Annotated in this window: 52 protein-coding genes (2 of these 52 cut by a window edge); 28 read left to right on the top strand and 24 right to left on the bottom strand. The window is 66.3% G+C overall.

What is annotated here, in order from left to right:
• The 5 genes from ON44_RS11145 to bioB all read right to left on the bottom strand — a co-directional run.
• On the bottom strand, window positions 1–2,399 hold the 5' portion of the coding sequence (locus ON44_RS11145; RefSeq protein WP_040688751.1) for a WD40 repeat domain-containing protein. The gene continues 1,651 nt to the left of window position 1, outside the view; only the first 2,399 of its 4,050 coding nucleotides appear in the window; it begins with the start codon at window positions 2,397–2,399; its stop codon lies beyond the left edge, outside the window.
• Between the two features lie 140 nt (window positions 2,400–2,539).
• Complete coding sequence (locus ON44_RS11140; RefSeq protein WP_040688749.1) at window positions 2,540–3,073, bottom strand: DUF1353 domain-containing protein; 534 nt, start codon at window positions 3,071–3,073, stop codon at window positions 2,540–2,542.
• A gap of 92 nt (window positions 3,074–3,165) precedes the next feature.
• Window positions 3,166–3,891, bottom strand: coding sequence for a DUF2567 domain-containing protein (locus ON44_RS11135; protein WP_245567101.1), 726 nt, complete (start codon window positions 3,889–3,891; stop codon window positions 3,166–3,168).
• Between the two features lie 2 nt (window positions 3,892–3,893).
• Window positions 3,894–4,109 carry a biotin synthase auxiliary protein BsaP gene (bsaP, locus tag ON44_RS11130; protein ID WP_174415049.1) on the bottom strand — a complete coding sequence of 72 codons (216 nt, stop codon included), beginning with the start codon at window positions 4,107–4,109 and terminating at the stop codon, window positions 3,894–3,896.
• 37 nt (window positions 4,110–4,146) lie between these two features.
• Window positions 4,147–5,160, bottom strand: coding sequence for a biotin synthase BioB (gene bioB / locus ON44_RS11125; RefSeq protein ID WP_040688747.1), 1,014 nt, complete (start codon window positions 5,158–5,160; stop codon window positions 4,147–4,149).
• Window positions 5,161–5,265: 105 nt separating this feature from the next.
• On the opposite strand from bioB, the gene ON44_RS11120 reads away from it, so the two are divergent.
• On the top strand, window positions 5,266–5,850 hold the full coding sequence (locus ON44_RS11120; RefSeq protein WP_040688744.1) for a TetR/AcrR family transcriptional regulator C-terminal domain-containing protein: 585 nt from the start codon (window positions 5,266–5,268) through the stop codon (window positions 5,848–5,850).
• A gap of 38 nt (window positions 5,851–5,888) precedes the next feature.
• Window positions 5,889–6,542 carry a nucleotidyltransferase domain-containing protein gene (locus ON44_RS11115; protein ID WP_040688740.1) on the top strand — a complete coding sequence of 218 codons (654 nt, stop codon included), beginning with the start codon at window positions 5,889–5,891 and terminating at the stop codon, window positions 6,540–6,542.
• Between the two features lie 4 nt (window positions 6,543–6,546).
• Here ON44_RS11115 and ON44_RS11110 read toward each other — a convergent pair whose 3' ends face one another.
• Window positions 6,547–7,965 (bottom strand): MFS transporter, encoded by a 1,419-nt coding sequence (locus tag ON44_RS11110; protein ID WP_040688850.1) that lies wholly within the window; start codon window positions 7,963–7,965, stop codon window positions 6,547–6,549.
• Between the two features lie 156 nt (window positions 7,966–8,121).
• Between ON44_RS11110 and ON44_RS11105 the strand changes: the two genes are divergently transcribed.
• Both ON44_RS11105 and ON44_RS11100 read left to right on the top strand, forming a co-directional pair.
• Complete coding sequence (locus tag ON44_RS11105) at window positions 8,122–9,096, top strand: sigma-70 family RNA polymerase sigma factor (RefSeq protein ID WP_040688738.1); 975 nt, start codon at window positions 8,122–8,124, stop codon at window positions 9,094–9,096.
• On the top strand, window positions 9,093–9,641 hold the full coding sequence (locus ON44_RS11100; RefSeq protein WP_040688737.1) for a maleylpyruvate isomerase family mycothiol-dependent enzyme: 549 nt from the start codon (window positions 9,093–9,095) through the stop codon (window positions 9,639–9,641). Before ON44_RS11105 ends, ON44_RS11100 begins: the two co-directional genes overlap by 4 nt.
• Before the next feature lie 227 nt (window positions 9,642–9,868).
• Here the strand turns inward: ON44_RS11100 and ON44_RS11095 are convergent, their stop codons facing one another.
• From ON44_RS11095 to ON44_RS11070, 6 genes are all read right to left on the bottom strand, one after another.
• Entirely contained in the window at window positions 9,869–11,098 is a 1,230-nt protein-coding gene (locus ON44_RS11095; protein WP_051181877.1) for an MFS transporter, read from the bottom strand.
• 283 nt (window positions 11,099–11,381) lie between these two features.
• Window positions 11,382–12,725, bottom strand: coding sequence for an LLM class flavin-dependent oxidoreductase (locus ON44_RS11090; RefSeq protein WP_040688733.1), 1,344 nt, complete (start codon window positions 12,723–12,725; stop codon window positions 11,382–11,384).
• Window positions 12,722–13,471 (bottom strand): ABC transporter ATP-binding protein, encoded by a 750-nt coding sequence (locus tag ON44_RS11085; protein WP_174415043.1) that lies wholly within the window; start codon window positions 13,469–13,471, stop codon window positions 12,722–12,724. Before ON44_RS11085 ends, ON44_RS11090 begins: the two co-directional genes overlap by 4 nt.
• Entirely contained in the window at window positions 13,447–14,313 is an 867-nt protein-coding gene (locus tag ON44_RS11080) for an ABC transporter permease (protein WP_040688731.1), read from the bottom strand. The genes ON44_RS11085 and ON44_RS11080 overlap by 25 nt, the downstream gene beginning before the upstream one ends.
• 2 nt (window positions 14,314–14,315) lie before the next feature.
• Complete coding sequence (locus ON44_RS11075; protein ID WP_040688728.1) at window positions 14,316–15,404, bottom strand: ABC transporter substrate-binding protein; 1,089 nt, start codon at window positions 15,402–15,404, stop codon at window positions 14,316–14,318.
• A gap of 119 nt (window positions 15,405–15,523) precedes the next feature.
• The gene (locus tag ON44_RS11070; RefSeq protein ID WP_040688841.1) at window positions 15,524–16,690 is read right to left on the bottom strand and encodes an alpha/beta fold hydrolase; all 1,167 of its coding nucleotides are present in this window, start codon (window positions 16,688–16,690) and stop codon (window positions 15,524–15,526) included.
• Window positions 16,691–16,910: 220 nt separating this feature from the next.
• Here ON44_RS11070 and ON44_RS50090 point away from each other — a divergent pair, with 220 nt between their 5' ends.
• On the top strand, window positions 16,911–17,108 hold the full coding sequence (locus ON44_RS50090) for a hypothetical protein (protein ID WP_157187103.1): 198 nt from the start codon (window positions 16,911–16,913) through the stop codon (window positions 17,106–17,108).
• Here ON44_RS50090 and bioD read toward each other — a convergent pair.
• On the bottom strand, window positions 17,077–17,754 hold the full coding sequence (gene bioD, locus ON44_RS11065) for a dethiobiotin synthase (RefSeq protein WP_040688724.1): 678 nt from the start codon (window positions 17,752–17,754) through the stop codon (window positions 17,077–17,079). The genes ON44_RS50090 and bioD overlap by 32 nt on opposite strands.
• Entirely contained in the window at window positions 17,751–18,899 is a 1,149-nt protein-coding gene (locus ON44_RS11060; RefSeq protein WP_040688722.1) for an 8-amino-7-oxononanoate synthase, read from the bottom strand. The genes bioD and ON44_RS11060 overlap by 4 nt, the downstream gene beginning before the upstream one ends.
• Before the next feature lie 133 nt (window positions 18,900–19,032).
• Here ON44_RS11060 and ON44_RS11055 point away from each other — a divergent pair, with 133 nt between their 5' ends.
• Window positions 19,033–19,353 (top strand): hypothetical protein, encoded by a 321-nt coding sequence (locus ON44_RS11055; RefSeq protein WP_051181876.1) that lies wholly within the window; start codon window positions 19,033–19,035, stop codon window positions 19,351–19,353.
• Window positions 19,354–19,357: 4 nt separating this feature from the next.
• On the opposite strand, the gene ON44_RS11050 is transcribed toward ON44_RS11055, so the two are convergent.
• A complete protein-coding gene (locus ON44_RS11050) occupies window positions 19,358–20,620 on the bottom strand; it encodes an adenosylmethionine--8-amino-7-oxononanoate transaminase (RefSeq protein ID WP_040688839.1) in 1,263 nt (420 codons plus the stop codon).
• 199 nt (window positions 20,621–20,819) lie between these two features.
• On the opposite strand from ON44_RS11050, the gene ON44_RS11045 reads away from it, so the two are divergent.
• On the top strand, window positions 20,820–21,749 hold the full coding sequence (locus ON44_RS11045) for a bifunctional helix-turn-helix transcriptional regulator/GNAT family N-acetyltransferase (RefSeq protein WP_040688836.1): 930 nt from the start codon (window positions 20,820–20,822) through the stop codon (window positions 21,747–21,749).
• Window positions 21,750–21,751: 2 nt separating this feature from the next.
• Here ON44_RS11045 and ON44_RS11040 read toward each other — a convergent pair whose 3' ends face one another.
• Window positions 21,752–22,189: a MarR family winged helix-turn-helix transcriptional regulator gene (locus ON44_RS11040; RefSeq protein ID WP_040688721.1), complete on the bottom strand. Its 438-nt coding sequence runs from the start codon at window positions 22,187–22,189 to the stop codon at window positions 21,752–21,754.
• Window positions 22,190–22,219: 30 nt separating this feature from the next.
• Between ON44_RS11040 and ON44_RS11035 the strand changes: the two genes are divergently transcribed.
• The 3 genes from ON44_RS11035 to treY are packed head-to-tail and all read left to right on the top strand — an operon-like array spanning window position 22,220 to window position 27,410.
• Window positions 22,220–22,765, top strand: a complete 546-nt coding sequence (locus ON44_RS11035; RefSeq protein WP_040688720.1) for a cupin domain-containing protein — start codon at window positions 22,220–22,222, stop codon at window positions 22,763–22,765.
• 59 nt (window positions 22,766–22,824) lie between these two features.
• Window positions 22,825–24,945, top strand: a complete 2,121-nt coding sequence (gene glgX / locus ON44_RS11030) for a glycogen debranching protein GlgX (protein WP_040688719.1) — start codon at window positions 22,825–22,827, stop codon at window positions 24,943–24,945.
• A gap of 50 nt (window positions 24,946–24,995) precedes the next feature.
• Entirely contained in the window at window positions 24,996–27,410 is a 2,415-nt protein-coding gene (gene treY, locus ON44_RS11025) for a malto-oligosyltrehalose synthase (RefSeq protein WP_051181886.1), read from the top strand.
• Here the strand turns inward: treY and ON44_RS11020 are convergent.
• Window positions 27,396–28,580 carry a T6SS phospholipase effector Tle1-like catalytic domain-containing protein gene (locus ON44_RS11020; RefSeq protein ID WP_040688715.1) on the bottom strand — a complete coding sequence of 395 codons (1,185 nt, stop codon included), beginning with the start codon at window positions 28,578–28,580 and terminating at the stop codon, window positions 27,396–27,398. The genes treY and ON44_RS11020 overlap by 15 nt on opposite strands.
• A gap of 183 nt (window positions 28,581–28,763) precedes the next feature.
• Here ON44_RS11020 and ON44_RS11015 point away from each other — a divergent pair, with 183 nt between their 5' ends.
• Window positions 28,764–31,589: an ATP-binding protein gene (locus ON44_RS11015; RefSeq protein ID WP_245567100.1), complete on the top strand. Its 2,826-nt coding sequence runs from the start codon at window positions 28,764–28,766 to the stop codon at window positions 31,587–31,589.
• A gap of 96 nt (window positions 31,590–31,685) precedes the next feature.
• Here ON44_RS11015 and ON44_RS11010 read toward each other — a convergent pair whose 3' ends face one another.
• Window positions 31,686–31,889, bottom strand: coding sequence for a hypothetical protein (locus tag ON44_RS11010; RefSeq protein WP_040688714.1), 204 nt, complete (start codon window positions 31,887–31,889; stop codon window positions 31,686–31,688).
• Between the two features lie 85 nt (window positions 31,890–31,974).
• Between ON44_RS11010 and ON44_RS11005 the strand changes: the two genes are divergently transcribed.
• Together ON44_RS11005 and ilvA are read left to right on the top strand one after the other, a co-directional pair.
• The gene (locus ON44_RS11005) at window positions 31,975–32,409 is read left to right on the top strand and encodes a nitroreductase family deazaflavin-dependent oxidoreductase (protein ID WP_040688713.1); all 435 of its coding nucleotides are present in this window, start codon (window positions 31,975–31,977) and stop codon (window positions 32,407–32,409) included.
• An 85-nt stretch (window positions 32,410–32,494) separates the two neighbouring features.
• Window positions 32,495–33,853, top strand: coding sequence for a threonine ammonia-lyase IlvA (ilvA, locus tag ON44_RS11000; RefSeq protein WP_040688711.1), 1,359 nt, complete (start codon window positions 32,495–32,497; stop codon window positions 33,851–33,853).
• Between the two features lie 59 nt (window positions 33,854–33,912).
• On the opposite strand, the gene ON44_RS10995 is transcribed toward ilvA, so the two are convergent.
• Entirely contained in the window at window positions 33,913–35,163 is a 1,251-nt protein-coding gene (locus tag ON44_RS10995; RefSeq protein ID WP_040688709.1) for a serine hydrolase domain-containing protein, read from the bottom strand.
• 99 nt (window positions 35,164–35,262) lie between these two features.
• The gene (gene treZ / locus ON44_RS10990) at window positions 35,263–36,987 is read right to left on the bottom strand and encodes a malto-oligosyltrehalose trehalohydrolase (RefSeq protein WP_040688707.1); all 1,725 of its coding nucleotides are present in this window, start codon (window positions 36,985–36,987) and stop codon (window positions 35,263–35,265) included.
• Window positions 36,988–37,094: 107 nt separating this feature from the next.
• On the opposite strand from treZ, the gene ON44_RS10985 reads away from it, so the two are divergent.
• The 3 genes from ON44_RS10985 to ON44_RS10975 all read left to right on the top strand — a co-directional run bounded on the left by ON44_RS10985 (window position 37,095) and on the right by ON44_RS10975 (window position 39,668).
• Window positions 37,095–37,709, top strand: coding sequence for a class I SAM-dependent methyltransferase (locus ON44_RS10985; protein ID WP_040688705.1), 615 nt, complete (start codon window positions 37,095–37,097; stop codon window positions 37,707–37,709).
• A 48-nt stretch (window positions 37,710–37,757) separates the two neighbouring features.
• Window positions 37,758–38,330 (top strand): TetR/AcrR family transcriptional regulator, encoded by a 573-nt coding sequence (locus tag ON44_RS10980; protein ID WP_040688704.1) that lies wholly within the window; start codon window positions 37,758–37,760, stop codon window positions 38,328–38,330.
• Between the two features lie 138 nt (window positions 38,331–38,468).
• A complete protein-coding gene (locus tag ON44_RS10975; RefSeq protein ID WP_051181875.1) occupies window positions 38,469–39,668 on the top strand; it encodes a Cmx/CmrA family chloramphenicol efflux MFS transporter in 1,200 nt (399 codons plus the stop codon).
• Window positions 39,669–39,812: 144 nt separating this feature from the next.
• Here ON44_RS10975 and dnaE read toward each other — a convergent pair whose 3' ends face one another.
• Window positions 39,813–43,364: a DNA polymerase III subunit alpha gene (dnaE, locus tag ON44_RS10970; RefSeq protein ID WP_040688703.1), complete on the bottom strand. Its 3,552-nt coding sequence runs from the start codon at window positions 43,362–43,364 to the stop codon at window positions 39,813–39,815.
• Between the two features lie 214 nt (window positions 43,365–43,578).
• Window positions 43,579–43,977, bottom strand: coding sequence for a DUF3052 family protein (locus ON44_RS10965; RefSeq protein ID WP_040688702.1), 399 nt, complete (start codon window positions 43,975–43,977; stop codon window positions 43,579–43,581).
• Between the two features lie 253 nt (window positions 43,978–44,230).
• Here ON44_RS10965 and ON44_RS10960 point away from each other — a divergent pair, with 253 nt between their 5' ends.
• The 10 genes from ON44_RS10960 (at window position 44,231) to ON44_RS10915 (ending at window position 54,650) form a co-directional block, all read left to right on the top strand.
• On the top strand, window positions 44,231–45,430 hold the full coding sequence (locus ON44_RS10960) for a sensor histidine kinase (protein WP_040688826.1): 1,200 nt from the start codon (window positions 44,231–44,233) through the stop codon (window positions 45,428–45,430).
• A gap of 129 nt (window positions 45,431–45,559) precedes the next feature.
• Window positions 45,560–46,357: a LytR/AlgR family response regulator transcription factor gene (locus ON44_RS10955; protein ID WP_040688701.1), complete on the top strand. Its 798-nt coding sequence runs from the start codon at window positions 45,560–45,562 to the stop codon at window positions 46,355–46,357.
• Window positions 46,354–46,719, top strand: a complete 366-nt coding sequence (locus ON44_RS10950; RefSeq protein ID WP_040688823.1) for a hypothetical protein — start codon at window positions 46,354–46,356, stop codon at window positions 46,717–46,719. Before ON44_RS10955 ends, ON44_RS10950 begins: the two co-directional genes overlap by 4 nt.
• A 180-nt stretch (window positions 46,720–46,899) precedes the next feature.
• Complete coding sequence (locus ON44_RS10945) at window positions 46,900–48,657, top strand: sodium/solute symporter (RefSeq protein WP_040688699.1); 1,758 nt, start codon at window positions 46,900–46,902, stop codon at window positions 48,655–48,657.
• A 139-nt stretch (window positions 48,658–48,796) separates the two neighbouring features.
• On the top strand, window positions 48,797–49,159 hold the full coding sequence (locus ON44_RS10940; RefSeq protein ID WP_040688696.1) for a DUF485 domain-containing protein: 363 nt from the start codon (window positions 48,797–48,799) through the stop codon (window positions 49,157–49,159).
• The gene (locus tag ON44_RS10935) at window positions 49,156–50,793 is read left to right on the top strand and encodes a monocarboxylic acid transporter (RefSeq protein WP_040688693.1); all 1,638 of its coding nucleotides are present in this window, start codon (window positions 49,156–49,158) and stop codon (window positions 50,791–50,793) included. Before ON44_RS10940 ends, ON44_RS10935 begins: the two co-directional genes overlap by 4 nt.
• A 51-nt stretch (window positions 50,794–50,844) precedes the next feature.
• Entirely contained in the window at window positions 50,845–52,773 is a 1,929-nt protein-coding gene (gene acs, locus ON44_RS10930) for an acetate--CoA ligase (RefSeq protein ID WP_040688692.1), read from the top strand.
• Window positions 52,774–52,957: 184 nt separating this feature from the next.
• The gene (locus ON44_RS10925; protein WP_040688689.1) at window positions 52,958–53,608 is read left to right on the top strand and encodes a hypothetical protein; all 651 of its coding nucleotides are present in this window, start codon (window positions 52,958–52,960) and stop codon (window positions 53,606–53,608) included.
• Entirely contained in the window at window positions 53,598–54,182 is a 585-nt protein-coding gene (locus ON44_RS10920; RefSeq protein WP_051181874.1) for a DUF6529 family protein, read from the top strand. Before ON44_RS10925 ends, ON44_RS10920 begins: the two co-directional genes overlap by 11 nt.
• A gap of 12 nt (window positions 54,183–54,194) precedes the next feature.
• The gene (locus tag ON44_RS10915; protein WP_040688685.1) at window positions 54,195–54,650 is read left to right on the top strand and encodes a Rieske (2Fe-2S) protein; all 456 of its coding nucleotides are present in this window, start codon (window positions 54,195–54,197) and stop codon (window positions 54,648–54,650) included.
• A 55-nt stretch (window positions 54,651–54,705) separates the two neighbouring features.
• On the opposite strand, the gene ON44_RS10910 is transcribed toward ON44_RS10915, so the two are convergent.
• Window positions 54,706–55,173 carry a VOC family protein gene (locus ON44_RS10910; RefSeq protein WP_040688684.1) on the bottom strand — a complete coding sequence of 156 codons (468 nt, stop codon included), beginning with the start codon at window positions 55,171–55,173 and terminating at the stop codon, window positions 54,706–54,708.
• A gap of 92 nt (window positions 55,174–55,265) precedes the next feature.
• Window positions 55,266–56,219, bottom strand: coding sequence for a hypothetical protein (locus tag ON44_RS10905; protein ID WP_083897790.1), 954 nt, complete (start codon window positions 56,217–56,219; stop codon window positions 55,266–55,268).
• Window positions 56,220–56,296: 77 nt separating this feature from the next.
• Between ON44_RS10905 and lspA the strand changes: the two genes are divergently transcribed.
• A complete protein-coding gene (lspA, locus tag ON44_RS10900; protein ID WP_040688682.1) occupies window positions 56,297–56,998 on the top strand; it encodes a signal peptidase II in 702 nt (233 codons plus the stop codon).
• 64 nt (window positions 56,999–57,062) lie between these two features.
• Window positions 57,063–57,671, top strand: the 5' portion of a protein-coding gene (locus ON44_RS10895) for an RluA family pseudouridine synthase (protein WP_040688680.1). It continues 318 nt past the right edge of the window; 609 of the gene's 927 nt are visible here — the first part of the coding sequence; it begins with the start codon at window positions 57,063–57,065; its stop codon lies off the right edge, out of view.

The raw sequence follows: 57,671 nt of genomic DNA, 5'->3' as shown, positions 1-57,671 counted from the left end.
TCACCTATGTCCCAGAACATGATCGGCAGGTCCTTGCTCGCGGTTACCAATGTCTTGCCATCCGCGCCGAAGACGAGCACGTTGGGATAGCCGCTGGGCAGCGGCGTGCCGATCATGGTGGGATACGCCGGATCGCGCACATCCCACAGTTGCACCGTTTTGTCGCCAGATGCCGAGGCGAGCAGCGAGCCGTCCGGGCTGAACGCCACGGCGTAGACCGAGGCAGTACTCCCGGTCAGTGGTCGACCGACTCCCCTCGGATGGCGACGATCGGAAATGTCCCATAGCCGAATGGTTTTGTCGGAGCCGCCCGAGGCGATGAACCGCCCGTCCGGCCGAACGACCAGCGCGTGGACGAACCCTTCGTGCCCCGGCAACGCACTCGCCAACGCCATGTTCTGCGTATTCAGTAGGCGTACACGCACTTCGGGATCACCGGGTCGCAGCTGGTCGGCCGCTAGCACCAGTTGCGCCGAAAGCGACGGGTCGGTTGTCTCCAGCCGGTCCGATTCGGCGAGGACTGCCGTGAAAATCGCGTTGTCCCGTTGGGTTTTCGCCGTACCGCTCTGCACGAAGGCCACACCGGCCAGCACCAGCGCGATCACCCCGAGCAGCGCCAGGGCCGCCATTCTCGCCGACGATCGCCGCTGCGTTCGTCGCCGCGCCGCCGCCGACGCGGCGAGGAATTCTTCGGCGACCGCGCCGATCGCGCCCTTGTAGGCATGCTCCTGCATGGTGATCAACCGTGCGCCGCGATAGAGCAGGGCGGAGTCGCGGCCGTTGGTAGCCCAATCCGACGCATCCGATTGCAACCGTTGGCGTTCCAGGTAGCCGACGCGGTCCTCATCGATCCAAGTGCGTAGGCGGGGCCAGGCATCAAGGACGATTTCGTGTGTCAAGTAGGCGGATTCAGCATCCAATGTGATCAATCTGGTGCGGGCCAACACTTCCAGGGCGGCCTCGGCGGCCTCGACCGTCTGGTGAATCAGTTCGGCGCGGGTAACTTTGCGGCGAGTGTCGCGGGAGTCGTCGCCGACGGATACCAGGCCGAGGAGGACTTGTTTGCCGATGCTCTGTTGGAAATCGGTCAGTTCGCCCCAGGCCTTTTCGGCGGTCGCGGCGACCGAGCCGATGACTCCGCCCGCTGCGCGATAGCCGTCGATGGTGAGACGGGTGCCGTCGCGACGTTGCCAGACGGCCGCCATCACATGCGATACCAGCGGAAGCGCACCCGGGTCATAGGCGCGTCGGTCGCCACCGAGTCCGCACAGTTCGCTTATGACGAGTTCTTCCAGACCGGATTCCAGTTTGTAGCCGGCCAATTCGGCGGGACGGGTGATGGCTTCGGCGAGTTCGTCCAGGCGCATCGGGCCGAGGAGGTAGCTGCGGTGTTTGAGTGCGTCCTCCAGGACGGGGACGTCGAGGCAGCGGGCGTAGAAGTCGGCGCGGACGGCGATTACGACGGCGGTCGGTTCGCGTTCGCCGCGGATCGCGAGGTGTTCCAAGGTCGAGAGGAAGAGCGCGCGCTCGTTTTCGTTGCGGCACAGAGTGAACAGTTCTTCGAACTGGTCGACGATCAGTAGCCGATGGCGGTCCGCACCCCATTCGGTAAGCGCGGCGGCGACGGATTCCGAAGCGCTGTCGGCATTCTCGGATACTGCGGACCCCGGTCGGCTGTCGACGGGCACAGCCTCGACTGGAGTAATGCCTGGTCGTCCAGCATCCTCCGTCGGTGCGGATGCGTCCGGGCATTCGGAAACTACCCGGACCGCAGCCAACAGCGCCGCAACGGGTGCGGTACCCGGCGTCATGGTCGCGACCGCCCAGTCGTCGACCGGATCGGCGAGCGCCGGAAGTAGACCCGCTGCCAGCAGTGACGATTTGCCCGCCCCGGATGCGCCGACCAGCATGACGATTCCGCCGTCGCCCTCGGGACCCACTGTCGCACGGACCAATTCGGCCAATTCCGCGGTCGGCCGGGAGCGGCCGAAAAACAACTCAGCATCGGCGCGCCGGTAGGAGGTCAACCCGAGGTACGGGCATTCGGTCGCCTCGGACGCCGGATCCCAGGCATTCGATGCCGCCCACAACCGTTGCCATTCCTGCACATCCAGCAATGCGGGCGGCACCGGCTTACTGGACTTGCGCGCCTCGGCTATCAGTGTGAGCAGGACGGGCAGCAAGGATTCGAATCGCGCGGGGACATTGCGCCCGGACTTCCAGTCGCTGATGCGCTGGACCGAGGCGCCGCCCTGCTGTCCGGGCGCGCGTGCCGCCCGCATCCGCGCCTCCGCTGCGGTCGCCACGCGACGCAACGTCGGGTTGCCCGCGGCCGCGAACAGCGCGGCGAATTGTTGTGCGAAAACGGTTCTCGGCGACGGTCGCAGACGCGGTTCCATCTGTCCTCCTGCACTTTCCGATAGCGGGAGCGACACCCCCTGGCGTGCAATGAGATTAAGACGGATCGCGAGCGCGGGCCTCGATCAGCACATGCGAATACGCAGGTTGAACTGTTGAAAGAGAGTTCCGGACCGGACGGTCAGGCGGTCTTCATCTGGGGTTGTGGTGGTGGGGCCGCGGTGCGCTGTCCGACGCGCGCTACAGCCCAGAACACCAACTCCACCAACCAGAACAGCCACAGGAATACCTGCACCGCGACGACCGGGATCGCCAGGAACAGGATCGAGGGGATTGCGACGAGCAGAAAGCGTGCGATATCGCCGAGTGTGGCTCCGCGCAGTCCGCTGCCCAAACGCACTGCGGCCCACATCATCCACCGACGCGGTATCGACACCTTGAACTCGTGCAGGCAGCGGCGGAACAGGCCGTCCGCGTCGGCGGTGCTCACCTCGTGCGAGCTCCGCAAATAGTCGTGCAGGATGGCGGCGCGGGTGTAGGCGCCGTAGCGGGGTACCAGCCAGACCAATGCCCGTGGCACCGACGCGAAGTCGGTGCGGAAGCCCGCTGGGATGACGAATTCCTGTGTGGCACCGTGATAGACGAGCGGCTCGACGACCCGCCAGAATTTCGCGTCGAGTTCTTCGACCACCGGCCCGCTACCAACGAACGCCACGATCCGTTCCTCTCTGAACGCACAGCGTGTCCCACAATTCTAGGCCGTTCTGGTACGTCTGTGCCGCCGCGTGGGCAACGGTTCGGATAACGTCAGCGCGCGCGATCCGAACCGGGCGGTCCGAAGCCGCCATACGGCAAACCGTAGGGCACCGGCCCGCCGTTCGCACCACGATACGAATCGGCATTGTCGACGCTCGCGAATCCGCTTGCCGCAGTGAAGTATGGCCGCGAATCGCCGAGCGGTCCGCTGAAGCCGGTGCCGAGATCCTCTGTCGGACTGAGCGCCGCGAGGAACAGCACGATCAGCGAGGCGAGCAGCGGTTGCACGATCAGCGCCAGCCAACTGCCGACCTCCACCGGCAGCCGCACGATCTGGCCGACCGCGGGGTCGTACGGCATCGGATGCTGCCACTGCATGATCTGCTCGCCGACCTTCGACATCACGTAAGCGCCTGCGCCGGAACCGATCAGCAGCCCCAGTTGCAGCAGTGGTCCGCGCGCGCGACGCCAACGCCATGCGCCGATCGCCGTCAGCACACCGAGGACCGCGCCGATACAGACGAAAATCGCCAGGGCGTCGAACTGGTGCACACTCTCCCCGGTCAGGGCCGCGCCCTTGGCCGGTACCGCACCGGCGCGCGCCTTGACCACCAGATACTGCTCGGTGGGCGCCACAAAGGCCCACACCACACCGCCGAGCACGCTGAGCAGCACCACCCCGACCGCGATCAGCGCGGACGCCCGCAGCTCACGCCGCACGCCCACCATTCGGTCCGATCCGGACGGCGCGGTGACGACCTCACCGTATTCGGCCACCACTAGCGGTGTTCCAGATTCTTCGAATCCAGCACACCGTGCCGCGAGCACTTCGCCCACCAGCCGTCCGGGCTGACCTGCACAATCATGCGCCGGCCGCACTGCTCGCAGAAGCGCGGCGGCTCCAGTCCCAGTGCCGCGGCGGCCGGGACCGGATCGTCGAGCCCCGGCACGATGCGTTTGCCGGTGAACGGGTTGTAGCGCTCGTCCATATCCATGACAGTACTCACGGCGCCAGCCTCTTTCGTGACCGATTCAGAGTGTTTCGTTGAGCGCCTTGATCGGCATCTTCAGCTCACCGAGCAAGTCCAGGTCCGCTTCGGCGGGCCGGCCGAGGGTGGTCAGGTAGTTGCCGACGATCACAGCGTTGATACCGCCGAGGATGCCCTGCTTGGCGCCGAGGTCGCCGAGGGTGATCTCGCGACCGCCCGCGAAGCGCAGGATGGTGCGCGGCAGCGCGAGCCGGAATGCGGCGACGGCACGCAGTGCGTCGGCGGCGGGCAGCACCTCGAGGTCGCCGAACGGGGTGCCCGGACGGGGGTTGAGGAAGTTCAGCGGCACCTCGTCCGGCTCGAGCTCGGCCAGGTTCGCCGCGAATTCCGCACGCTGCTCCAGGGTTTCGCCCATGCCGAGGATGCCGCCGCAGCAGACCTCCATACCGGCCTCGCGCACCATGCGCAGGGTGTCCCAGCGCTCTTCCCAGGTGTGCGTGGTGACGACGTTCGGGAAGTGCGAACGGGAGGTCTCCAGGTTGTGGTTGTAGCGGTGCACGCCCATGGCGGCGAGCTGGTCGACCTGCTCCTGGGTGAGCATGCCGAGCGAACACGCGACCTGGATGTCGACCTCGTTGCGGATGGCCTCGACACCGGCGGCGACCTGCGCCATCAGTCGCTCGTCCGGACCGCGCACGGCGGCGACGATGCAGAACTCGGTGGCGCCGGTCTTGGCGGTCTGCTTGGCGGCTTCGACCAGGCTGGGGATATCGAGCCAGGCGGCGCGCACCGGCGACTGGAACAGGCCCGACTGCGAGCAGAAGTGGCAGTCCTCGGGGCAGCCGCCGGTCTTGAGGCTGATGATGCCCTCGACCTCGACCTCGGGACCGCACCACTTCATGCGCACGTCGTGTGCGAGTGCGAGCAGTTCCTCCAGCCGGTCGTCGCCGAGCCGGAGCACCTCGAGGGTCTGCTCCTGCGTCAGGCCTTCGCCGCGCTCGAGCACCTGCTCGCGGGCGGTCGCCAGAATGTCGGTTTGGACGGGTGCCTGGGTCACTGCACGAATCCCTTCGTCCGGCCGAGGTGGCCGTGCAACTTGAACGGTGTTCAGGCTAGGGTAGCGGTAACAAGTGAGTCAAAGCACCTCGGGGAAGGAAACAGCGTGCAGCTGCACCGCGCGGACGTGGTCGACGGCGCCATCGCCATTCTCGACCAGTACGGTCTCGCCGACCTGACCATGCGCAGGCTCGCCGGATCACTCCAGGTCCAGCCCGGTGCGCTGTACTGGCACTTCCCCAATAAGCAGGCACTGCTCGGCGCGGTCGCCGACCGGATCCTGGCCCCGATGGAGGATCCGATCGAGGCCGAGGACTGGTCGGGCCAGATCACCGAATTGGCGCATCGGTTGCGCGGCTGCCTGCTCGCCTATCGCGACGGCGCCGAATTGGTCTCGGCGACCTATGCCTCCCGACTCACCACGAGCAAGGGCCGGGAACGGCTCGTGGGCGCCGCGATCCGAGGCGGGATGCCGCGGCCGGAAGCGGAACTCGCGGCGTACACACTGCTGTACTACGTGCTCGGACAAACCGTGGACGAACAGTCCAGAATGCAGATGGATTCGGCCGGTGCGCTGACCGAGGACGCCTCACCGCTGAACGAAACCCCGGATGCGACGGCACGTTTCGACTTCGGTCTGCAACTGTTCGTCGGCGGCGTACGTCATCTGCTCGGCACCCGCGTACGCTGAATCCTTCGTCGGCGCATACGCCTGGAAGGAGCGTCCCGATGCCCATCTCCGATCCGGCAGGATCACCCGAGGTGGCCGGACGTGCGGTTTCGGCGGCGGAATGCGAAAGGCTGTGGGCGGCATGGACGCCTGCTGAAGTCGCGGAGCGGTTGTCGGATGTCACGGTTCCGTGGTGCGTGACAGCGGGGTGGGCGCTGGATCTGTTCACCGGCGGCGGGGCTCGGGAACACAGCGACCTCGAAATCGGTGTCCCGCAAGGCAGATTCAGCGAGGTTGTCGCCGCTTTCCCTGAGTTCGAGTGGGACGTTGTCGGTGACGATCGGATCTGGCCGTTTCCGGCCAAGTCGGCGGACTTCCATCAGACTTGGCTTCGCGAACCCGAGACCGGGCGCTATCGGCTCGACGTTTTTCGCGAACCGCACGTCGGTGATCGATGGGCGTGCCGCCGCGACCCATCGATCACCCTGTCCTACGAAGATCTGATTCGCCACACCAGCGAGGGCATCCCGTACGCGACCCCCGAGGTCGCACTCCTGTTCAAGGCAAAGGCACGCCGCGACAAGGACGAAACCGACTTCCGTCGTGCGCTACCCATGATGGACCGATCCCAAAGGTCCCGGCTGTTCGAATGGCTGTCGCGGGTGCACCCCGATCACCCATGGCTGGAAAGCATTTCGCCCCACCAGGATTGACGGGTCAGACGGATACTGTCGCCTCCTCGAGGTCGACTGCCATGCCCGCCCTGCGCCCGGGCAGCGCTAGTGCGACCACCGCGCCCATCAGGGCGAGTGCCGCACCTACCTTGATCGCCGGGCCGAATCCTTCGGTGAATTCATCCACTGAACTGTATCCACCGGTTGCGGCGAAAACCGCTGCCGCGATGGCAATTCCGAAAACCCCGCCCAGCTCGCGCATCATGCTGTTGGCACCGGCCGCCTTGCCGAGCATCGCGTGTTCGACCGCGCCGACCACCGAACTCTGTGCCGACGGCAGCACCATCGACGTGCCGACGCCGGAGACGACGAACGGAACGACGAGGGAGCCGTATGTCATCGCCGGGTCGGCGATGGCGGCGATCCAGAGCATGCCGCCCGCCATCAGGGCCAGCCCGCTCACCATCAGGGGCCGCTCCCCGATCCGGTCGGCCAGCGCACCGGCGACCGGCGCGCAGAAGAACAGCGTGAGGGTCCATGGCAGCAGCCGCAATCCGGCACCGAGTGGACCGAAGTGCAGGACCGCCTGCAGGAACTGCGCGTAGAAGAACACCTCACCGAACAGGGCGGCGAAGGTGAGGAATATGGCGGTATTTCTCGCCGCGAAACCGCGATTCACGAAGAGCCGCATCGGGAACATCGGCTCGCGTGTGCGCGTTTCCCAGACCGCGAAGGCGATCAGCAATGCGATCCCGCCGACCAGCGCGATCAGCACCTCCGAACTCGACCAGCCCGCGATATTGCCCCGCACCAAACCCCACACCACACCGAATGCGCCGCCGGTGACCAGTGCCAATCCTGTGCCGTCCATCGCGGTGTCGGGGCCGAAGCCCTCCGGAACACGGGCCACCACCAGTGGCAGAGCGATCAGCCCGATCGGCACGTTCAGCCAGAAGATCCATTGCCAGGACAACCCCTCCGCGACGGCCCCGCCGACCAGCGGACCACACGCCACGGCGAGACCGGTGATGCCCTGCAACAGCCCCATGGCCATCCCGCGCTTCTCCGGTGGGAACGCCACGCTGACCAGCGCCAATGCCAGGCTCATGATCAATGCCGCGCCGATGCCCTGCACCACGCGGGCGGCGATGAGGGTCGCGACGGTGGTCGATATCGCGCAGGCCGCAGACGCTGCGACGAAGATGCCGAGCCCGACTATGAACATCCGTTTGCGCCCGAAGCGGTCGCCGAGCACCGCCGCGGTCATCAGCAAGACTGCAAAGCTGAGGTTATATCCGTTGACGGTCCATTCGAGCGTCTGCAGCGACGCCCCGAGGTCGTGCCGGATGGTACTGAGTGCGGTGGCGACGACCAGGGTGTCCAGTGCCGCCATCAGCGACGCGACCGCGCCGAGTATCAGCACCCAGCGCTGTGTCACCGCCGAAACGATTGGTGTGCTCACGGTGATCCTTCCTTTGGTTTCGGCGTGCCAGATGGTTCGGGCACGCACAAATACCGACCGACCACCGCCCGAAACTCATCGCACCGATGAGTTCTGGGTGGCACGGCGGTCGATATTTCAGAGGGACACCATTCGGGGCACCCGGAAGGACTGCATATGACCGACAGCGACGAATTCGCCGCCCGTACCGCGCCGTATCGGCGCGAACTGCTCGCCCACTGCTACCGGATGCTGGGTTCGGTCGACGATGCCGAGGATCTGGTGCAGGAAACGCTGCTGCGGGCCTGGCGCGGATATGGCGATTTCGAGGGGCGGGCTTCGATGCGTACCTGGCTGTACCGGATCGCCACCAATGCGTGTCTCAATGCGCTCGAGCAGCGACGCCGCGTGCTGCCCACCGGATTATCCGAGCCCACCGCGGATCCCACGCGCCCGGTGAACTTCGCGCCCGAGATTCCTTGGCTGCAACCGATGCCGGATGTGCTCGTCACCCCCGAGACGTCGGATCCGGCCGCCATAGTCGCGGCGCGCGACGGTATGCGGCTGGCATTGATCGCCGCCTGGCAGCATCTGCCGCCGCGTCAGCGTGCGGTGTTGATACTGCGAGATGTGTTGCACTGGAAGGCCGCCGAGGTCGCCGAGCTGATCGAGGCCAGCGTTGCCGCGGTCAACAGCATGCTGCAGCGCGCACATGCGGCGCTCGCGGAACTGGAGCCGGACACGCCCGTGGCCGAGCCGAACGACCCCGAAATCCGCGCGCTGCTGGACCGCTATGCCGCCGCATTCGAAGCCGCCGATATGGATACGCTCGTTACGCTGTTGCGGTCGGATGCGGTGTGGGAGATGCCGCCGATCGAGGAGTGGTTCCGCGGCAATACCACGATCATCGAGCTCGTTCGGGCGAAGTGTCCGTATAGCGCGGGCGAGGTCCGGATGGTGCCGATCGCCGCGAACGGTCAGCACGGATTCGCGTTCTACCTGCGCGGTCGGGCGCAATCACTGCAGATCCTGACGGTGACCCCGACAGGGGTCGCGCATGTGGTCTCCTATCACGACAGCTCGATGTTCGCGGCGTTCGGACTGCCCACGTCGTTGGCGGCGAATACGTCGCCCGAGCCCGCACTGCCATGAGCGACGACCTGCTCGAGCGGGCGGTCGCGTATCTGCTGTCGGTACTGCCCGGCATCGGTTCCGATCTGTCCGCGCCCACGCCGTGCCGGGGCTGGAATACGCGCATGCTGCTCGCGCATGTGGACGAGTCGATTGCCGCGTTGCGGGAAGGTTTGGCGGGTGGGCAGGTTCGGCTCACGCCGGGTGCACCGCTACCGAATTGTGCGGGGACGCCGCATATTCGAAGTCGAGCCGTGGCCCTGCTCGGTGACTGGGCGAATGAGCACCCCGGGTCGGTGGTCGTCTTCGGGAGGCCGGTGCCCGCCCGGGTGCTCGGGACCGTCGGTGCTCTCGAATTGACGGTCCACGCTTGGGATCTCGTCGCCGCCGATCGCGGCGCCCCGCCGATCCCGGAGCGCCTCGCCCGCGAATTACTGGCGGTGGCACCGGAACTCGTCCCGATCGCAGGCCGATGGCCCCTCTTCGGTCCGCCGATCGAACCGCCGACCACGGCCCCCGGCGACCGGCTCCTCGCCTACCTCGGCCGAACCCCACCAGCGCTCTGAAGTACCCAGCGCCAGCGCACCGATGCAGGCCCTCGCATACACCGCGCAGAAGGTGCGCCCCATACGCGGCACACACCAGGTCTGCACCACCCATGGGCCGAGCGCGACCAGCGTCCTGACCACCAGCCAGCATCCTGACATGACCGCACATACCCAACGAGCACCTCACACAAGGAGCAACCTATGCGCGGCACACACCAGGTCTGCGCCATAAGTGGACCGAGCGCTCAGTCGGTTGGCTGGGTTTCGGGACGGCGTGCGTCTGCGAACAGGGCGGGATAGGCACCGGGGAACCAGCGGTGCATGGCGATTGCGCCTGCGAAAACCGCCGCGGCGATGGCGAGTGCCGAGGCACCGAGAACTGTCGCGGCACTGATCAAGCCGACGGCAATGGGACCGGCGAACATGCCGATGTCATGGGTCAGACGCCAGGCACCGAGGAATTCCGCACGTTGCCCCGGCGGAGCGGCGCCTGCGCCGACCGTCATGATGATGCCATTGCTCACACCATTGGCGAGCCCGAGCAGTACTGCGGCACCGGTGAGTTCGAGCGCCGTCGAGGTGAACGGAAGCGCCGCGAAGCCCACCGCGAACAGCAACATCGACGGCACGCCGGTGGCGCGACTGCCGTAGCGATCGAGCAGGATGCCGCCCGGGTAGGACAGCAGCACGTCCATTGCGCCGGCGATGCCGAATATCAGGCTCGTGGCGGCGGCACTCACGCCGATATGCGCGGCCCACAGCGGGAGCAGTGCGGTGCGGGTCGCCCTGGCACCACCCATCAGCAGTGCCGCCAGACCGAGTGTGCCCAGCACCCTGCGGTTTTCGACGACCACTGAACGCAGGGTGTGATCGGCGGCATCCGTATCGTCGGCGTCGGCCGAACGGATGGCGAGCATCGCCGCGCCCGATGCGACGGTCGTGCCGAACTGCAACCACAGCGCACCGCTCGGCCCCATGGCGTACACCATCGCGGCCCCTACGAACGGTCCGCAGAACGATCCGAGGCGCGAGGCACCGGCCAAGGCCGAGAACGCACGGCCCCGCTCGTCCAGTGGCACAACGGCCACGATGTAGGACTGTCGCGCCAAACCCCATACCGCACTGGCGGTTCCATTGAGCAGCACACCAACCGCCAGCAACCCGGTATGCGGTGCGAAGATCGCGCACAGCACCCCGACCAAACCGAGGGCCGATCCGACGGCGATCGCCCAGCGTTCCCCGATGCGCGCCACGATCCGCCCCGCGGGCAGATCGGCCAGCACCATCCCCAACCCGCTCAGCGCGACGACGATTCCGGCGACACCGGCCGACGCACCCAGATCCAATGCGCGCAACGCGTACATCGGTGCGGCCGCACCGGATCCGATGCCGTAGAGCACCACGGGCACGAACACCGTCCACACCAGCGAACGCAGACGAACGGATTCCCTTGTGGTTCGGACCTGTCCGCTCACGACTTCTATCTCGCAGGCGCTCGGCTCCGTCGTACGCGAGGGGACGCTGTGCTGATGGTTCGCTGGCCGACGCTCACTCACAGCGCCCGCGCCGTGCGAAGTCGGTACCGGCACGGATTGTCCTGCGCCCGACGGTACCGGCCAGGTCGCTCACGCCGAAAGCTCATGCAGCACATGCCCCCACGAACACTCGCCCCCGTCGCAGCCGCCGGATTCCCGCTGGCAGCGTGGTCTTGGCGATGGCGACTATTTCGCCGAGCCCGATACGGCCTGGTACAGGCGCTCACTGCGCGAGCGCCGGTCGCCGGGCGTACCGGCTCTCCGGACGCGGCAGACCGAAGTGGTCGCGCAGTGTGGTTCCGGTGTATTCGGTGCGGAACAGGCCGCGCCGCTGCAGGATCGGGACGACCTGCTCGGCGAAGACCTCCAGACCACCCGGATAGTAGGGCGGCATCACATTGAAACCGTCGGCGGCGCCATTGCGGAACCAGTCCTCGATGGTGTCCGCGACCTGCTCCGGCGTACCGGCGAAGACCCGATGTCCACGGGCACCGGCAAGACGATGCAGCAGCCCGCGCACGGTGGGCCGTTCCCGCTGCACGATTCCGGCGACCACCTGCCGACGGCTGCGCTCGTTATCGGTGACATCGCCCGCGTCGCTGAACAATTCGAGCGGCACGGGTTCATCCAGCGGCAGGTTCCGCAAGCTCTCACCCGCGATGCCCTCCAACTGCTTCAGCCCGTATGCGGGCACTGTGAGCTCGTTGAACTCCCGTTCCAACTGTTTGGCCGCCGCCTCGGTATCGCCGATGAACGGGCTGATACCGGGCAGGATCTTGATCTGCTCGGCGTCACGGCCGAATTCGGCGGCTTTGGCCTTGATATCGGCATAGAACGCCTGCGCGTCTTCGAGCCGCTGGTGCGCGGTGAAGATCGCCTCGGCGTACTGGCCCGCGAACGCGCGGCCGTCATTCGACGCACCGGCCTGTACGAGCACCGGATGTCCCTGTGGGGTGCGCGGCGCGTTGAACGGCCCACGCACGCTGAGATATTCGCCGACGAAGTCGATCGGGTGGATCTTGTCCGGATCGGCGTAGATGCCCGCCTCCCGGTCCAGCAGGATGGCGTCGTCCTCCCAGCTGTCCCACAGCGCGACGACCGCATCGACGAATTCCCGTGCCCGCGCGTATCGCGTCGCATGATCGGGATGTTTGTCGAGCCCGAAATTCGCGGCGGCGAGGTCGGTTCCGGTGGTGACGATATTCCAGCCCGCCCGGCCACGGGAGATGTGGTCGAGCGTGGAGAACAACCTGGCCAGGTTGTAGGGCTCGTAGTAGGTGGTGGACGCGGTGGCGATCAACCCGAGATGGGTGGTGGCCGTGGCGATCGCGGTGAGCAGGGTGATCGGTTCCAGACCCGAGGCCGCATTGTGTTCGACATTGGTGCGCAGTGCGGGCCCGTCGGCGAAGAACACCGCGTCGAGTTTCGCGGCTTCGGCCGTGCGGCCGATCTCCTGGTAGTAGGCGACATCGTAGATCCGGTCGGGTCGGCTCTGCGGATGCCGCCAGGCCGCCTCATGATGTCCGGAGGGATAGATGAACGCATTGAGGCTGAGTTGGCGGGTCATGAGGCTTTCTTCTCATCGTGCAGGGCCGCGACATCGACGCCGAGGCTGGCAAGCAGCAGTTCGCGCAGGCGGTTGAAGTCCGGATCGGTGTGGCGGCGTGGGCGTTCCAGATCGATACGCTGGTCGACGGCGATGCGGCCCTCGTCGAGGACGAGTACGCGGTCGGCGAGCAGCACCGCTTCATCGACATCGTGGGTCACCAGCAAGACGGCCGGCTTGTGCCTGGCGCACAGATCCTGCAGCAGCACATGCATTTTGATGCGGGTGAGCGCATCCAGCGCACCGAAAGGCTCATCGGCCAGCAGCAACTCCGGTTCCCTGACCAGGGACCGCGCCAAGGCGACGCGCTGTTGTTCACCGCCGGAAAGCTCCTTGGGCCAGGCCTTTTCCCGCCCGGCGAGGCCGACTTCCGCCAGCGCCGTGCGACCGCGCTCGGCGGCATCGGCACTCTTCAAACCGAGAGTCACATTGTCCAGTACCCGATTCCACGGCAGCAGCCGCGAGTCCTGGAACACCACCGCGCGTTCCGTCGGCACTCGCAACTCACCCGAGCCGAGCACATCGCGATCCAGCTCGGCCAGCGCGCGCAACAAGGTGCTCTTACCCGAACCGCTGCGCCCGAGCAGTGCGACGAATTCGCCGCGCGCGATATCGAGATCGATACCGTGCAACACCACGCGATCGCCGAAACCCCTGCGCAGCCCGCGGGTTCGGACCACATTCAGTCCGCGATCGTCTGTCGCCATGACAGCGCCCTCCGTTCCGTCGCGCGCACGGCGAGATCGCCGAACAGTCCGAGCAGGCCGTAGATCACCAGGCCGACCACGATGACGTCGATCTGGCCGTAGGTACGCGCCTGCGTCATCAGATAGCCGATGCCGCTGGTGGCATTCACCTGTTCGACCACGACCAGGGCCAGCCAGGAAATCGTGACCGCCAGCCGCAGGCCCGTGAAGAATCCGGGCAGCGAACCGGGCAACGCGATCCGGCGGATGAATCCCCAGCGCGAAAGACCCACCGTCGCAGCCAACTCCACATACCGGCTGTCGACGCCACGCAATTGCGCGTGGGTATTTATATAGATCGGAATCGCCACGCTGGTCGTGATGACGATGAGCTTCATGTCCTCACCGATGCCGAACCACACGATGAACAGCGGAATCAGCGCCAGCGTCGGAATCGAGCGTTTGATCTGAATCGGCCCGTCCAGCAGGGCTTCACCGACACGGCTCAATCCGGCGATCAATGCGAGCACCACACCGATCACCACGCCGAGCCCGAGGCCCCAGGCCGCGCGCTTCAGCGAGGTCAGCAGATTCGATTGCAGTCTGCCGTCGGCGAGCAGATCGCGTGCGGTCTCGGCGACCGTCCACGGCGCGGGCAGTGTCTGCTCATCCAGTGCGCCCGAAGCGGATCCGATCACCCACGCCGCGATCAGCAATACGGGCCCGATGGCGATGCCGAACGGAATCGGGCGGCCCGGTCCGAGCCGGGGCCGAGTCGGCTTGCGGCGGGCCAATACCGGCTCCGCGACGGTGCGTGAACTTCGTCCGATCCGGCCGAGTACACCGGCATCCAAGGTAGCCATTACTATTTCGCCTTCGGTTCGAACGCGGCGCCGCTCTCGGTGACCGCCTGGGTGATGACGGCGTCGAAGCGCAGATCGAAACCGTCTGCGGCGCGCACCTTCTTGGGCAGTTCGCCCGCGTTGTCGATCGCGTCGATGGTGCCCTGCTGGCGATCGATGAGGTGCTGATCCAGATGCGGGAAGGTGTAGGTGCCGAACGAGTCGACGATGCGTTTGGCATCGTCGGCGCTGACCTTCTGGTTCTCGACGTAGTACTTGCGCGCCCACTCCTCCTGGTGGGTATTGACCCACTGGTAGGCGCGAATATAGGCGGCGACCACCGCCCGAGTCGCCGCCGCCTTGGCCGGATCGGTCACCGCGGCGCGGCGCGCGTACAGGTAGCCGACACCGCCGTAGATACCGGTGGTCTCCGAGTCCGGGATCAGCGAGGCGCCCGGGGTACGCAACAGCCGGGTGACGTTCGGTTCGGCCAGCGGCGCGATATCGACCTGGCCGGTGCGCACCGCGTCCAGGAACTCCGCGAGCTGCAGCCGAACCAGTTGCACATCAGTGGGTTTCAGCCCGGCCTTGGCGAGCGCCCGCAGCACCGCGGCCTGTTGGGCGGTGCCCTCCGCGTAGGCGATCTTCTTGCCCTTGAGATCGGCGAGCGTGGTGGCCGTCTTGCCCGGCGCCACCGCAAGTTTCAGTGCGTTGGGATTGGATTGGTAAGCCGCGACGATCGGCACGTCCTGCCCGGCGACCTGCGCATGGATCGGCGGGACATCGCCGACGGTCGCAACATCGGCGGCACCGGCCCGGAATGCCTCCAGGATGGCCGGTCCACCGATGAAATTGGCGAACTCCACCTTGAACGGCAGCTTGTCGAGTTCGCCGGAGAACTGGAGTACCGACTTGAACCGCTCCTGTTGATCGGCGAGCACGAGCTTTGTGCCCGCGGGGATTTCGGTAGGCAGCGGTGCGTCGGTTTTACCGACCGGCTTATCGTCGCTCGCGCAGCCGGTCAACCCCAGGCTCGCAACGGTCGCCGCAGCGAGCAACGCGGCAATAGTGCGGCCGTGCAGGCCGGTCAGGAACGTACGTGGTCGGAACATGCGGTGATTGAATCAAGCTGAAACCGGCACGCATACGGTTTGCCTTAGCCTGATTCCAACGCAGCGCCCGATTCCAACTGTGTTCACCCACACCGCCGGCTCCGCTGGCTGCCATCCCCTCAGCGCGGCGCCGCCGCGGAGATCGTCGCGCGCATCTGCTCCTGATATCGCTGGATGAACGGCAGGATCTGCTGGTCGATAATCCGGTTGTACTCCTCGGGGCGCTGCATCGGATTGGCGTGCCCGGTATTTCGCGGCATGACGACCAGCAGCGAGCCGTCGACGCCACCGGCCCGCTCGATGAGCACCTGGTGGGAGTACTCGACATCCACCACCCGGTCGTCATCCGGATTGCGCGGGCGGATGAAGACGATGGCCGGGCGCGGTTTGCCGTCGGCGGGCCGGGACAGCGCGCGCAGATCGTTGATCGCACCGCCCGCCACGATCGCCAGGAACTGCGTCTCGATCAGGCCGTTGCTGGCCGCGTCTTTGGAGAAGACCTTCTCGCGCAGCACTTCTTCGACGACATCGCGCAATGGTTCGAGCCGGACTCCGCGCAACCCAGTAGCCCCGCGATCGACGAATCGATCACGGCGCGCATAGGTTTCGACCGCCAGCCGCAGCGTTCGGCTTTCCCGCGCCCCCGGTAGCCAGCCCATCCAGCGCACCATATCCTCGCCCGCACCGCGACTCTCCGGACGCACCGCATTCAAATCCACCGGGGTGCAGTCGAGAATCACTCCCACTAGGCGCAGGTCGCTGTCGAGGTGGATATGCCGCGCGACCTCGAGCGCGATGACCCCGCCCATACTGTGTCCGACCAGCACAACGTTCTTCAGCCCCGACATCTGGGCGGCGCGGATGATCAGATCCGCGATCACCTTGGTGTCTATACCTTGATTGTCGTATTTGATGGCCCAGACCACGCCCATATCGCTGAGGGCGGGCAGCGCGGCCGCGGTATTGCTGGCATTGAGTCCACCGAGACCGACCATATCGACGACGACTGTGTCCCAGTCGCGATCGTGCGCGGGGGTGGCGATCGGCAGGACGGCGGGTTCGGTGCGCGCGAGCCGATCGCGTTCCGGGGTGACGTCGTGCACCCAGTACTGGGCGAACACGATGAGCCCAGCGAGCAATACCAAGGCGACCCGCAGCAGCGCCAACCTGGTACGGCGCAACGTCTGCCACCCGTGCCCGAGACGAGTCTCCCGAAGCCGGGCCCTCCGTCGCGCGTCGTCCCAGTCCGAGACGGTGGACGGGTGCCGATCGTCCAACGGCGACATCTTCTCCACTGTAGGTACGGTTCGCGAGTGCTGCCAGGCGACCCGATGGCGGCGGTGAACCCGACCGAACGGTAGGGCTCGGGCCGTCATCCCCGGCGGGTGCGGGAATCCGGTGCAATTCCGGAACGGTCGCCACTGTGATCGCCCTCGCGGCGAAAGTCGGACCTCCCCCGTCGGGACAACTCTGGAGAGGCCGCGATTTGCCTATGGAGCAGTACCGATGATGCGTGCGCGCACATCCGGCAGTACCCACATACGAATATCGAACCGTCGCTTGGCGATCGTGGTTCCGGTGCTCGGTGTGCTGCTGATCGCGGCGATGATCGTCGCGACCGGTTTCGGTGCGGAGACGCTGCCGATCGCCGGACAGCGGCCGCCGCGGAAACCTAGTGGCCGAGCGCGGACCAACCGGGAGTGAACCAACCAGGTGCAGTGGCGGAGAACCGCTCGCGATCCCACCCACCCGCACCCGCGGGCACCGCACCGACCAACTCGACTCCGGTAACCCTGGGCAGATCAGTGCGATTGCACTCTTCGGCCAGCCCGGGCGTCTCGGGCCAGGAGCCGATCACCACCCCCGCACAGCGGACACCGGCTGACGACAGCGCGCGCGTGGTCAATTCGGTGTGGTTGAGAGTCCCGAGCGCAGCCGCGGCGACTACTAGCACCGGGGCGTCGAGCTTCTGCGCCAGCTCGAGCAGCGTGAATTCGCCGAGGCGGACCAGCAATCCGCCTGCGCCTTCGACCAGGGTCAGGTCCGCATCCGCGAGTGAGTCGATGGCGGCGGCGGTTTCACTCAGCGTCAACAGCGGCTGCCCGCACCGACGCGCGGCGGTATCCGGAGCCAATGGATCGGGATAGCGGGCAATCTCGACCGTTCTCGTGACACCGGTGAGGCGTTCGACTTCGGCGAGATCGCCGGGTTCGCCCGGCGCCACACCGGTTTGGGCCGGTTTGCACACCGCCACCGACCGACCGGCGGCCAGCGCGGCCGCGGCGAGCGCGGCGGTCACCACGGTCTTGCCGACCTCCGTAGACGTACCGGTCACGAACAGCACACTCATGCGGTCACCAATCCACGCGCCTGTGTCAGCACCTCGCCGAGGACCGTTGCGATGGTGTCGAGTTCACCGGAGGTCAGATTCGCCCGTGCGGTGAGCCGCAGCCGCGATGTCCCCTCGGGCACCGTCGGTGGACGGAAGCATCCGACATCGAGTCCACGTGCACGGCATTCCTGCGCGGCGTCATATGCGACCTGCGCCTCACCGAGTACCACCGAGACAACCGCCGAATCCGGTTCCGCCACACCGGCAATGCGCGCGATATCCGCGGCCCGCTGCAACACTCGACCCGCCATCTCGGGCTCTCGACGCAACAACCGCAGCGCCGCCCGCGCCGCACCGACCGCGGCGGGCGCGAGCCCGGTATCGAAAATGAACGTGCGCGCCGCATCGATGAGATGCGCACGCACCCGCTCGGCGGCCAGTACAACACCACCCTGTGCGGCAAGGGCTTTCGACAGGGTCGCGGTCACGACAAGATCCGGTTCCCCGGCCAAGCCGACCTCGTGCACCAGTCCGCGCCCACCCGCGCCGCGCACACCGAGCCCGTGCGCCTCGTCCACGATCAGCACCGCGCCATTCGCCCGGGTGACCCGGTGCAACTCGGCCAGCGGAGCCATATCACCGTCGGCGCTGAACACCGAATCGGTAAGTACCAGTGCCCGTTCCTCACTCCGCTCGGCCAGCAACCGCTCGACCGCCTCGACATCGCAGTGCGCGGCGATCTCCACGCGCGAGCGCGAGAGCCGGCAGGCATCGACCAGTGAAGCGTGGCTGGCCGCATCGGAGACGACCAGCGCGCCCCGCCCGGCGAGCGCTGTCACCACCCCGAGGTTGGCGGCGTAACCGGAGGCGAAGACCAAACCGGTCTCGGCGCCGACGAATTCGGCGAGTTCGGTCTCGAGCTGCTCGTGTTCGGCCGTGGTCCCGGTGACGAGCCGGGATCCGGTCGACCCGGTACCCCAGCGTCGCACGGCCTCGATCGCACCCTCGATGACCTCCGGATGACGTACCAGCCCGAGGTAGTCGTTGGAGGCGAGGTCGATCGATGGCGACTGTGCCGCACGGGGTCGCAGCTCACGGCGCAACCCGACACGTACGCGCTCGGCGGCGCGTTCGTCAAGCCAGCCCAACGGATCGGTAGTCACAGCTCCGCAGCATACTTGAACACCGTTCAAGCCGCATGGGTGGGGTCTGGTGCTGGTACCGTTGGAGCCAATCGTTGAAGGTCGCCACCGATCGACGGTGGCGCGGCATTTCCGCCAGAGGGAGTAGGGCCGAATGCCACGGTGGGCGATAGTCGTCGAAGAGACAACAGGTTCCGGCGATCACAAGCGTTGGTCGCCGCGGGTTCTCGCGGAGGTGGTCGGCACGCGCGAACAGGCCCTGGCCAAGTTGCACTCACTCGTGCCCACCTTCACCCCGCAGCATCCCAGACTTCCGGGTCGCCGCGTCCTGCTGCGCGATGGCGACACCTACCTGCTGATCGCCTCCGGCTGGGCCGACGACTACCACTGCGTCTTCCGGGTCTGGGAGATCGTCTCCGACACCGACCGTCCCGAGAACGCGGGAACCGCGCACGACACCCGAAAACGCGCCTGAAGCTTCAGGCCTGGGCGGCGGCGACGATACCCGCGGTGATGCGTTCGATGTCCTCGGTCGTGCTGATGAAGGGCGGCATGGTGTAGATCAGATCGCGGAAGGGGCGTAGCCAGACGCCCGCTTCGACGGCGGCGTGGGTGGCCTTGCGCATATCCACCGGATGATCGAGTTGCACGACGCCGATCGCCCCCAGCACCCGCACATCCGCCACCCCGGGCAGCGAATGCGCCGGGGCCAGACCGGCTTTCAACTCCGCTTCGATACGGGTCACCTCGGCGCGCCAATCCCGTTGCAGCAGTAGCTCGATCGAGGCCACCGCGACCGCACAGGCCAGCGGATTACCCATGAAGGTGGGACCGTGCATGAGGCCACCGTGCTCGGCGCTGATGGTCTCCGCGATCCGGGAGGTGCACAGCGCGGCGGCCAAGGTCAGATACCCGCCCGTGAGCGACTTGCCGACACATATGACATCCGGACTCACCCCGACGTGATCGGCCGCGAAAAGCGCTCCGGTGCGCCCGAATCCGGTCGCGATCTCATCGAAGACCAGTAGCACCCCGTACTCGTCGCACAGGCGCCGCAGGTCGGTCAGATACCGCGGATCGTGCCAGCGCATCCCGCCCGCGCCCTGTACGACCGGCTCCACGATGACGGCCGCGAGCTCCTCCGCATGCGCGGCCAGCAACCGTTCGAACTCGGCCACGTACTCGGCCGAATACTCGCGCGGCGGTGCCGGTGCGAAGATCTGCTCGGCGAGCACATCGGTCCACAGCGCGTGCATGCCGCCCTGCGGATCGCACACGCTCATCGGCGTGAAGGTATCGCCGTGATACCCGCCGCGCCAGGTGAGCAGTCGCCGCTTGTCCGGCTTACCCGCGGCGCGCCAGTACTGCAGGCACATCTTCACCGCGACCTCGACCGATACCGAACCGGAGTCGCACAGGAATACCTTGTCCAGACCGGCGGGCGTCAGCTCGACGAGCAACTTGGCGAGTCGGGCTGCCGGTTCATGGGTGAGCCCGCCGAACATCACATGACTCATCCGCTGCGACTGCGCGACCAGGGCGGCATCCAGTACCGGATGCCGATAGCCGTGGATGGCGGCCCACCACGAACTCATCCCGTCGACCAATTCCCGACCGTCGGCGAGGGTGAGCCGGGTTCCGGAGGCACCGGAAACCACCAGCGGTTCGGTCGTCGCGGGAAAGCCGCCGTAGGGATGCCAGACATGTTCGGCGTCGATGGCGGTGATTTCGTGCGGGGTCAGGGGGACGGCAGTCGGCGGAGCCGGCGGGGTGGGTGAGCTCAGTGCCACAGGATTCCTCGGGTCGCGTGACAGCCCTGACGGGGCTTGAACAGTGTTCAAGTTACCACTCGAGCTGCGCGCGCACGATCTCGCGTCGAATTCCACACCGACACGACCGTTCCGACGTATTCTTTGACTCAGTCAAAGATTGGGAGCCGCCGTGACCACAGTTGCCGCCGCCGATATCGACGCCGTGCGCGAATTCAACCGCCGCTACACCCGGGTCATCGGGGTGCTGCGGGAGGGCCTGCTGGACAGCGAATACTCACTCACCGAAGCGCGAATCATGTTCGAACTGGCCAACTCCGGCGCCAGCGAGGTCGTCACGCTGCGCCGCACGCTCGACCTGGACCCCGGCTATCTGAGCCGCATCCTGGCCCGCTTCGAAAAGGACGGACTGGTCCAGCGCAATCGCTCCGAAAGCGATGGGCGACGCCAAGAGGTTCGGCTGACCGACCGCGGCAGGGAGATCTTCGCCGCGCTCGATCAGCGCTCGAGCGCCGAAGTCGGTTACCTCCTCAATGCGCACAAACCGGCCGAGCGCACGCGACTGATCACCTCTATGCGCACCATCCAGCGCATTCTCGACGGACCAGGCCTCGGCGAATTGGTGCTCCGCGCGCCGAAACCCGGCGACTACGGCTGGGTCATCCAGCGCAATGCCGCGCTCTACGCCGCCGAATACGGGTGGGATGCCAGCTACGAGGCACTCGTCGCCCGCATTGTCGCGGACTATCTGGACGACCACGACGAGCATCGCGAACACGCCTGGATCGCCGAATACGACGGCGAGCCGGTGGGCTGCGTCTTCTGTGTCGCGGAGCACGAGACCACGGCCCGACTGCGGCTACTGCTGGTCGAGCCGACCGCGCGCGGCCTCGGCGTCGGCTCCGCATTGGTCGATCGCTGCGTGCGGTTCGCCACCGAGGTCGGCTACCGCGACATGGTGCTGTGGACCAACGACATCCTCACCTCCGCGCGGCATATCTATCAGCGCGCGGGTTTCGAACTCGTGGAATCGAATCCGCACCACAGCTTCGGCCACGATCTGGTCGGCCAGACCTGGCGACTGACACTGCCGACGCGGTGAACTCAGTCGATCAGCGCCTCGTGTACGCGGCTCAGCGATTGCCGCAGCTCAGCCACCCCTCGCTCGCTCAGAGTCGCCACCAGCTTCCGCTCGATCCGCCCGATCCGCTCCGCCGCCACGCCGAGCGCCGCACGCCCCTCGGCAGTCAGCACTACGAGCCGTGCCCGCCGATCATCCGGGTCGATCTTCCTTTCCATATACCCGCACCGCTCCATATGCGTCACCAACTCCCCCATCGACTGCTGTGTCATGCCCGCCTCCTCGGCCAGCGCACTGATACGCGACCCCTCCGGTGCCAGATAGCGGAACACCGCGTAATGCGCCGGGCGCAGATCGTCGCGCAGCGCCGCCCGCAATTCCCGATTCAGCTCGCGTTCGAAGGCGTGTGTGGCCTGACCGAGCAGCTTCAACAAGGTGGTGTGAGGTTCAACCGTTGACACATTACAAAGGTTACCTTTATATCTGGAGATATGGGAGACACACTCACCTTCCGCAACGGCCACCGCATCACCCTCGTCGAACGCGGCGAGGACGAGCGTGGCCCCTACCTGCGGCTGGAACATCAACTGCCGGAAGCGGACCGGCAGGCGGGCCGCCATTGGCATCCGATGCTCAGCGAATCGTGGACCCTGCGTCGCGGTCGGCTCCGCTTCAAGATCGATGGCACGGAAACCGTTGTGCATCCGGGTGATTCGCTCACCGCGCCACCGCGCGCGGTACACGAGTTCTGGAGCGAGGTACCCGATACCGTCTTCGATCACGAGATCCGCCCACCGCTGCGGCACTGGGAGATGTTCCAGCTGTGGCACAACCTCGACGCCGCACACAAGACCACCGTCCGCACCCGGATGCCGCGCGACCCGTTGGCGCTGGCATTGCTGTGGGATTACCAGGACGGCTATCTCGCGGGCATCCCGGTCTGGCTGCAGCATGCGGTATTCGGCGGACTCGCCCGGTTGGCCACCCGGATCGGCTACCGGCGACGCTGGCTCGAAACAGGCCCCGACCAGGACTGACTCGCCCGGCCGCAACCACCCGCACGGATGGCGATCGAGCTGGCGCTAGTGTCGTTGACATGGCTCAGCCCGACGCAGCGCCCGGTGAGGTGACACCCCTAGGTGTCTGGCCCGGCACCGCCTACCCACTGGGCGCGACCTATGACGGCGCAGGCACCAATTTCTCGGTGTTCTCCGAGGTTGCCCACGCAGTCGAACTGTGCCTTATCGCCAGGGACGGCACCGAAACCAGAGTGCCGCTGGAAGAGGTCGACACCTACGTCTGGCACGCCTATCTCCCGACCATCGGACCGGGCCAGCGCTACGGCTTCCGGGTGCACGGACCCTACGATCCCGAGCACGGATTGCGCTGCGATCCAAGTAAATTGCTGCTCGATCCCTACGGCAAGGCGTTCGACGGCGAATTCGACAACGACTCCTCGCTCTACACCTACGGACAGGATTCGCTGGGGCACACCATGACCGGCGTGGTGATCAACCCGTTCTTCGACTGGGGCGCCGACCGTCCACCGAATCGGCCCTACCACGAGACAGTCATCTACGAGGCGCACGTCAAGGGCATGACGATGACGCATCCCGACATTCCCGAGGAGTTGCGCGGGACCTACGCCGGTATCGCACATCCGGCGATCGTGGAACATCTGAAAGAACTCGGCGTCACCGCGATCGAGCTGATGCCGGTGCACCAATTCGTGCACGACCGCGTCCTTTTGGATCAGGGCCTGCGAAACTACTGGGGCTACAACAGCTTCGGCTACCTCGCCCCGCACAACGAATACGCGGCCAGCCCACGCGGCGGTGCGGCGGTCACCGAATTCAAGGCCATGGTGCGCGCACTGCATGCCGAGGGCATCGAGGTGATCCTCGATGTCGTCTACAACCACACCGGCGAGGGCAATCACCTCGGGCCGACCCTGGCCTTTCGCGGGATCGACAATGCGGCCTACTATCGGCTGGTCGACGAGGACCCGTCGCACTACATGGACTACACCGGCACCGGTAACAGCCTGAACGTGCGCCACCCACATACGCTGCAGCTGATCATGGACTCGCTGCGCTACTGGATCCTGGATATGCACGTCGACGGGTTCCGCTTCGATCTCGCCGCCACGCTGGCCCGGGAACTGCACGATGTCGACCGGCTCTCGACCTTCTTCGATCTGGTGCAACAGGATCCGGTGGTCAGCCAGGTGAAGCTCATCGCGGAGCCCTGGGATGTCGGCGAGGGCGGCTACCAGGTTGGCAATTTCCCCGGCCAGTGGACCGAATGGAACGGCAAGTACCGCGACACCGTCCGCGACTACTGGCGCGGTGAACCCGCCACGCTCGGCGAATTCGCCTCCCGGCTCACCGGATCCTCGGATCTGTACGAGGCCACCGGACGCAGGCCGAGCGCGAGCATCAACTTCATCACCGCACATGACGGCTTCACGCTGCGGGATCTGGTGTCCTACAACGAGAAACACAACGCGGCCAACGGCGAGGGCAATCGCGACGGCGAGAGCTACAACCGCTCGTGGAACTGCGGGGTGGAGGGCCCCACCGACGATCCGGAGATACTCGCATTGCGCGCCAGGCAGAGTCGCAATCTGCTGGCCACGCTGGTGCTCAGTCAGGGCACCCCGATGCTCGCCCACGGCGACGAGATGGGCCGCACACAGCAGGGCAACAACAATGTCTACTGCCAGGATTCACCGCTGGCCTGGATGGATTGGTCGCTGATGCAGACGAATTCGGACCTGTTCGAATTCACCAAGCGGGTGATCGCACTGCGCACGGCGCATCCGATATTCCGACGCCGCCGCTTCCTTGCGGGCCGGCCGATCCGCTCGAAAGAGCACGCCCGCGATATCGCCTGGCTCACTCCGGCGGGTGAGGAGATGACACCCGCCGACTGGGACAGCGGTTTCGGCAAGTCGCTGACGGTCTATCTCAACGGCCTCGGCATCAACGAACCCGGCCCGCGCGGCGAACGCATCACCGACGATTCGTTCCTGTTGTGCTTCAACGCCCACGACAGCGGACTCGACTTCGTACTGCCCGATCCGGATTACGGCGCCCAATGGGCTGTCGCACTGGATTGTTCGGTGCCCGACGGCCGCGCCGACGCCACCTATCCGGCGGCGAGCACCGTCGCCGTCCCCGCCCGTTGTCTGCTCGTCCTCCACTGCCCCGCATAACCGAAACGCCGATGCCCGAGACGCCGAAGATCGAGACGCCCAAGTCCGATATGCAGACCCATCACACCGATCCCATCTCCCGCGGCCGCACCCCGGCCCGGCAGACGACGGTCCGCAGCACCTACCGACTCCAGCTGCGCCCCGACGCGTTGACCTTCACCGATGCCCGCGCGATCGCGGAATACCTACAGCAGCTGGGTATTTCGCATCTGTACCTGTCGCCGATCCTCACCGCGACGGTCGGTTCGACGCACGGGTACGACGTCACCGATCCCACCACGGTTTCGGCGGCCCTCGGCGGCCCGGCCGGACTCAAGGCGCTCGCGGACGAAGTGCGCAGCCGCGGTATGGGTTTGATCGTCGATCTGGTGCCCAACCACGTCGGCGTGGCCGATCCCCGGCAGAACCCGTGGTGGTGGGATGTGCTGCGCAACGGCCGCGAATCACAGTTCGCGCATTTCTTCGATATCGACTGGAGTGCGGGCAACGGCGCGGGCGGGCGGCTTGCGCTGCCGGTGCTGCAGAGCGAAAACGATCCGGCCGCACTGACGGTGGACCGATCCGGTTCGGAACCGATGCTGGCACTGCACGATCTGCGCTTCCCCATCGCGGCGGGCACCGACGGTGACAACGCCCTGCGCATCCACGACAAACAGCACTACCGGCTGGTCAGCTGGAAGGCCGGACTGTGCACCTACCGCCGGTTCTTCGCGGTCGGCAGCCTGGCCGCGGTGCGCCAGGAGGATCCCGAGGTCTTCGAGATCACCCACCGCGAGCTGGCCGCATGGTGCGAACACGATCTGATCGACGGCGTGCGGGTCGACCATCCGGACGGATTGTCCTATCCCACCGCGTATCTGACGAAGCTGCGCCGGCTCATCGGCCCGCACCGGCTACTACTCGTGGAAAAGATCCTCGCCAACCGCGAACCGCTGGACGCGACGCTGCCGGTCGACGGCACCACCGGCTACGACGCCCTGTCCGACTACGGCGGCGTACTGATCGACCCCGACGGCGAACAGACGCTGACCGAACTGTCGCGCAAACTCGCCGGGCACGGCAGCGACCGCGCCTGGATCGGCGAAACCGAACACCGCATCAAACGCGCGGTGGCGGAGAACATCCTGGCCCCCGAGATCCGGCGCCTGGTCGCCGCGATCAAGCGCGACGCGCATGCCGAAAGCTTCGACACCATGGCATTGACCAATGCCACCATCGAGGTGCTGGCCTTCATGCCGGTCTACCGGGTGGATTACGCGCCGCTGGCGGGTATGACCGGCGCGGTGGTCGCCGAGGTGGAGAAGCGCAACAGCGAACTGACCGTACCGCTGAGCGTGCTGGTGGCGGCGCTGGCGTCCGACGGCGAGGCGGCCGTTCGATTCAGCCAGGTCTGTGGTGCCATCACCGCGAAGGCCGTCGAGGACACCATGTTCTATCAGGCGGCGCGACTGGTATCGCTGCAAGAGGTAGGCGGCAATCCGGCCCGATTCGGCCACTCGCTCAACGAATTCCACCTGTCCAATAGCGAACGCGCGCAACGCTGGCCAGCGACCATGACCACACTGTCGACGCACGACACCAAGCGCGGCGAGGATGTGCGCGCCCGGATCGGGGTGCTGTCCCAGGCCGCGGAGACCTGGGCGCGTGCCGTCGAATCCTGGCAGGAGATCACCCCCGGTCCCGACGGTGCGACGACATTGTTCCTGCTGCAGAACATGTTCGGTGTCTGGCCCGCCGACGGCCGTCCGGCCTCGTCCGTGGCCGGACTGCGCGAGCGACTGCATCTGTTCGCGGAGAAGGCGATTCGCGAAGCCGGTGTCCACACCTCCTGGGAGGAACCGGATGTCGAATTCGAGAAGAAGGTGCACGGCTGGCTGGACGCGGTGATCGACGGGCCGGTCGGCTCCGAAATCGGTGATCTGGTGCACGAACTCGCCCCGCACGCCTGGTCGGATTCGCTGTCACAGAAGCTGCTGCAGCTGTGCGGGCCCGGAATTCCCGATATCTATCAGGGCTGCGAGCTGTGGGAAGACACGCTCGTCGACCCGGACAACCGCCGCCCGGTGGATTTCGCGGCCCGTGCCGGACTGCTGCAATCACTCACCGGTACACCGGCTCTGGATACCACCGGCGCGGCCAAGATGTGGATCGTCGCCTATGCGCTGTGGTTGCGCCGCGAACGTCCGGACTGTTTCGTCGGCGGCACCTACCTGCCACTGTTCGCCACCGGCGAGCAGGAGAGCAGGCTGGTCGCCTACGCGCGCGGCCGGGCCGGTGAGACGCCCGAGGTGATCGTGGCCGCCACCCGGCACAGCCTCGGGCTGGCCGAAACCGGCTGGGCCGATACCACTTTGGAGCTGCCGCAGGGCAACTGGACCGACCGGCTGACCGGCCACACCTTCCAGGGCCGGGCCCGATTGGAAAAGCTGTTCGCCCGGCTGCCGGTGGCGCTACTCGTGCGCTGAGGGCTCCTCCGGGGTGATCGCGGTTACCGTGCCGGTCTTCTCGATCAGCGTCTCGGGCACCATCCCGTCGTTGTCCTTCAGCCAGCGCCGCAGATTCGCGGGTCGGTAGTCCGTGGCGTCGTGCACGGTGGAAGCCAGGCGCACGCCGCGGTCCCCGTCGGTGTACAGCCGTCGCCAGGAATCCCAGTAGAACCGCGGGTTCCTCGGCTGACGAATGGTGCGCAGCACATTGAGGATTCGGTATCCGATGCCGAGCGAGCGATGCAATTCCATATGCTTCGCACCCGCGGCCGCGCACCGCTGGGACACCCCCTCCAGCCGGTCGCGGTCGAAGACGAGTCCGACCGCCTCGGCCTGTTCGACCATCCAGCGCAGTGTGATATCGGAGAGTCCGCATTCCTGGTAGCCGCCGCCGATATCGCTGTGCACGCCCTCGAACCAGACCTGCTTCACCCGGTCGTAGTCGTGGGAGTACTTCACATCCGGTTCGATCGGCACCTCCCAGAGGCACGGTTCGAAATTGCGTCGCCGCTCATCGAGCGCCAGTGCCTGGCGCGCGCAGTAGACATTGCGCCCGAGCTTCACATCGTGGAACCGGTGCCGCAACGACGTCAGTCCGGGCACGCCCAGTGCGCCGACGGTATCGAAGACCCCGATGAAGTCGATCTTGGCCGGAGCATCCCAGCAGTTCTCCTTGCGGAAGTCGATCCACTCCTGCGGCTCCTTCGGATCCGGATTCTCCGGGGTCCGCTGCGGCGCGGGCTGATGGTGAATCCGCAAGGCGTCCGGGTACTTTCCCTCGATCATCGCATCGGGGGTCATGATTCCGATCCGGCCGATCAGACCGGCAAGGCTACGGGCGGTGAACGCACCGCGGCTGAAACCGAAGATGTAGATCTCGTCCCCCGGCTGCCAGTTCAGTGCCAGATGCCAGTACGCCGAGGACAGATTCGCCTCGAGTCCGAGTCCGAACGCACCACCCATCAGGCGGTCGGCCAGGAAGCCGCGTGCGCCCGGGCCGGATACGTAGCTGACCCACTGCGGGATCGACTCCCCCAACGGTCCCGGCGCCTCGTACCGGATCGTCTGCGCGATCTTGATGATATTCGATACCGTGCTGCTGGATTCGGCCTTCCAGGTGCCGTCGCAGCAGACCACCAGTCGTTTCATGGATAGATCCTCCGCCCCGATTACCGTCGAAACCTGCGTACTCGACTACCCGAATCATCGACGGTTCGACGCGGGATGTTAATGAAAATGTTGTCTTTCAACGCAAAAGACCCGCGCCGAGCGGGATTCTCGCGAGTACTCTTGCGCGGCTACAACCAGGTGGGGTCCCCGAATAGGGATGGGATGACGAGGTCGGGGGTCGCACCGAAGATGCCGACACCGATGGTCACCGCACATCCGATCGGCTTCCATCGAAGCGTCGACGAAACAGGTATCGGTCACTCGGGTTCGGTCGGCGGTTACGGTGAGCAGATGCTCCACGGAAGAGAAGTCGAACAAGCTCGGATCGATCGGCTTCTGGAGGCGGCTCGCGCCGGACGCAGCGCGGCACTCGTGGTGCGCGGCGAGCCGGGGATCGGAAAGACGGCGCTGTTGGATTATGCGGCGGCGCAGGGGATCCCGGCGGTGCGCAGTGCTGGAATCGAGTCCGAGGCGGAGTTGCCGTTCGCGGGGCTGCATCTGCTGATCAAGCCGGGAATGGCACTGGTGGACGGGTTGCCCGCACCGCAGCGGGACGCGCTGCGCGGGGCGTTCGGTCTGGCGCAGCATGATCCGGCGGATCGGATGTTGATCGGGTTGGCGGTGCTGTCACTGCTGGCCGAGGAGGCGGCCGAAGGGCCGCTGCTGTGTTTGATCGATGACGCGCACTGGCTGGATCGGGCGACGGCGGAGACGCTGCTGTTCGCGGCGCGGCGACTCGATGCCGAGGGCGTGGTGATCATCTTCGCGACTCGGACCGGCGAGCAGGATTTTCCCGCGCCCGGCCTGCCCGAACTCGCGCTGACCGGCCTGGCGCAGGAGTCGGCCGCCGCGCTGGTGGACAGTCGCGGTCCGGATCTTTCGCCCGCCATTCGATATCGGTTGCTCGCCGAGGCGGGCGGTAATCCGCTCGCGCTGCTGGAGTTGCCCGCAGTGCTGGCCGCCGAGGGCAACGATTCCGGTCACGGGCCGAATCCCCTGCCGCTGACACAGCGGCTCCAGGTGGCATTTCACGGCCAAGTGTCCAGGCTGCCTTCAGCCACCCGGACGTTGCTCCTGATTGCGGCCGCGGCGGGCACCAACGATCTCACCACGGTGCTGCGTGCCGCCGACGAGCTCGGGGCGCAGCTATCGGACCTACAGCCCGCCGCGGACGCCGGGTTGGTCGGTAGTGATGGCGTGAGCGTGAGTTTCCGCCATCCCCTGCTGCGTTCGGCGGTCTACCAGGGTGCGCCGCTGACGCAGCGGCTCACCGCGCACGCCGCCCTCGCCACCGCACTGACCGAACCCGAGAACGCCGACCTGCGCGCCTGGCATCTGGCCTCGGCGGCGACCGGACCGGATGAGACCACCGCAGCAGCGCTGGAGGAAACCGCCGATCGCGCGCGTCGGCGCAGCGGCTATTCCGGTGCCGTCGCCGCGTACGAACGTGCCGCAGGTTTGAGCACCGACGCGTTTGCCCGCGTTCGACGGCTGGTGGCTGCGGCCGAAACCGCCAGTGAGGCGGGACAATTGGACCGTGCCAGCCGCCTGGCCGATCGCGCGGCCGGTTTGAGCACCGACCGAATGCTCGGGGCCCGACTGGACCTGGTTCGTGCCACCGCGGAATTCGGTGCGGGCAAACCACTCTCGGCGCATCAGCTATTGCTCGCGGGCGCCGATCTGGTGCGCACCGACGATCCGGCCCGCGCCGCGCGCATCCTCATGCAGGCGGTGCACACGGCCTGGTACCTCGGCGCACCGGAACTCGCCGAGATCGCCGCGCACATCAACGCATTGGACCTGCCCGACGCCGAACCGATGACGCCCATCGCCCGCTACACGGTCGCGGGCATCGACGGCCGATTCTTCATCGACCTGCGCGACGCGGCCGCCGCCGCCCGCCGCAACGGTGCGGACAGCCCGCGCGATCTGGTGCAGATGTGCGGCGTCGGGCTGGTCGTCGGCCAGGACGAACAGGCCGCGGAGCTGGCCCAGACCCTCATTGCCGAATGCCGCGACCAGGGCCGCATCGCCCTGCTGCCGACCCTGCTGTTCTTCCGCGCCGAAACCGAACTGTTCCTCGGCCGACCGCGCGAGGGTCGTATCGCCGCGCTCGAAGGACTGCGGGTCGCCGAGGATATCGGGCAGCGGCATTGGCTCAGCCAGATGTCGAGCTATCTCGCCTATCTGGCGGCATTGGAGGGGGGCGAACAGGCTTGCCGAGAGTTGGTCGACCGCGCCCTCGCCGAGGAATTCGGCGGTGCGGCCGCGCCCGGCGCACCGTGGACGCAGGCGGCGCTCGGCGTGCTCGATCTCGGCCTCGGCAGGGTCGACAGCGCGCTGTCCCGGCTGGAGCTGTTGACCGTGGAACCCGCCCGCCACCACGTGATCGGTCTGCGCGCCCTGCCGGACCTGATCGAGGCGGCGGTACGCATGGGCAGCCCGGAGCGAGCGGGTGACGCGCTGGATCGGCTTCGCGGCTGGGCGAAAGCCTCGCAACAAGGGTGGGTCACCGCGCTCGTCGAGCGCTGCCTGGCATTGACCGGGCCGGAAGCCGAGGCGGAGGACCACTTTCAAGCCGCACTAGGACACGGCGGGCGGCCCTTCGAACAGGCCAGAACCCAATTGCTGTTCGGTGAATGGCTACGGCGCAACCGTCGAAAGTCCGAGGCGCGCAACCAACTTCAGCCCGCCCTGGAAACGTTCGACCGCCTCGACGCCGCACCGTGGGCCGAACGCACCCGCACCGAACTCGCCGCCCTCGGCATCGGCACCACAGCCCGCCCCACCACGGGCGTCCTCGCCCGCCTCACGCCGCAAGAACTCCAGATCGTCCGCCTAGCCGCCCAAGGAATGTCCAACCGCGACATCGCCGCCCAACTCTTCCTCAGCCCCCGCACCGTAGCCCACCACCTCTACAAGGCCTACCCCAAACTCGGCGTCCTCTCCCGCACCGAACTCCCCACCCTCCCCCTCGACGTCGCCTAATCCTCGATGATCAAGATCAGGTGGCACTGGTGGATGGGGCTTCTCGACCGATGCCGCCATAGATTCCACCTGATCTTGAAATGGGGCCAGGGGTGCCTACGGTCGGCGGTGGCCGATGACCCAGCGGGCGGTTCCGGCGGCGGCGGCGACCAGTACCGCGACCTGCAGCGACCCGGTGATCAGCGCGAGGGTAAGGCAGATGAGTAGGCCGAGGGCGATCGCCTCTAGTTTGTACATCGGCCACGCGCTGCCGGCGATATCCACCGCCGTGGGGCGAGTCTGAAGGGGGACCACTGCCATGCCGTCAGGCTACACGGATAGGGAAGTTCGGGCTACCTAACATTAAGGCGGGAACAGAGGCGGCCGCCGCGTTGTTGCGGGTGTCATGCCATTGACAGGTGAGTACGCACCGAGCACATCCGATTGGGCCCGTGAGCAGGCCGAGCTGATCGAGAAATCCGGCGGCACCGAGGGCCTGACCCTGCAGGGCAAGCCCGTCATCGTCCTGACCACCAAGGGCGCGAAGACCGGGCTGCTGCGCAAGACCGCGCTGATGCGGGTCGAGCACGACGGCGAGTACGCGGTCGTCGCCTCGCTGGGCGGCGCGCCGAAGCATCCCGTCTGGTACTGGAATATCAAAGCCGAGCCGCATGTCGAGCTGCGTGACGGCGCCGTGAACAAGGACTACACCGCGCGCGAGGTCTTCGGCGAGGAGAAGGCGCTGTGGTGGGAGCGGGCGGTCGAGGTCTGGCCCGATTACGCGAACTACCAGACCAAGACGACCCGCGAGATTCCGGTTTTCGTCCTGACTCCGCAGTAGCTTCGGCTGGGAAACCGGGCGTTAACCCTCCTCCGATACCCACCCGACGCGTCCGCCCGGCGCGGCGGGTGGCACCATATTTCGAGTGTCCAATCCGCTTGAACTTCTCGACGACCAGTCCATATCTCAACCCGCGCTGACCGCGGACGAGATCGACGCCGCCGCCAAGCGAATTGCCGACATTATCGAGCCCACCCCGCTGCAGCACAGCCCCCGGCTATCCGCGCTGACCGGGGCGCAGGTCTACCTCAAGCGCGAAGACCTCACCGCCGTACGTTCCTACAAGCTGCGCGGCGCCTACAACCTGATCGTGCAGCTCACCGACTCCGAGCGAGCCGCGGGCGTGGTCGCGGCCAGCGCCGGTAATCACGCCCAGGGCGTGGCCTTCGCCTGCAATGCGATGGGCATCAAGGGCCGCATCTACGTGCCGACCACCACACCGAAGCAGAAGCGTGACCGCATCCGGGTGCACGGCGGCGAGTTCGTCGAGCTGATCGCGGTCGGGGAAACCTACGACGCCGCCGCGGCGGCCGCCGCCGAGGATGTCGAGCGCACCGGCGCGACCATGGTGCCGCCGTTCGACGATCCGCGCACCGCGGCGGGACAGGGCACCATCGCCCCCGAATTCCTGGAACAGCTCGGCGGCCGGACCCCCGATCTGGTGGTGATCCCGGTCGGCGGCGGCGGTTGCCTGGCGGGCATCGGCACCTACCTGCGGGAGCGCTCGCCGAGCACCGGCATCCTCGGTGTGGAGCCGGCGGGCGCGGCCTCGATGACCGCGGCGCTGGTCGCGGGCGGCCCGGTGACGCTGCCGGGGATCGATCCGTTCGTCGACGGCGCCGCGGTGCGCCGGATCGGCCGGCTGCCCTATGCGGCGATCGCCGCATTCGGCGGCCGGGTGGTATCGCACGGCTCGCTGCCACTGCTGACCGCGACCGAATCACCAAGGGGCGCGGGCGCTTTCCGCATGATGCAGGTCGACGAGGGCGCGATCTGCACCACCATGCTCGACCTGTACCAGAACGAGGGCATCATCGCCGAGCCCGCGGGCGCGCTGTCTGCGACGGCGCTGTCCGAGATCACGATAGAACCCGGTTCGACGGTGGTGTGCCTGGTCTCCGGCGGCAATAACGATGTGTCCCGCTACGGCGAGATCATCGAGCGCTCGCTGGTGCACCGCGGCCTGAAGCACTACTTCCTGGTGAACTTCCCGCAGGAGCCCGGCGCGCTGCGGCGCTTCCTCAACGAAGTGCTCGGTCCCGACGACGACATCACGCTGTTCGAGTACGTCAAGCGCAACAACCGGGAAACCGGTGCCGCGCTGGTCGGTATCGAGCTCGGTGCGCCGGAGGGGCTCGGCCCACTGCTGGAGCGAATGGAAGACTCGCCGATCCAGTGCGAACGATTGGATCCGGGTTCGCCGGCCTACCGCTACCTCACCTAGAGAACGCGCTCGACCCGAACCGGCCGCGCGGACATCGTCCGCGCGGCCGGTTCTAGCGTTTATGCAGCCTCGGGCGTCGCCACCACGGTTACGGACCGGCGGGTCGTGCGCACACCCGTCATGACCATCGGCAACAGCCAACCGGCAGCGGCCTGGTCAAAGCTCAGCTGCGCGGCCGAGAGGCGATTGTGGACGAATCCGACGGACAGGCCGAGGCGAGGTTCGGCCCAGCCGAAGGAGCCACCGAGGCCGATATGACCGAAGCCACCGTGTGCACCTGGCATCGGCAGTGAGTGATAGCCGAGGCGCCAGAGCATCGGGGCGTAGAACAGGGCACGATCGAGACGGAAGGTCCGAATTCGACTGAGCGCCTTGATGGTTTGCGGTGTCAGGTACGGTATGCCGCCCGCCATACCGCCATTGGCCAGCGCGCCGTACATGGTGGCCAGCGCGGGGGCGGTGCAGACGCCGTTGCCCGCACCGAGTTCGGTATCGAGGATCGGCGGGATTTCACCCTCGAGGATGGTCTCCAGTCCGGGCAGGAACAGGCACCGTGCGGCCGCGCCGAGCGCACCGGGCAGACCATAGCTGCGACCCAAAACCCTTGTGCTGACCGGCTTTCCGATCAGACTGAGCTGGGAGCCCGCCAACGGCGCGTAGACGGTCGACGATTGCGCGGACGGCTTGCCCAGGTGCAGACCATCGATGCCGAGCGGTTCGGCGACCTCGGTGCGGAACAGCTCCGCCATCCCCTGGCCGGTAATGGCGCGCGCCAATCCGGCGAGCAGCCAACCGAAGGTGAGCGCGTGATAGGCCGGAGTGCCGAGCAGACGATCCGGTTTCGCTGCGGCCAGACGCTGCTCCATCAGCTGGTGGTCGAGCACATCCTCGAGCCCGGCCGCGATCGGGTTGAGGCCACCGAGTCCCGCGCTGTGCGTCATCACCTGACGAATGGTGATATCGCCCTTGCCGTTCTGGCCGAACTCCGGCCAGTACTCGGCCATCGGCGCTTCGTAGTCGAGCAGACCCCGATCGGCCAGCCGGTGGATGACCGTCGCGGTGATGCCCTTGGTGGCGGAGAAAATGATCGCGCCGGTGTTTTGGCTCCAGGGTTTGTCACCCGCGCTCCCGGTCCAGATATCGACCAGCGGCTCACCGTGCAGATGGACGGCCAACGCGCCGCCCGCCCCCCGACGGTGCCCGAAGACCTTCGCGAATGCGCGTACCAATGGTGCGAATTCGGCGGCGGCGCTGCCACCCACCCCATCGGGGAGATTCGCTAGGTCCCCGGGTGAAGCCACGTTGCTCATATTCCAAAGGTAATGGCGCTGGTCACACTCGGCAATATTGTGTCTCGGACAGTTATGTTCAGGAGGTTTTCGGTAACCGCGATCCGACCTGGGGTTCCGCTATACGCCCGCGAGTATCACGAAGGAGTGGCCCGGTATCTCCGTCGCGGAGACGCCTTCGGTCGGAGGTTCCCACGACAGCAGCGAAAGACCGGCGATAGGCACGGTGACCTGCTCTTCCGAGAGATTGCACACCAGTGTCAGCGGGCCCCGGCGCACCGCGATCCAGCGGGCATTCTCGTCATAGTCGACAGATACATGCGTGAGCCACGGGTCCGTTACTTCGGCTCGCTCACGTCGCAAACCGATCAGCTTTCTGTAACAGGACAGTAGCCGTATGTGGCGATCATGTTCGAGTTCGGACCAATCCAGCTTCGACCGCAGGAAGGTTTCGGGGTCCTGCGGGTCCGGAACCGCACTGCTGTCCCAGCCGTGTTCGGCGAATTCGTTCTTGCGGCCGGTGGCGGTGGCGGCCGCGATCACCGGATCGGTGTGCGAGGTGAAGAACTGGAACGGGGTGCGCGCGCCCCACTCCTCCCCCATGAACAGCATGGGCGTATACGCCGAGAACAGCACCAGCGCGGCCTTGATCGCCAGCTGTCCGTCGGTCAGGTAGGCGCTGGGCCGGTCCCCGATCGCCCGATTGCCGATCTGATCATGGGTGCAGGTATAGGCGAGCAATGCGCTCGCCGGGATGAGTCGGGTGTCGATCGGACGGCCGTGGATGCGACCGCGGAAGCTGGAATACGTTCCGGCGTGGAAGAATCCGCGCGTCAGTGTCTGGGCAAGACAGCGCAACGAACCGAAATCGGCATAGTAGCCCTGACGTTCACCGGATACCGCGGTGTGCACCGCATGGTGCAGGTCGTCGTTCCATTGACCGGTCAGGCCATAGCCGCCTGCCGCGCGCGCGGTGATCAGCCGTGGATCGTTGAGGTCGCTCTCCGCGATCAATGTCAATGGCCTACGCACATGTGCGGCAAGGGATTCGGTGTCAGTGGCCAGTTCAGCGAGCAGGTGGGTGGCGGTGCGGTCGACGAGTGCGTGCACAGCATCGAGTCGCAGTGCGTCGATATGGAAATCCCGCAGCCAACGCAGGGCGTTCTCGATTATGAAGCGGCGCACCGGATCCGAGTCCGGACCGTCGAGATTGAGGCTCTGCCCCCAGGTATTGCGCCCCTCGGTCAGATAGGGCGCGAAGCGGGGCAGATAGTTGCCGGAGGGGCCGAGATGGTTGTGTACGACATCGAGGGCGACCGCCAAACCCTTTGCGTGGCAGGCATTCACGAAGCGCTGCAAACCATCGGGTCCGCCGTAGGGCTCGTGAACCGCGTACCAGAGCACACCGTCGTAGCCCCAGTTGTGGCTGCCGTCGAAGGCATTGACCGGCATCAACTCGACCATGGTGACGCCGAGTTCGACGAGGTGGTCGAGGCGCTCGACGGCGGCGTCGAAGGTGCCCTCGAAGGTGAAGGTGCCCAGATGCAGTTCGTAGATGATCGCGCCCGCCAATGGGCGGCCGGTCCAGTTCGCATCGGTCCACCCGGCTGGATCGAGGGCGTGCAGCGCCGAGCGGCCGTGCACGCCGTCGGGCTGGCGTGCCGAGCGTGGGTCGGGCAGGACGGTCGGGTCGTCGTCGAGCAGGTAGCCGTAGCGCGTGCCCGGTACCGCGTGCACATCTGCCCGCCACCAACCGTCAGGCGACCTTGTCATCGGATGTACGGCGCCATCGACCTCGATGCGCACCCGTTCCGGTCGCGGGGCCCATACCTCGAACAAGGTCACCGAGCCAGCATCGCATGTCGGCGATCGTGCGGCTCGCCGACACCGGACGCGCCCTTTCGACCGGCTGACCATTGCCTGCGGCGCGCAGACCCTGACAGAGTGGGTACGTGGGCATCTACAACGATCAGGTCGTACCGCGGCTGGTGAATCTGGTCTGCGGGGCCAAGATGAACAATCCGCAGCGCGAGCGCGCCTGCGCCGGACTGCACGGTCGGGTAATGGAAATCGGCTTCGGATCGGGACTGAACATCCCGTTCTATCCGGCTACCGTCGAGTCGATCAGCGCCGTGGAACCCGCCGATCTCGGCTGGCGCCTGGCGGACAAGCGGCTGGCCAAGGCCACCGTGCCGATCGAGCGCGCCGGGCTCGACGGCCAGTCGCTGCCCTTCGCCGATAACAGCTTCGACTCCGCACTCTCGACCTGGACGATGTGCACCATTCCGGATATCGCGGCCGCGCTTGCCGAGGTGCGCAGAGTGCTCGTTCCCGGCGGAACCCTGCATTTCGTCGAACACGGGCTCGCGCCGGATCCGGGCGTCCAGGCGTGGCAGCACCGGTTGAATCCGATCGAGCAGGCGATTGCGGGCGGCTGCAATCTCGATCGCGATATTCGTGGCACCGTCGAGAGCGCCGGATTCGAGATCCGCGAGCTCGACCAGTTCTATGCGGACGGACCCAAGTTCCTCGCCGCGCTGTCGCTCGGAGTCGCGGTCTCGCCGTAGCCCGGTCCTTATTGGACTGATTAGTTCAAAATATGCTAGCTTGAACCCATGGCACGACCGAAGGCATTCGACGAGGACCGGGCGGTGGACGCGGCCATGCGGGCGTTCTGGTCCGCGGGCTACGAGGGCACCTCGACCCAAGACCTCTGCGATGCAACAGGTCTGGGCCGCAGCAGCATCTACAACACCTTCACCAGTAAGCACGAACTGTTCGACCGGGCACTGCGGCGGTATATGAGCAGCAAGAACGCCTCGATCTTCGAAGTGCTCGACGGCAACCTGCCCGCGCGAGCAAAGATCAGGACGCTACTGCGCCAGACCATCGACGCACCGGTCGACGACCCCATCGGCTGCCTCGTGGTCAACTCGACGGTCGAGTTGGCGCCGCGCGATCCGGGGGTGGCGGCGACATTGCGCGCCGACCTGGAGCGGAGGCTCGACGCACTGACGGCCGTTATCCGCGCGGGCCAGCGGTCCGGCGAGATCGATGCGGGCAAAGATGCCCGCACGCTGGCCCATTTCGTGATCACCACGATCAGCGGTATGCGCGTCGCGGCACGCGGCGGAGCCGATAAGGACACCCTGGAGGCGATCGCCACCACAGCATTGAGCGTGCTCTAACCCCTACCGACGTCGAATCAGCGGCGCAAGACCATCGGCGCGACTCACCCAGCACAGCACACGACACATGCAGCACAGCGCCGCATTCTTTTTGCCTCAATTTTGAACCGGTCAATCCAAAATCAGGGAGGTCTCCCGATGCCATTCGCCGTCTACATACTGGGGCTATCCATATTCGCCCAGGGCACCTCGGAGCTGATGCTCTCCGGCCTGCTCACCCACATGGCCGCCGACCTGGGCGTCTCCATACCCCAAGCGGGCCTGCTGATTTCGGCATTCGCACTGGGCATGCTGGTGGGCGCACCCGCGCTGGCCGTGATCACCCTGCGCTGGCCGCGCCGCACCGCACTGCTCGCCTTCCTCGGAGTGTTCATCGCCGCCCATGTGGTGGCCGCGCTGACCCCGGGCTACTGGGTGCTCTTCGGAACACGGGTGGTCGGCGCATTCGTCTACGCCGGATTCTGGGCGGTCGCCGCGACCACGGCGCTGAGTCTGGTGCCGGAGAACGCGCGTGGTCGGGCAATGAGCATTGTCGCGGGCGGGCTCACGGTGGCCAATATCGTCGGGCTCCCGGCGGGTACGGTGATCGGCCAGCATCTTGGCTGGCGAGCCGCGTTCTGGACGGTCGCCATTCTGTCCGCGCTGGCCATGGCGGGGGTGGCGGCCAAGATTCCGGGCGGACGCCCCGCCGAGGTGCCGGACCTGCGCCGCGAACTGCGCACCATGATCAATCCGCGCCTCTGGCTGTCCTACAGCACGACCGCGCTCTCGACCGGCGCGCAACTGGTCATCTTCGCCTACCTCGGCGCACTCCTGGCCCGCACCACCGGAATCGCGGAGACCTGGATTCCCTTGGTGCTCACCCTGTACGGCATCGGTGCGCTGATCGGTATCACTGTCGGCGGTCGAGCCGCCGATGCCCATCCCTTCCGAGTACTGACCGTCGGCATGATCGGGTTGATCATTATCTCGGCAGTACTGGCGCTGACCGCGACCGTGCCCGCACCGGTCGTAATCCTCGTATTCCTATTGGGCGCCTTCGGATTCGCCACGAATCCAGCCCTGAACACCCGCGTATTCGCACTCGCCGGTGCCGCACCCACCCTCGCGACCGCAGTCAACTTCTCCGCATTCAATGTCGGCATCACCGTCGGCCCGTGGCTCGGCGGCCTGGCCATCGGCGGCGGCCTCGGCTACCCGTCGGTCGCCTGGATCGGCGTTGCGCTCGGCTTCGCGGCACTTGCCACCGTCGCATGGGCAGCCGCGCTACACCGTCGAGCCCGGCAAGTCGAGACGGTCGGCACGGCGGATCGGGCCATGGTCGAACTCACGGTCTGAATACGCACCACCGCAATACTTCTCGATCGGCCCCTCGTCGAGGCGATTACCGCGCGGGCCGCCCGATCTTCGCCGTCGCCACAACTGCCCGAACCCGCACAAGGGGTTCGGGCAGTTGCGCGTTTCGCCCTGTCCTACCGATCCCTAACCCGCGAGGCAACCCGGACCGAGCAGGGCCTTCAGGTCGCCCATCAGGGCCGAGGACGGTGAAACCCGCAGGCTGTCATCCAATTTCCACAGTGACGTATTGTCGCGTGCGCCCACATGGCGGACGTGGACGTCCGCGGTGCCCGGATGCCTGGACAGGATGCGCTTGAGTTCGCCGATCTTGTCGGGTGTGCACAGGCGCGTCGGCATGACGACCGCCAGCGGCTTGGCCACACCGATCGAGGAGAGGTCCGGAACGGCGAGATCGTTGGCGATCAAGGAGATCCGGTCATCGCGCACCGACACCCTGGCCTTCACCAGCACGACCGCGTCCTCCACCACATCAGCGCCGTACACCGAATAGGCCTGCGGGAAGAACAGGACCTCGATGCCACCGGTCAGATCCTCGATCTGCGCCGAGGCCCAGGCCAGGCCGTTCTTATTGATGCGGCGATTGACCGAGGCGAGGATGCCGCCGATGGTCACCTGGGCGCCGTCCTTGATATCGCCCTGGAGAATGGCGGGAATAGCCGTATCCGCCTGTGCCGCAAGCACATGTTCGACGCCGTTGAGTGGATGTCCGGACACGTACAGGCCGAGCATTTCCCGCTCGAGCGCCAGCTTGTGCTTGGTCTCCCACTCGTCATCGGGCACCTTCACATTGAAGACCGAGGCCACCGATTCGTCGCCGTCATCGAGCCCGCCGAACAGGTCGAACTGGCCGATCGCCTCGGCCTTCTTGGTGGACATCACCGCATCGATGGCATCGGAGTGCACCAGCAGCAGACCCTTGCGCGGATGCCCGAGCGAATCGAATCCACCTGCCTTGATGAGGGATTCGGTGACCTTCTTGGTGCAGGCGATGGCGTCGATCTTGTTCAGATAGTCCGAGAAATCGGTGAACTTCGACTTCTCCTTGCGCGCTTGGATGATCGAGCTGACAACATTGGCACCGACATTGCGCACCGCGCCGAGGCCGAAGCGGATGTCCTTACCCACCGAGGCGAAGTTCATCTCGGATTCGTTGACATCCGGCGGCAGCACGGTGATCGCGAGGCGGCGGCAATCGGACAGGTAGACCGCCGCCTTGTCCTTATCGTCGCCGACGGAGGTGAGCAGCGCCGCCATATATTCGGCGGGATAGTTCGCCTTGAGATATGCGGTCCAGTAGGAGATCAGGCCGTAGGCGGCGGCGTGCGATTTGTTGAACGCGTAACCGGCGAACGGAAGGATGGTGTCCCACAGCGCCTTGATGGCCGCCTTGGAATATCCGTTGGCCTGCATGCCCTCCTCGAAGCCCTCGAACTCCGCGGCCAGCACCTCGGCCTTCTTCTTACCCATCGCGCGGCGCAGAATATCTGCTCGACCGAGGGAGTAGCCGGCCACTTTCTGCGCGACGTGCATGATCTGCTCTTGGTAGACGATCAGGCCGTACGTTTCGCCGAGGATTTCCTTGAGCGGCTCCTCCAGCTCCGGATGGATCGGCTTGACTTCCTGGCGGTCGTTTTTGCGGTCGGCGTAATCGTTGTGCGCGTTCATGCCCATCGGGCCGGGGCGATACAGCGCGCCGACGGCCACGATGTCCTCGAACGCGGTCGGCTGCATGCGGCGCAGCAGATCACGCATGGGCCCACCATCGAGCTGGAATACGCCGAGCGTGTCACCGCGCGAAAGCAATTCGTAGGTGCGCGAATCGTCGAGCGGCAGCCGGTCCATATCCAGGTCGATGCCGCGGTTGGCCTGGATGTTCTCCAGCGCGTCGCCGATCACGGTCAGGTTGCGCAGGCCAAGGAAGTCCATCTTCAGCAGGCCGATGGCCTCACACGACGGATAGTCCCAGCCGGTGATGAGCGCACCGTCCTGGGGCCGCTTCCAGACCGGGATCGCATCGGTGAGCGGATCACAGGACATGATGACCGCGCAGGCGTGGACACCCGCATTGCGGATCAGGCCCTCGAGGCCGCGCGCGGTTTCGTAGATCTTCGCGACATCCGGATTGCTCGCGATGAGTTCGCGAACCTCGGCGGCCTCTTTGTACCGCTCGTGCTCCGGGTCCGTGATACCGGATACCGAGATGTCCTTGGCCATGATCGGCGGCGGCAGCGCCTTGGTGATCTGGTCGGCGATGGCGAATCCGGGCTGGCCGAACAGCACTCGCGCCGAGTCCTTGATGGCGGCCTTGGTCTTGATGGTGCCGAAGGTGATGACCTGGGCGACCCGGTCGCCGCCCCACTTCTCACTCGCGTAGCGGACCATCTCACCGCGGCGGCGATCGTCGAAGTCGATATCGATATCGGGCATCGAGACGCGCTCGGGATTCAGGAAGCGCTCGAAGAGCAGACCATGCGGAATCGGGTCGATATTGGTGATACCGAGTGCGTAGGCGACCAGCGAACCGGCCGCCGAACCACGGCCGGGACCGACGCGGATGCCGACCTCGCGGGCGTGGTTGATCAGGTCGCCGACGACGAGGAAGTAGGCCGGGAAGCCCATCTCCAAGATGACGCCGATCTCGTACTGGGCGCGGTCCAGATAATCCTGGGGCGCGCCGTCCGGGAAGCGGCGACGCAGCCCGAGGTCGACCTCGCGGCGCAGCCAGCTGGCCTGGTCGTGGCCATCGGGCACCGGGAAGATCGGCATCCGGTCGCGGTGCTGCCACACCTCGTCGTAGGACTGCACCCGCTCGGCGATCAAAAGGGTGGAATCGCAGGCGCCGGGCACCTCCATATCCCAGATCGCCCGCATCTCCTCCGCGGACTTCAGGTAGTAGCCGTCACCGTCGAACTTGAAACGCGTTGGGTCACTGAGTGTTTTACCGGTCTGGATGCACAGCAGCGCCTCGTGGTTGGTCGAGGCGTCCTTGGTGACGTAGTGGCAGTCGTTGGTGGCCAGCGGCCGGATCCCGAGCTTCTTGCCGATCTCGAGCAGCCCCTCACGGACCCGGCGCTCGATGGACAGGCCGTGGTCCATGATCTCGAGGAAGAAATTGTCCGGTCCGAAGATCTCCTGCCATTTGGCCGCGGCCTCCAGGGCCTCGCGGTCGTGGCCGAGGCGCAGGCGGGTCTGCACCTCACCCGACGGGCAGCCGGTGGTGGCGATGATGCCGGCGGCGTGCTCGGCGATGATCTCCTCGTCCATGCGCGCCCACTTGCCGAGCTGACCTTCCAGCGAGGCGAGCGAGGACAGCTTGAACAGGTTGTGCAGGCCGGTCGCGTTCTCCGCGACCATGGTCATGTGCGTGTAGGCGCCGGAACCGGAGACGTCGTCGCCCTTCTGGCTGGGATCACCCCACTGCACGCGCTTGGTATCGAACCGGGAACCCGGCGCGATGTAGGCCTCGATGCCGATAATCGGCTTGATACCGGCCTTCTTGGCGGAGTTGTAGAACTCCGAAGCCCCGTACATATTGCCGTGGTCAGTCATCCCGACCGCGTTCATTCCCAGCCGGTTCGCCTCGGCGAACAGCGGAGAGATTTTGGCCGCACCATCGAGCATCGAGTACTCGGTGTGGTTGTGCAGGTGAACGAACGATCCGGACGAGGCGGCCAAGACGGTCCTTCCTCCCAAGGTCTCGACGGGGGTTGGTGTAGCGATTCTAGGGGTCCCCACCGACGAGTTCGGCTTCCCGCGCCGGGCTGACGCAGGTGCTCGGCGTGTCGGTGGTGAAGATCACCGGCGCGTCTCGCGACCCAGCATTGCGGCTGTCCGATTTCCGCGACAGTGGGGTGGTTCGCGGATCGCTCGACACTACGCGAGCCCTCGATCAAGCGCGCTTGCGCCAGACGAATTTCAAACCCGACCAATCGTTGTCGAGCGCGGCCACCTTGACATCGACGACGCCGATGGGCAGCAGCAGCTCGCGCAGATCGTGCTCGGCGATATCGCTGACGTGCCCGCCCGCCTTGCGCGGCCAGGCGATCCACAGCATCGCGCCCTGCCTCAGTCCGGCAGCCAGTTCCGGGGCCTCGTCGGCCAGGTCGGCGAGTTCGCGAAAGAAGGCGAGGACGACGTCCGCGGACTCGGGCTCCTCGGCGGCGATCGCGACGTCCGGTGGTAGATCCGGAATCTGCCAGCCTGCGGGCGCATGCCGCAGCACTACACGGTTGCCGGATTTGATTCCGATCTTCTTCGCCAGCGGCGTCCCGGAGTAGCCCGCGGTCATGGACACGACTGTATCCGGTAGGGCCCTGGGCTCCGCATGTCGGCAACCGGCCCCAGCGAGATGCGGATTCTGGTGGTGCCGTCAGTTCGATCGGCGCTGCCTGGCGCGGATTCTGCAGGTGCTGTAGGACCGATCGGCGCTGATTCTGCTGGTGCTGTCGGGCCGATCGGCACTGTTGGGCGCGGATTCGGTGGGACCGCCGCGATAATCAGGCGATGAGGTGGCTGCGGCGGAGACGTTCGGTGAGCGCGCGATGACGACCGCCGTTGTCGCGGCGGTGGCCGGGGCGGTATTGATCGTCGGCGCACTGCTGGTCTGGTCTCGAACCCGACGAGTGGTGACCACTCCGGCAGAGCGAGCGGTGTACAGCGCACTGCATACGGCGTCACTGGCCGCGCGGCCGTTGCGGCAGGGGTTGAACGATCGGTCCGCCCAGGAGGCCGCGCCGCATCTGCGGACACTCACCGGCGCCGACGCGTTGGGCGTCGCCGATCCGGATGGCACGCTGCTGGCTTGGGACGGGCCGCATTCGGATCTGGCCGAGCCGTTCGCCGATGCGGCCAGGCGGGCGGTGGCGACCGAGCGGCCAGTGCTGGTGTCGGGGCCTGGTCGCGGTGAACATGCCGGGCGAACCCTCATCGCGCAGCCGCTGCTCATCGAAAATGGCGGGGTGGCAGGGGCTTTGGGGGTGGTGACCACCGGGAAGCCGGAGCCCGGGCGGCTGGGTGCGGTCGCGGAGGTGGCGCGATACGCCTGCGGACAGCTGGAATTGGCGGAACTGGACGCCTCGCGGGCCCGCCTCGATCGGGCCGAGGTGCGCGCGTTGCGCGCCCAGATCAGCCCGCATTTCATCTATAACGCGCTCAATACCGTCGCGTCCTTTGTACGTACCGATCCGGATCGGGCGCGCGAGCTGATCCTGGAGTTCGCGGACTTCACCCGATATTCCTTCCGTGCCGCGGGCGAATTCACGCTGCTCTCCGACGAACTGCGCAATATCGAGCGGTATCTGGCGCTGGAACGCGCCCGGTTCGGTGATGCCTTGCAGGTGCGGTTGCAGATCGCGCCGGAAGTGCTCGGCGTCGTACTGCCTTTCCTGGCGCTGCAACCGTTGGTGGAGAACGCGGTTCGGCACGGCTTGGCCGGGGCGACGCGCGGCGGCACGGTCACCATCGTCGCGACCGATGCGGGTACCGACTGTGTGATCAGCGTCGAGGACGACGGAATCGGGATGGATCCGGATCTGCTGCGCTCCGGTGCGCTCGATGCCATCGAAACCGGTACCGGCCCAGCGGGTTCCGGCGAATCCGCGCATGTGGGCCTGGCCAATGTCGATGACCGGCTGCGGGCGACCTTCGGCAATGACTACGGCCTGATCGTGGAGACCGCCCCCGGCGCAGGCACCAAGGTGAGCCTGCGCGTCCCGAAGTTCCGCGCCGGCATCCAGGCCTGACCACACACGCCTGCTCCGCACGGCACCCGGCTCCCGCGCGACCGCACGTCTCCACCGACGAACGTGCGCGAAGCCCGGTGTCGACATCCGGGTCGACGGGGAAGAGGCTCCGCTTACGATGGAACGACTGTGACCCGGACCACCGACCAGTCCGCCGCCGCACTGCGTGTGCTCGCCGTGGACGACGAGAAGCCCGCTCTGGACGAGCTGGTGTATTTGCTGCGCGCGCAGCCGGGGGTCGGTGAAATCCACAACGCCAGCGATGCGACCAGTGCATTGCGGCTGATGCGGGCGCATCCGATCGATGCGGTATTCCTCGATATCAATATGCCCGGGCTGGACGGCATGGAATTGGCCGGCATCCTGTCCGAGTTCGCGAACCCGCCCGCAGTGGTGTTCGTGACGGCCCACGATGACCAGGCGATCGCGGCCTTCGATCTGGGTGCGGTGGACTATCTGCTCAAACCGCTGCGAGAGGCGCGATTGGCGGAGGCGGTGCGGCGGATCGTCACGGCACGCGCGACACCGTCCCCGGCCGTCACGGCCCCGCGCACCGACCCCAATGAGGTGATTCCGGTCGAGCTGGGTGGGGTCACCACGCTGGTACACCGGTCGAGTGTCAGCTGGGTGGAGGCGGAGGGCGATTACGCCCGACTGCACACCAGCGGCGGCTCGCATCTGGTGCGGATTCCATTGTCGGCGTTGGAATCTCGGTGGGAGAACGCCGGATTCCTGCGGGTGCACCGGTCTTATCTGGTGGCGCTGCGGTTGGTGACCGGGCTGCGCACGGTCGGCACCGGAACGGTGGTGCGGCTGCGGGCCGACGGCAGTGCCGCGGCGGTGGAGTTGCCGGTCAGCCGTCGGCAAGTGCGGGAGCTGAAGCAACGGCTGGTGCACGGGCCGCGACAGCAGTGGACGAATCCGTGACCACTCCGCAGCGTCCGACCAGACAGCGCGTCGTGCTCGCCGAACGCCGCGGTGCGCGACGCGTGCGGACCCGCACGGAGGTGGTCGAGCAGACCGAGATCGGCGAGGCGCTGATCGGCGGGCTGATTCGCGCGCAGTTGGGGTTGGCGGTGCGGGTCGGGCTGGTCATGGTGCTCGTATTGTGTTCGCTCCCGATGCTTTTCCGGCTCGGGTCGGTGGGATCGTTCGTTCTGCTCGGGGTGCGGCTGCCGTGGCTACTGCTCGGTGTCGCGGTGTACCCGGTGCTGTACGGCGTCGGGCTGCTCTATGTCCGGCTCGCCGAACGCAATGAGCAGGACTTCCTGGAATTGGCCGAGGACTGACCGGATGTTCCGCGCCGCAACACAGCTCGCGCACCACCGCTCGGCGGTGTATCCATGCGCCGCGACATGCCGAATGGGCGGCGACTCGGTCGGCGGCGAGGAAAGGGGTCGTGCCACATCACCGGCCGCTGCCGCGCACCAGCACTGCCGACCGGATGCCGGAACAGATCGGGGCATGCCGTGAACACGGCGACGGCCCCAGCTCTCACGGTGCTCGCGCTGCTGTTCGCCGCCCTCGCCACGGTCGCGATCGGCGTCTACGGTGTTCGGTTGGCGCGCACCACCTCCGACTTCCTGGTCGCCTCACGCAGCGTCGGGCCGCGCTGGAATGCGGCGGCGATCTCCGGCGAATACCTCTCGGCCGCTTCATTTCTCGGGGTCGCGGGGCTGATCGCGAAATACGGCGCGGACGCGCTCTGGTATCCGGTCGGGTTCACCGCCGGATATCTCGGACTACTGCTGTTCGTCGCCGCGCCGCTGCGCCGGTCGGGCGCCTACACCGTGCCCGATTTCGCGGAGTTCCGACTCGGCTCGCTGCGGCTGCGCAGGCTGGCGGCGGTCGTGGTGGTGCTGGTCTGCGGGGTGTATCTCATTCCGCAGTTCCAGGGCGCGGGGCTCACGCTGCACATACTGCTGAATGTGCCGACATGGGTCGGAGCGGTGGCGGTGGGCGCGATCATCATCGCGAATGTGGCCGGCGGCGGCATGCGGTCGATCACGCTGGTGCAGGCCTTCCAGTACTGGCTGAAGCTGACCGCAGTGGCGATTCCGGCGCTGGTGCTGCTCGGACATTTCCTGGCCGAGGATCGCGAACTCGGCACCCCCGCTCCCCCGGTGGTCGCCGAGCGCACCACGGTGGATGTCAGCACCGCGGTGGTGGTGCAGGTCAGTGCACCGCAACAGGTTTCGATCACCGGAACGCTCGACGATCGCACGGTGGACGGTCCGGTCCTGCTCACACCCGGCGCACACGAACTGGCGGCGGGCACCGAACTGACCCTGGAGGCGGGCTCCACCGTCCCGGTGGTGGCCGGAGCGCCGACGGACGGTGCGGCCTGGCTGGCGCCCGGCGGCGGATTCGGCGGCACCCATCCCACCTACCAGGTGTATTCGCTGATCATCGCCACTTTTCTGGGCACGATGGGACTTCCGCACGTACTGGTGCGGTTCTATACGAATCCCGATGGCCGCGCGGCGCGCACGACCGCACTCGCGGTGATCGGCCTGGTGGGGGTGTTCTACCTCTTCCCCATTCTGCTGGGGGTCTTCGCGCGGCTGTACGTGCCGCAGTTGCTGATCACCGGCACCTCCGACGCCGCGGTGGTGCTGCTGCCCGGATCAGTGCTGGCGGGCCTGCCGGGACAACTACTGGCGGCACTGGCCGCGGCAGGTGCGATCGCGGCGTTTCTTTCCACTTCGTCCGGGTTGTTGGTCAGCATCGCGGGTGTGCTCAGCACAGATATGCTGCGTGGACGGATTCGCGACTTCCGGGCAGCCGCGGTATTCGCCGGTGCCGTGCCCCTTGGTGTTTCGATCATGGTGGTCTCGCTGGATCTGTCCCGCACTGTCGCCCTTGCCTTTTCGGTCGCGGCCTCGACACTGTGTCCGCTGCTCGTGCTCGGCATCTGGTGGCGCGGCCTGACGGCAAAGGGCGCGGCCACCGGACTGATCGTGGGCGGTCTGGCAGCGGGCGGCGCGACCGCGGTTTCGGTGACCGGCGGCATCTCCGACGAGCTCGCAGACGGCTGGCTCGCGGCCGTCCTCGGCTATCCGGCAGCGCTCAGCGTACCGCTGGCATTCGCATCGATGATCCTGGTCAGCGTGCTTACACGCGGTCAGAGCGGCCGGACGATCGGGCGCATCTTCGTCCGAATGCACGCGCCGGAGCGGCTGGGTATGGGGGCGGACCGGGAGCGTGCCATCGGGCTCAGCCGCTGACCGTTCGTCGCGGCCAGCCGACCGTTCACCGCACAAACCGGCGCCTTCACAGAGTGATCCACGCCACATCATGAATCCCTCACGAGGGTCCCTTTATGGTCGGCGGATAGTAAGTCACGTCACACGCTAGGACCCTGCGATGACCAGTATCGACCTCGACAAAGAGGGCACGCCACCGCGGCGCACGCCGACAGCGGAGGATTTCGCCGCCGTCCAGTCGAGTCCCCAGTTCCAGGAATTGCGAAGCCGGTTGCGCCGCTTCATCTTTCCGATGACCGCACTGTTCCTGGTCTGGTACCTGAGCTATGTGTTGCTCGGCGCCTACGCCCACGACTTCATGGCCACCCAGGTCATCGGCAATATCAATCTCGGCCTGCTGCTCGGCCTCGGGCAATTCGTCTCGACGTTCGTGATCACCTGGCTGTATGTCCGGTTCGCCAATAAGGAACTGGATCCGCGCGCCGCGTCGATCCGTAACTACCTCGAGGGAGACCAGGCGTGAGCGCGCAATATCTTTCCGCCGCGGAGAAGGTCGGCAATCCCGCCGCGAATATCGCCATTTTCGGCCTGTTCGTGGCGATCACGATGATCGTGGTGATCCGGGCCAGCCGCAATAACCGCACCGCCGCCGACTACTTCACCGGCGGCCGCGGCTTCTCCGGCCCGCAGAACGGCATCGCCATCGCGGGCGACTACCTTTCCGCAGCAAGCTTTCTCGGCATCGCCGGCGCCATCGCGGTATACGGCTACGACGGGTTCCTGTACTCGATCGGCTTCCTGGTGGCCTGGCTGGTCGCACTCCTGCTGGTCGCCGAAATGCTCAGGAACACCGGGAAATTCACCATGGCGGATGTGCTGAGCTTCCGACTGAAAGAAGGCCCGGTTCGCACCGCCGCCGCGCTGACCACCCTCGCGGTCTCACTGTTCTATCTGCTTGCGCAGATGGCGGGCGCGGGCGGTCTGGTCGCGCTGCTGCTCGATATCTCCGATAAGACCGGACAGAGCATCGTCATTGCCGTCGTCGGCGTGCTGATGATCGTGTATGTGCTGGTCGGCGGCATGAAGGGCACCACATGGGTGCAGATCATCAAGGCGGTGCTGCTCATTACCGGCGCGGCGCTGATGACGGTGATGGTGTTCGCCAAGTTCGGCTTCAACTTCTCCGACATCCTCGGCTCGGCACAGGATGCCGTGCACGGCTCCAAGACCAAGGGCGTGGCCGCCCGTGACGTGCTCGCTCCCGGCGCCCAGTACGGCGGCAGCGCGACCTCCAAGCTGAACTTCGTCTCGCTCGGCCTGGCGCTGGTGCTCGGCACCGCGGGTCTGCCACATGTGCTGATGCGCTTCTACACCGTGCCGACCGCGAAAGAGGCACGCCGCTCGGTGGTTTGGGCGATCGGCCTTATCGGTGCGTTCTACCTGTTCACCCTGGTGCTCGGTTATGGTGCGGCCGCCATTGTCGGACCGGATCGCATTCTCGCCGCGGCCGGCGGGCAGAATTCGGCGGCGCCGCTGCTGGCCTTCGAACTCGGCGGCGTAATCCTGCTCGGCGTTATTTCCGCGGTCGCCTTCGCCACCATCCTCGCGGTCGTCGCGGGCCTGACCATCACCGCATCGGCATCGTTCGCGCACGATATCTACGCGAGCGTGCTCAAGAAGGGGCAGGTCGACGAGAACAAGCAGGTCAGGGTATCCCGGATCACCGCGGTGGTGATCGGTGCGCTGGCCATCGGCCTCGGCATCCTGGCCAACGGCCAGAACATCGCCTTCCTGGTGGCGCTGGCCTTCGCGGTCGCGGCGGCGGCGAATCTGCCGACCATCGTGTACTCGCTGTTCTGGAAGCGGTTCAACACCACCGGCGCCCTTTTCAGCATGTACGGCGGCCTGATCTCGACCATTGTGCTGATCGTGTTCTCCCCCGCGGTATCCGGGACGAAGACCTCGATGATTCCGGGCTCGGATTTCGATTGGTTCCCGCTGTCGAATCCGGGAATCGTCTCCATCCCACTGGCTTTCGTACTCGGTGTGGTCGGCACCTTCCTCGGCGGCCGCAAGCCGGAGAATCCGGCGAAGCAGGCCGAGATGGAGGTTCGCTCGCTCACCGGTGTCGGCGCCGAGAAGGCGGTCGTGCACTGACCACATCCGACTGAGCTTGCCACCCTTGTTGTTTCGAGAGGATAGATCGAGTTGACCAGTGCAACCACCGACCCGACCACCTACCCGCCGGATGCGGCATTCGCCGCGAGCGCCAATGCCGATGCGGCACTGTACGATCGCGCCGCCGCCGATCAGCTGGAGTTCTGGGCCGAACAGGCTCGGCGGTTGCACTGGCATCAGCCGTGGACCCAGGTCCTCGACTGGAGCGACGCGCCGGTCGCGAAATGGTTCGTCGACGGCAAACTCAATGTCGCCTACAACTGCGTGGACCGGCATGTAGTCGACGGATACGGCGAGCAGGTGGCCATCCACTGGGAGGGCGAACCGGGCGACTCTCGCGATATCACCTACGGCGAGTTGCTCGCCGAAGTATCAAGGGCGGCAAACTATTTCACCGAGCTAAGGCTGCGGGCCGGCGATCGAGTCGCCATCTACATGCCGATGGTGCCGGAGGCGATCGTCGCCATGCTGGCCTGCGCCCGGCTCGGGCTCACCCATTCGGTGGTCTTCGCCGGATTCTCACCGACTGCCCTGCGCCAGCGGGTCGACGATGCCGGGGCCCGACTGGTGATCACCACCGACGGGCAGTGGCGGCGCGGTACCGCCGCACCGCTGAAGGCCGCCGTCGACGAGGCGCTTGCCGATGGCGAGCACACCGTTGAGCACGTACTCGTGGTGCGGCGCACCAACATCGAGGTGCCGTGGTCCGAGGGCCGCGATCTGTGGTGGCACGACACCGTCACCGACGCATCCCCCGATCACGAGGCGCAGGCCTTCGACGCCGAGCACCCGCTGTTCATCCTCTACACCTCCGGCACCACCGGAAAACCCAAGGGCATCCTGCACACCACCGGCGGCTACCTCACCCAGGCCGCCTACACCCACCACAACGTCTTCGATCACAAAGCGGGACAAGACGTCTACTGGTGCACCGCCGACATCGGCTGGGTCACCGGACACAGCTACATCGTCTACGGACCGCTGGCCAACCGCGCGACCCAGGTCGTCTACGAGGGCACCCCCAACTCCCCCGATGAGCACCGGCATTTCGACATCATCGAAAAGTACGGCGTCACCATCTATTACACCGCGCCCACCCTGGTGCGGACCTTCATGAAGTGGGGTCGCGAGATTCCGGACGCGCACGACCTGTCCTCACTGCGACTGCTCGGCAGCGTCGGCGAACCGATCAATCCGGAAGCCTGGCGCTGGTACCGAGAGGTATTGGGCGGCAATCGGATGCCCATCGTGGATACCTGGTGGCAGACCGAGACCGGCGCCATCATGATCTCCCCGCTGCCCGGTGTGACGGCGGCCAAACCGGGTGCGGCCATGACCCCGCTGCCCGGCATCTCCGCGAAGGTCGTCGACGACGACGGCGCCGAGCTCGCGCACGGCCGCTCCGGACTGCTGGTACTGGATCGACCGTGGCCCTCGATGCTGCGCGGTATCTGGGGTGATATGGACCGGTTCCGCGAGACGTACTGGGACCGATTCGCCGACCGCGGCTGGTATTTCGCCGGTGACGGCGCCAAGTTCGACGACGGCGGCGACCTCTGGGTACTCGGCCGGGTCGACGATGTCATGAATGTGTCCGGCCACCGGATCTCCACCGCCGAGGTCGAATCCGCGCTCGTCGGACATGCCTCGGTCGCCGAGGCCGCGGTGGTCGGCGCGAACGATGCGACCACCGGACAGGCCATCGTCGCCTTCGTCATTCTCACCGCGGGCGCGCACAATTCCGGCGATGCGCTGATCGGTGAACTGAAAGCCGCTGTCTCCCAGGAGATCAGCCCCATTGCCCGACCGAGGGAGATCCATATCGTCCCGGAACTCCCGAAAACCCGCAGCGGCAAGATCATGCGCCGCCTGCTCCGCGATGTCGCAGAGGGTCGAGAACTCGGCGATACGTCGACCCTCGTCGATCCGAAGGTCTTCGAGGCCATCGCCCGCGGATAGGCGCCGCCCCCCAGCGGCGGACCCGGCCACCACGCGATGAGGGGGACCGGGTCCGCCGCTTCACGTCCCAGTCGAGACACGCCGTGGGTCGGGGTCCGCGAATGCCCCGTTTGAACCGCTCACCGGGTCTGCCACGTAGACAATTCGAACAGCGGTGCTGGCGGCCGCATATCGAGGAGACCCTATGAAACGACTGGGACCGTGGCTCACCCTGGCGGCAGTGGCCGTACTCGGCCTCGTCCTACTGGTCATCAATATGTCCAAGGACACCGAACCATCGGCCGCGAATACGAATGCGGTGGTCACAACCACACCCGTGGCCACGACGCAGACACCGACCACCACCGCGGCTGTTCCATTTCCGAGCAAGGCCGACTATGTGGGCACCATCCCACTGGCCTCCGGCGGCACCATCACACTCGAGATCACCATCGCGGGCGACAAGGCCATCGCCTATGCCTGTGACGGCAAGAGCATCGAGTCCTGGCTACGCGGTCCGGCGACGAACGGGTCCTTGCAGCTGACCGGCAAAGACGACGCGAAACTGACCGGCACTTTCGACGGCAAGGCGGTGCGCGGGACGCTCTGGATCGGCGGCAAGCAGTGGAACTACACCGCGAATCCGGTGCAACCACCCGCCGGACTCTATGTCTACAGCGAGGCGGGCACCCGCCAGAGCTGGATCGTCGATGCGAACGGCGGCGTCACCGGCGTCCAACGCAATCCCGACGGCTCCACCACCCCCGCCGTCGGTCTCGCGCCGGACGCGACGGCCAGCGTCAACGGCAAAAAGGTAACCGCGAACAAGGTAAGTGGTGGTGACAGTGTCGGCTGATCGAGAAGCGCCGACGGTACGGGTGAATCCGGGCCGAGCGTCGGCGGCGGCCATCATCATTCCGCTGCTCGTCGGCGCGGCAGTTTCGGTACTGCTCGGCGTCTACGCGAAACAGCATGAGCCACGGTTCTTTTCGATCAATGTCGCCGGATTCTCCAGCCCGGTCGCGGTGAAGACCTGGCTGGCTACCCTGGCCACCGCACTCGCGCTGTTCCAATTGGTTTCGGCGCTGACCATGTACGGCAAGCTCGGCGCGATCTTCCCGAAGACCCCGTCCTGGATCGCACCCGCGCATGTCTGGTCGGGCCGACTCGCCGTACTCGTCACCGTCCCGGTCGCCGTGCATTGCCTGTTCGCCTTGGGTTTTCAGGACTACGAAAACCGCGTACTCATCCATTCCCTGCTCGGTTGCTTCTTTTATGGAGCATTCGTCGCCAAGATGCTGCTACTGACCCGAAAGGGCCTGCCCGGCTGGATCATTCCGGTCGCGGGCGGCCTGGTACTCGCCGGGCTGACCGGCCTCTGGCTCACCTCGGCCCTGTGGTTCTTCCAGCACAACGGCATCACCTTCTGATCGGAGTCCGATATGACCAACGATGATCTCGTCCTCGACCGCCGCCACGTCGTAATCGCGGGCGCCGGGGCGGCGGCCGCCATGGCCGCACTGACCGCATGCACCACCTACGGCAAGACCGACGCCCCCGCGGCCGAACCACCCAAGGCCGGCGCCGGATCGACCGGACCGAATGTCGCCGCCGGACAGCCGAATGCCATCGCCTCCACCGCCGAGGTGCCGGTCGGCGGCGGTGTGATCAAGGGCGATGTGGTGGTGACCCAGCCGAATGCAGGCTCCTTCGTCGGCCTGTCCTCGACCTGCACGCACGCGGGGTGCAAGGTCGCGACGGTTTCCGGCGGCACCATCAACTGTGCCTGCCACGGCAGCAAATTCGGTCTCGACGGCTCGGTCGTCAACGGCCCGGCCACCCAGCCGCTCGCCCCGAAATCCGTTCACGTCGAGGGTGACTCGATCGTTCTGGGGTAACCAGTGCGCTATCTGCCGCGCGGCACACCGACCGCGCGGTTGATCGCACAAACGCTCAGGCTCCGCCGAACAATTCGGCCATCCGCCGGTCCATCTCATCCGGCGGCACATCCTCGACGTGCGTGGCCACCGTCCACCGGTGGCCCCACGGATCCTCGAACGCACCACTGCGATCACCGTAGAACTGGGTGGTCATCGGGGTGAGTTCCTTGGCGCCCGCGGCGAGGGCGGCACTGAAGGCCGCATCAGCGTCCTCGACATAGACGTAGAGATTGACCGGCGTGCCGCCGACCGTCTTCGGGTCGAGGAAATCCAAATCGGGGGCCGGATCGCCGACCATGATGAGCGAATTGCCGAACGTGAGTTCGCAGTGTGCGATCTTGCCGTCCGGACCAGGCATGCGCATCCGTTCCGATGCGCCGAAAATATTCTTGTAGAAGTCGATGGCGGCAGCGGCCCCATCGATTGCCAATCCCGGCGAGACCACCGGATAACCCTCGGGGATCGGTTTCACATCGGACATGGGATACCTCCGATCGAGGCGTTTGTCGGACAGGTGCGAGCCTATTCCTCACCGGAGGGCGACATGTCTGATCGGCGCAAACAGCTACCGACTCATTCGTTCCAGGTGACCTGCGTATTGATCGTCTGCTGCAGCATGCTCGCGCTGCGCGGGTCGCGGTAGGCCTGGTGTCCGCCGAGGGTGATCGAGCCCGCGACCGGCAGCGGCAGGCCCAGGTCGACCGTGATCGTGCCCGAACCCTGCATGACGTAATCCTTGATGTCGAGGGTGCCCGCATTATTGGGCAGCGACCACACTTGCGACTTCGGTTTCTGGGTCACCTCGAGTTCGATGGTCAGCCGGTCGCCCTCGCGCTTGGTCAGCGTCGCGGTGGTCACCTGATCGAGTGCGACACCGCCGTCGACCTCCTGCCGCACCGTCCACACCGCACCTTCACCGACCGGTTGGTCGGGAAAGGTGATCGAACGGTAGACCGCCTGGTAGAAGGCCTGTTCCAAGGCCGCGCGGGCGTTATTGGAGGTGTCCGGTGCCGGGGCGAGCCGCAGCGCGGTGATCGCGCCGAGTTCGCTCATATCGAATCCGGCGTGCGAACCGTCGGCGGCGGTGAGCGCCTTGGCCAGCGACGGATCCGGGGTGGAAATGGTGCCGAGAGTCAACTCGACGCCGTCACCATCGGTTTGCGCTGTCATCGGAATCGTCAATGCGGGTGAGGAGAAATCGCTCGGCGGCTGATCATTGATCTGCTGCTCGATGTGGTGATCTGTGCGCAGCGTCACCTGCTGCACCGTGCCCGCCGGATAGCCGGGACGCAGCAGCGACCGCGGCTCTTCACCCGCCGAGACGACGGTGGCGACCGCGGCCGAAATCGGCACGGTCACTTCCTTGCCGATGCCGACCGGCTCGGTGCTGTCGGATTCGACGCGCGACTCGGCACCGTCGCTACAGCCGACACCGAACGCGGACAATCCGACCGCGAGCACCATCAGCAGCACACCCGAGCGCGCGATTCGGGGTACGTGGGAGGAAGACAACACCGTCACGAGCATCAGAGTACGACCGCTTCCTGAGTGTCAGCTGGGACATGCAGGTGACCGCGTGCGTCAGGCAAATCGTTACTCGAGAGATGATGGTCGGCGTGAGTGACGACCGGCCGCCCGAGGACAAGTCCGCCGACAGCGCGATGCCATCCAGCGACGACGCAAAAAATCCGACCCCGACCGCTGATCCGGGGAAGCCCGCCGCACCGCTGCGGCTACGCACGCTGCTGATCATCGCCGCGGTATTGCTCGGCCTTGACCTGCTCACCAAGACCATTGTCGTGGCCGAGCTGACCCCGGGCGATCCGGTGCCGATCATCGGCGATTTCGCGCGATTGTCGCTGGTACGCAACCCGGGTGCGGCGTTCTCGATGGCCACCGGTATGACCTGGCTGCTGACCCTGGTCGCCGCGGCCGTGGTGATCGGGGTGATCCGTATCGGCCGCACGCTGCGCTCGCTGTGGTGGGCGATCGGGCTCGGCATGGTGCTCGGCGGCGCGCTCGGCAATCTGGTCGACCGGTTGTTCCGCGCGCCCGGACCACTGCAGGGACATGTGGTGGACTTCATCGCCGTCGGCTGGTGGCCGGTATTCAATCTGGCCGACTCCTCGATCGTGTGCGGCGCGATCCTGCTGGTGGTCCTGACGGTCTTCGGCTTCGAACCCGACGGCACGCGCACCGGACACGACCACTCCGAAGAGACCACCACCGAAACCGCCGCGAAGCCGGACGAGTCCTCGGACAACGGCGCCAACGGTGCGGCCAGCAGCAAGGGGAATGCGGCGTGAGCGAGCGAACCATGTCACAGCGGGCTTCGCTCATGCCGGAACCGAGCGCCAGCGAGGTGCAGGCGTGAGGGAAACGCGGACCATGCCGGTACCCGACGGGCTCGACGGGATGCGCGTCGACGCCGGGCTATCTCGGTTGCTCGGCCTTTCCCGCACCGCCGTGGCCGCGCTGGCCGAAGACGGTTCGGTGCAGCTCGACGGCGTCGCCGCGGGCAAATCGGATCGGCTCGTGGCGGGTGCCTGGCTGGAGGTCGAGTTCCCGGAACCGAAGCGCGAACTCACCATCGAGCCCGAGCCGGTCGAGGGTATGAAGATCCTCTACGCCGACGATGACATCGTCGCGGTCGACAAGCCGGTCGGCGTCGCGGCACATACCGGCGTCGGTTGGACCGGGCCGACGGTGGTCGGCGGGCTGGCCGCGGCGGGCTATCGCATCTCGACCTCGGGCGCGCACGAGCGGCAGGGCATTGTGCACCGGCTCGATGTCGGCACCTCCGGGGTGATGGTGGTCGCGCAGTCCGAACACGCGTACACGGTGCTCAAGCGCGCATTCAAACAGCGCACCATCGATAAGCGCTATCACGCACTGGTACAGGGACATCCGGATCCGAGCAGCGGCACCATCGATGCGCCGATCGGCCGGGCCCGCGGCGATGCCTGGAAGTTCGCGGTC

This window comes from Nocardia vinacea NBRC 16497 (assembly GCF_000308835.1).
Lineage (GTDB): Bacteria > Actinomycetota > Actinomycetes > Mycobacteriales > Mycobacteriaceae > Nocardia > Nocardia vinacea.
The sequence above is the reverse complement of the archived record's forward strand: the minus strand, read 5'-3'. Positions and strand labels throughout refer to the sequence as shown.

Coding starts and splice junctions, on each gene's coding strand:
- bsaP (WP_174415049.1), bottom strand. CDS start 4,109: ATGGATATGGACGAGCGCTACAACCCGTTCACCGGCAAACGCATCGTG.
- ON44_RS11115 (WP_040688740.1), top strand. CDS start 5,889: ATGCCCATCTCCGATCCGGCAGGATCACCCGAGGTGGCCGGACGTGCG.
- ON44_RS11105 (WP_040688738.1), top strand. CDS start 8,122: ATGACCGACAGCGACGAATTCGCCGCCCGTACCGCGCCGTATCGGCGC.
- ON44_RS11100 (WP_040688737.1), top strand. CDS start 9,093: ATGAGCGACGACCTGCTCGAGCGGGCGGTCGCGTATCTGCTGTCGGTA.
- ON44_RS11090 (WP_040688733.1), bottom strand. CDS start 12,725: ATGACCCGCCAACTCAGCCTCAATGCGTTCATCTATCCCTCCGGACAT.
- ON44_RS11085 (WP_174415043.1), bottom strand. CDS start 13,471: ATGGCGACAGACGATCGCGGACTGAATGTGGTCCGAACCCGCGGGCTG.
- ON44_RS11080 (WP_040688731.1), bottom strand. CDS start 14,313: ATGGCTACCTTGGATGCCGGTGTACTCGGCCGGATCGGACGAAGTTCA.
- ON44_RS11075 (WP_040688728.1), bottom strand. CDS start 15,404: ATGTTCCGACCACGTACGTTCCTGACCGGCCTGCACGGCCGCACTATT.
- ON44_RS11070 (WP_040688841.1), bottom strand. CDS start 16,690: ATGTCGCCGTTGGACGATCGGCACCCGTCCACCGTCTCGGACTGGGAC.
- ON44_RS50090 (WP_157187103.1), top strand. CDS start 16,911: ATGATGCGTGCGCGCACATCCGGCAGTACCCACATACGAATATCGAAC.
- bioD (WP_040688724.1), bottom strand. CDS start 17,754: ATGAGTGTGCTGTTCGTGACCGGTACGTCTACGGAGGTCGGCAAGACC.
- ON44_RS11055 (WP_051181876.1), top strand. CDS start 19,033: ATGCCACGGTGGGCGATAGTCGTCGAAGAGACAACAGGTTCCGGCGAT.
- ON44_RS11035 (WP_040688720.1), top strand. CDS start 22,220: ATGGGAGACACACTCACCTTCCGCAACGGCCACCGCATCACCCTCGTC.
- glgX (WP_040688719.1), top strand. CDS start 22,825: ATGGCTCAGCCCGACGCAGCGCCCGGTGAGGTGACACCCCTAGGTGTC.
- treY (WP_051181886.1), top strand. CDS start 24,996: ATGCAGACCCATCACACCGATCCCATCTCCCGCGGCCGCACCCCGGCC.
- ON44_RS11020 (WP_040688715.1), bottom strand. CDS start 28,580: ATGAAACGACTGGTGGTCTGCTGCGACGGCACCTGGAAGGCCGAATCC.
- ON44_RS11015 (WP_245567100.1), top strand. CDS start 28,764: ATGACGAGGTCGGGGGTCGCACCGAAGATGCCGACACCGATGGTCACC.
- ON44_RS11010 (WP_040688714.1), bottom strand. CDS start 31,889: ATGGCAGTGGTCCCCCTTCAGACTCGCCCCACGGCGGTGGATATCGCC.
- ON44_RS11005 (WP_040688713.1), top strand. CDS start 31,975: ATGCCATTGACAGGTGAGTACGCACCGAGCACATCCGATTGGGCCCGT.
- ON44_RS10995 (WP_040688709.1), bottom strand. CDS start 35,163: ATGAGCAACGTGGCTTCACCCGGGGACCTAGCGAATCTCCCCGATGGG.
- ON44_RS10980 (WP_040688704.1), top strand. CDS start 37,758: ATGGCACGACCGAAGGCATTCGACGAGGACCGGGCGGTGGACGCGGCC.
- ON44_RS10975 (WP_051181875.1), top strand. CDS start 38,469: ATGCCATTCGCCGTCTACATACTGGGGCTATCCATATTCGCCCAGGGC.
- ON44_RS10965 (WP_040688702.1), bottom strand. CDS start 43,977: ATGACCGCGGGCTACTCCGGGACGCCGCTGGCGAAGAAGATCGGAATC.
- ON44_RS10960 (WP_040688826.1), top strand. CDS start 44,231: ATGACGACCGCCGTTGTCGCGGCGGTGGCCGGGGCGGTATTGATCGTC.
- ON44_RS10940 (WP_040688696.1), top strand. CDS start 48,797: ATGACCAGTATCGACCTCGACAAAGAGGGCACGCCACCGCGGCGCACG.
- ON44_RS10925 (WP_040688689.1), top strand. CDS start 52,958: ATGAAACGACTGGGACCGTGGCTCACCCTGGCGGCAGTGGCCGTACTC.
- ON44_RS10915 (WP_040688685.1), top strand. CDS start 54,195: ATGACCAACGATGATCTCGTCCTCGACCGCCGCCACGTCGTAATCGCG.
- ON44_RS10910 (WP_040688684.1), bottom strand. CDS start 55,173: ATGTCCGATGTGAAACCGATCCCCGAGGGTTATCCGGTGGTCTCGCCG.
- ON44_RS10905 (WP_083897790.1), bottom strand. CDS start 56,219: ATGCTCGTGACGGTGTTGTCTTCCTCCCACGTACCCCGAATCGCGCGC.
- lspA (WP_040688682.1), top strand. CDS start 56,297: ATGATGGTCGGCGTGAGTGACGACCGGCCGCCCGAGGACAAGTCCGCC.